We start from the raw sequence: 54,569 nt of genomic DNA, 5'->3' as shown, positions 1-54,569 counted from the left end.
GTCCGAAATCACATCTGTCCGTAGCACCTAAACAGCATCAGGCACAACACCGCTCACATTAAGCAGACACGCCCTAGTCCAGGTTGCGGTTCCACTCCAGCCAGCCGACACCACTGCGGCCGTCGGCGGTGCGCACCTTCGCCCACGCCCGGGGGAACTGGCTGACCCGGCCATCGGGTGCCGTCAACAGCACCGGGGCATGCGCCAGGATCTCGACGTTCGCCTCGATGTCGCCCGGCTGCAGCGACAGCGTCGTGGACACCGGCAGGTCATCGGCGCCGAGCGCGTATTCGGCTGTCACGCTCTGTAATTCGACAAGCGGTTCACCGGCGCGCTGGCTGTAGCCGATACCGATCGGCGGCATGCCGGGGATCCGGATGTCCACGCCGTGCAGGTGGGTGCCGTCGTCGAGGTGCAATGCACTCCACACCCAATTCATCGACCACCAGTCCCTCACACCCCAGGAGTGGTCACGCTGACCTGCAACCGCGTCGACGGTATGGGTCTGGTCGCCGATGATCACCGTTCCCGAGACCGTGCACGGCAACTCGTAACGCGGGGTGATCCGGTACTGGTAGGGCGTGCCCGCGGTGGTCCAGGTCAACTCCATCGTCACCGGGATCGGGCGCCCGGCCTCGCCACGAAGCAACGCCGACGGATCGTCGTAGGCCTGACCGGTGCCGGTGGCAGTGAGCCGGTAGACCTCAAGCGGCTCGTCGACGTGCAGCCGCAACTCTACGTCCTCGCCCTTGACCACGGCCGGTTCGGCCAGCGGTGCATGAAAGTCGTTGAGCGCAATGGTGGGCATGCCCGGGCCGCAGAACAGCACGTTGATCCACGCAGTGTCCTGATTGGGAATCAATCCCAGGCGGACCCAGCCGCCCAGACCCGCGTCGGCATCGACGAAATCGAAATACCAGCTTTCGTTCCATAGCTCTTCGGCGCCGGGCGGATGCGCGTACTCGTCCTCGACCGCGGGTGCCAGCGGCTCCGGAATCGCCGGGGGCGCAAGGATATCCAGTGCGTTGGTGTCCAGCACATGGCTGCAGTGCCGGTCGAGCAGCGTCATGAACATCTGGTCGCCGCGCTCGGTCCGCTCCACGAGCATCGAGGAGATGATCGCCATCATGACGCCGAAGAAACTCGCCCGGCGCACCCCTTCGCGTACCTGCCCCAGCGTCAGCGTCGTCTCCGGCCCCAGCGCCTGGTGATACGCGGCGAGCAGCTCGTCATAGTGAGCGCGGCGCTGCTCGACGTCGAGCGCACAGCCGATGAAGTAGGCGACGTCGGTGAACGCCGGCCCCTTGGTGACGGTCTGCCAGTCGACGACGGTCAGCGCCCGGTCGGCCCCCTCGGCACCGAACAACATGTTGTCCAACCGATAGTCGCCGTGCACCAGACCCTGCGGCCGCTGTGGTGCGCCCTCCTCGGCCAGGTAGGCGTCGAAGCTGTCGACGAGCCGTTCGCACACCTCACGCTGTTCGGGCGTGATCAACTCCGCATACCGCTCGACGAAGGCCGCATACAGACCCGAGATCAGGGCCTGGTTCACCGGCGCGTCACGGTTGAGCCACTCGGCCTCGTCCACGACGGCGAGATCCTGTACCGATGCGTGCACGCGGCCGAGTTCGGTCAGCGCCACCGTGGCCTGTTCGGCTGTCGCGCCGCGGATCTCGTCGCCGACGACGGCCGGCATCGCATCACCGAGCAACAGGTCGAACGCACCGGTCTGCGGGTCGAACGCAGCGTGGTAACACGGCGCCACCGGGCCACCGGCCAGGGCGGGCGCGATGTCGGCGTAGAACCGCACCTCGCGTTCGTAGAGACCCATGGCGAGCCCGGTCTGGCGGCTGTTGGGATCGGTCGCGGCGACCTTCAACACGACCGACGCGGGACCGGCTGCACCCTCGGTATATGACACAGTCACTCGGTAGCACTCACTCATCTGTCCGGTGCCGATGCGCTCGAAACTGAATCCACTCACTGGGCCAGAGCCCAGCGCGGCGGTGAGCCACTCACAGGTCAGATCGTCGGGGCGTTCCAGTACGGCTGTCTGAGTCGGATGCACACAGGCAACCTAGCAGTGTTCCGGATCACATATGACAGGTGTCAACTAATGGTGAGCCGCCTTGGCGTGCCCGTGGGCACAGGCGTCGGGCGGGGTGGCCGGCACGTCCAGTGCGGGGTTACGGTCGAAAAATCCGAAGGGCTTGAGCCAGAACGACACCACGTCGACGGGCATCACCGGCCAATCCTCCGGCCGGGTGATGTGGTGGATGCCGAAGACGTACCAGAGCACGACGTCGGTGTTGTCGATCGAGCGGTTGGCCTTGGTCCACTCCCCCAGCCCGGTATCGGTCACCGACTGGTTGACGAACTCCCCGGCCGGCCAGCGTTCGTCCGGCCGGTTCGGTGTCACCCACAGGGTGTGGCCGATGACGTTGGCGCGCTGCAGCACCGGGGAGGACGGATCGAACATCGCCGGGATCGCCCCGGTGGGCACCAGTTTGTACGACGGATGCGCGCCCAGACCGTTGACGACGTTGGTGTTGACCACCTTCCAGGCCCGCTGGCTGGCGAAGTTGACGTCCTGCATCCCCTCCTGTTCGGTGCGCAGCGCCTGGTTGCGCACCACCAGCGACAGTCCGTGTGGGTTGTCCGGGCCGATCGGCTCGGCGTGGGACTCGGTCATGTAGACCGTGTTGTCGGTGCCGTCGATGTCCAGGTCGAGCCGGGCGATCAGGAAATGCTGATGGAACGGCGCATAGGTGCGCTCGTCGACCAGCGTGCCGTTCTTGGGTGTCGGCCCGGCCGGAAACGGTGTGGTGACCATGATCCCGGTGGCCCGGACTTCGCACTCGATGCTGCCGTCCTGATAGAGCCGCCAGTACACCAGGTACTCGTAATTGGCGACGGTCACGTGGAACGACAGGGTGAGCCGGCGCATCCGGCGCACCTCGGCACCGGCGTCATGGTCGACGTGCTTCCACAGCACGGCGTTGTCTTCCTCATGGATGCAGATCGCGTTGGTGATGGTGTACGGCTCGCCCGTGCTGTCGTGCAGAACCGCGTCCAGATAACGGATCTCGCCAAGACAGTCGCAGCCGAGCTCAAGGGAGGTGGTCATGAAGCCCAGCCCCCACTCCCCGATGTCGAAGGCGGTGCGGCGGTAGTGATCGACCGAGGAATCCCGGTACGGCACCACCATCTCAGCAAAGGACATCCGATGTGCGACAGAGCGTTCCGTCTCACCGTCGCGGTAGCGCACGGTGTGCAGCGTCATGCCCTCACGATGGTTGAACCCCACCCGCAACGACCAGTTCTGCCACTGCAGCAGGTTGCCGTCCGACGTGAACGACGGCCCGTCGGGCTGGGTGATGTTCAGCGGCTTGAGCGGCTCACGCCGTGAGGCGGCCCGGATCCGCTCGGGGATGTGATGCGGTACGTATTCACCCATCACGTCGGGCATCTCGGCGCTGCCGTCGTCTTCGACCCGCAACACCTCCATGGTGTTGACATCGATGACGCAGTGCAGACCGCTGACCTGGTGGGCGTACGGATTGGCCCCGGCAGCCTTCTTGTACCAGGTGTCCGACCAGCCGAGCCGGCGCTCCCGGTACTCCGGTGGGGCGACCGCATCCCCGTAGGTCCAGGTGTCCATGAACACGTTGTCCAGATCGGTGATTCCGCGTCGCGCCAGCGCGGCGATCACGTCGGGATGCCGCCGCAGTACCTCGTCGCATTCGACGAACTCGTCGACGGTGAAGTTGGCCTGCACGCCTGGGACGTGATCGAAGTTCTCGACCCTGTCCTCGGTCAGTGACACCACGCCCTTGTAGGTGGCGTTGGCCGATCGGTCCAGACAGATCACCGCGGCCCGCCGGGCCGGCACCGTGCCGCCGGCGTCGAAAGCCACCAGTTCGGCCTTGGTCGGCTCGACGAGTTCCACCGAGGTCACCCGCCAGCCGCGGGCGACCCCCTGCTCACGCCGCAATATCGCTGCCACCGCGCGGAACTCGTCGGCGGACAGCGGATCCAGAGGATGCTCCACGTGACCACGCAACCACACCCGAGCGCGTCCCGGCGGCGAAATCACCGAGAGCCACCCGCGAACACGTCAGGACTCGGCGAGCGTGAACCCTTCCCAGGCCTGCCGCCGCTCGGCTCGGGGGTCGTATTCCACGCGCGGCCGTCGGTCGAACACCAATACCGACCGCTTGTCGCGGTCATAGGCCGGCCAGCCGGGCCCGGGTGCACCGGTCTGGCTGAATTCCCGCCACCGCCGCTGCACATCCCGGCTGACCCGTCGAGCGGTTCTGCGGTCGCCCACTGCGGTCAGCAGTGCACCGTAGGTCGTGTGGTACGTGTCGAACACGGCGAGCAGTTCCATGGCATGGGTGGCGCCCAGGCCGGCCCAGTGCAGGGTCCGCGGCGCGTAGTCGTAGCGGTACACATACGTGGGCGCATGCCTGCTGTGCGCCTCGGCGATCTGCCAGGTCGCCGAGGCGAATGCGAAGTCACCGCCGAGCCGCACGCAGGCGGCGCTGCTCGGGTAGTCCGGATAGGCCGCCATGATCCGCCGGCGATCCTCGGGATCGGTACCGGCGAACAGCTTTTCGATCATCGGCTCGTTGGTCGGCAACAACGGCATGAACCGGGTGAACAGCCGGCCCTCGTCGGCGTTGTTGCCGACGATCAGCGGCACCCGGTGTGCAGTGCCGTCGGCCATCGCCGTCACGGGATCGACCGGCAGGTATTCGGTGCCGAACGTCGGACCGACCGGAAACGCCCCCGGCATGTCGGTCTGGCCGCGCATGATCAACGTTTCCAGCGCGCGGCCCAATTCGGCCGGACGGGCCGTCATCAATGCCGCAGCCGCCGGGCCCCCCGCCGGACTGACCAGTTGGGCAAGCTGGTCGGCGAGCCGGGCAGCCACGGCCGCCGAGCTGATCATCCCGCTGGCCGGGCTCTGCGAGATCACCCGAGCGAACAGGCCTTTGGCCTCGGGCACCGCGAGCAGGGTGGCGACGGCATGCGCGCCCGCACTCTCGCCGAAGATCGTGACGTTCTGCGGATCGCCACCGAACACCGCGATGTTGTCGCGTACCCAACGCAGGGCCAAAACCAGATCCCGCAGGAACAGATTGTCGTCGATCGGGTGCTCCGGGGTCGACAACGACGACAGCTCGACACACCCGAGCATGCCGAGCCGGTAGTTGACCGAGACGAAGACACAGCCGCGACGGGCCAGCGCGGCGCCGTCGTAGATCGGAGTCGCCGAACTGCCCATGATGTAGCCGCCACCGTGGACGAAGAACATCACCGGCAACGGATCCTGGGACGGTTTCTCCGGGGCCACCACGTTGAGCGTCAGGCAGTCCTCACCCATCGGCTGGTACTTCCCCACGCCGACGAGGGTGTAGCGGCGTTGCTGGGGTGCGCAGTACCCGAACCCGTGGCAATAACGGACGCCGGGCCAGGGCTGCGCCGGCTCAGGCGCCCGGAACCGCAGGGGACCCACCGGCGGTTTGGCGTAAGGGATGGAGCGCCAACGATGTACGCCGTCGCGCGTGAAGCCTTCGACGATGCCGGCGTTGATCTTTGCCCGGACAGTACGTTCGTGCATGAACCGACCGTATCTAACGACGGCCGCGGCGGCAGGCAGGCACTGGGCGTGCCACGCGCCCGCTAGCCTTGCGGGTATGCGCATCGCTGTGACCGTCGGGGCTGCTGTGCTGTTGGTGGCCTGCTCGCCGGGAGGAGGGCACGAGTCCCAGCCGACCTCGCATCCCCGAATGTCGGCTCCTGCCAATGCCTCACCGACCAAGAGCGCCAAGCCGACCCCGACCACCACCTCCCCGCTGCCCACCACGGCACCCGCCCCGGGAACACCGATGAGCCGGGTGATCAAGTGGGTCGAAGCGGGCACCTCGGCCGATCCGGCCGGTTTCCACACCGCCACCCGCGACGGGCAGCCCACCGATCTCGGCGACGACATCGCGTTCGTCGCCCCGTCGGGCTCGGCCCGCTGCGCCACCGACAAGAACCTCGGCGGCCAACTGGCGTGCCTGATCCATGCCGACGGCCTGCCGTCAAAACCCTCCGACGTCGAGGGCCAGTGGATTCCGGGGTGGGTTGATTTCGCCGGTGAGACGGTCGATATCGGCTCGCTGCACGGGGATCCGGGCCGGTTCGGCTACGGCGACGGGGCGGAACTGACCGCAGGCGAGTCACTGGCCTTCGGTGACTACCGCTGCCGCGCGGACGCCACCACACTGGTGTGCGTCAACTACGCGCATCAGTCGGCGATCCTTGTGAACTCCTCGGGTGTCGAGCCGCTCGGTTGTCTCAAGCCGGTGCCGCCGCCGGTGGGCGTCGGGCGCCAGCTCAGCTGTCCACCCGATTAACGCCAGCCGTCAGCCGCCTTGGCCGCCTCCAGCAGCGCGTCACACAACTGGCGCAGTTCGTCAGTGTCCGCGCCCTCGTCGACCGCGATGGCGACGTCCTCGGCCGCGCACCTGACCTGGTACACCCGATCGGCCAACTGCGCCGCCTCGTCGGCGGACAGCACCACCGAATCCGGGGCCAACGAGGTGCCCTTGACCATGGCGCGCTGCTCGTAGGCGCGTTGCCGGCACGACTGCCGGCAGTACTGACGACGGCGCCCCATCTGTGCGTCGGCGACCTCTCGCCCGCACCACCGACACGGTTGCGGACGGTCGCGTCTGCGGTTCCCGGTCGTCATGGGTCAAGACTGTAGACGGACGTGCTCTGTGATCGGCGTATCATGGACGGTCGAGTCGGGAACTTGGCAACGCCGTGCAGCGTTGAGATATCCGGACCAAATCGCCTGATAAGGAGTGTTGACGATGGCTGATCGCGTCTTGAGAGGCAGTCGCCTCGGAGCTGTGAGCTACGAGACCGACCGCAACCATGACCTGGCTCCGCGTCAGGTCGCGCGCTACCGCACCGAGAACGGTGAAGAGTTCGACGTCCCGTTCGCCGACGACGCCGAGATCCCCGGCACCTGGCTGTGCCGCAACGGTCTCGAGGGCACCCTCATCGAAGGGGACGTGCCGGAGCCCAAGAAGGTCAAGCCGCCGCGTACCCACTGGGACATGCTGCTGGAACGGCGCTCCGTCGAGGAGCTCGAAGAGCTGCTCAAGGAGCGGCTCGACCTGATCAAGACCAAGCGTCGCGGTAGCTGAACCGTCAAAAAAACCGCGAGCGGGCACGCACGTGCCGGCTCGCGGTTTTTTGTGTCTCAGCGCACGACGCCCCGGGCGCGGTCCAGGCGGCCGCGAATACCCCACTCGGCAACCTTGAACATCGCCTCGCGGATGTTGGAACCACTCATCTTCGACACGCCGAGCTCACGTTCGGTGAACGTGATGGGCACCTCGACGACGTTGAACCCGTTGTTGATGGCGCGCCAGGTCAGGTCGATCTGGAAGCAGTAGCCCTTGGAATCGACCGCGGACAGGTCGATCTTCTCCAGCACCTCGCGTCGGTAGGCGCGGTACCCGGCGGTGATGTCGTGAATGCCGACGCCCAGAAGGAGGCGGGAGTAGGTGTTGGCGGTCTTCGACAGGACCAACCGCCGCACCGGCCAGTTGCGTACCGTGCCGCCGGGCACATACCGCGAGCCGATGGCCAGATCCGCGCCCGCGTCGACGGCGTCCAGCAGCCGGTTCAGCTCCTCAGGGGCATGGCTACCGTCGGCGTCCATCTCGACCAGCACCGCGTAGCCCCGGCCCAAACCCCAGGCGAAGCCGGCCAGATAGGCCGCACCCAGGCCCGCTTTGCTGGTCCGGTGCATGACGTGCACGCGGTCCGGATCGGCCAGCGCCAACTCGTCGGCCAGCTGGCCGGTGCCGTCGGGGCTGCCGTCGTCGACGACCAAGATGTGCACCTCGGGGTTGGCGTGATGCACCCGTCCGACGATCAACGGCAGGTTTTCCCGCTCGTTGTACGTGGGAATGATCACCAGGGCGCGCTGACTGGGGCGTTCACCATCCTGGCGAGGGCTGGATCCCCCGTGTGCACGCGCTCCGTCACCAGGGACTGTCATGTGACTCCTTCATCGTCGCGGGCCCTCGCCGGTGCGACGCCTCAACATTCTTTGCACGAACCCTCCATTGTGCAGCATGGAAATGACCAATGCCGCCCCGACTGCTCCCAGCCCGACCGTGACCAGTACCACTTGGAGGACCGGTCCCCACTCGGTGGCCGGCGTCAGCCCGGTTTTCAACCTGATCTGACTGTCCAGATAGGCGGGCTGGAAAAACTCTGTGCGGGCCAGCGCGCGCCCGTCCGGGGCGATCACCGCGCTGATTCCGGTGGTCCCGGCGACGACGACGTACCGATCGTGCTCGACGGCCCGCAGCTTGCCGAACGCCAATTGCTGAGCGCTCATGTTCTCGTCGAACGTGGCGTTGTTGGTCGGAACCGTCAGCACCTGGGCGCCGCTGCGGACCGCTTCTCGCGCGGCCCGATCGAAGATCACTTCCCAGCACGTGGTCACGCCGATCGGCACCCCGGCGGCATGCACGACGCCGTTGCCCTCCCCGGGAACGAAATACCCGGCCCGATCCGCATACGACGACAGATGCTTGAAGAAACCGCGCCACGGCAGGTATTCGCCGAACGGCTGCACGATCTTCTTGTCATGCCGCTCGCCGGGCCCGTGGTCGGGATCCCACACGATGACGGTGTTGGTGGCCACCGGGTTGTCCGGGGTGTAACCGTCGGCCTTGGTGACAGTGCCCACCAGGATCGGCGCACCGATGGCATCGGCTGCCGCGGTGATCTGGGCGGCGGCATCGGCATTGGCCATGGGATCGATGTCGGACGCGTTCTCGGGCCAGACCACGAACATGGGCTGGGCGGCTTTCCCGGCGCGCACATCCTCGGCCAGTCGCTGCGTCTCGGCCACATGGTTGTCCAGCACCGCACGGCGCTGGGCGTTGAAATCGAGACCCAGCCGCGGCACGTTGCCCTGGACAGCGGCCACGGTGACCGTCTGTTCGTCGCCCGCGCCGATGCCGGAATGGCGGACCTGTGGCCACAGCAGTGCGGTGCCCAACAGCACCACGGTGATGCTCAGGCCGGGCATCATCACCGCAGGAGCCGGGAAGCCCGGTTTGTGTCCGTGCCGCCACCACCGGACGATCTCCAGCACCAGCAGTGTCGCGCTGAACCCGATCAGCGCCACCGCGAAAGACAGCAGCGGTGCGCCGCCGAGACGGGCGATCGGCAGCAGTGGTCCGTTCGTCTGGCCGAAACCGACCACGCCCCAAGGAAATCCGCCGAACGGGACGCTCGACTTGAGCCATTCCTGCGCCACCCACAGCGCGGCGAACCACACCGGCCAACCGGGCAGCGCTCTGACCACCACCGCCGACAGTCCGAACAAGCCGCAGAACAGGGCTTGCACCACGGCCAGCGCCAGCCAGGGCACCGCGCCCACAAAGCTGGCGATCCACGGCAGCAGCGGGATATAGAACGCCAGGCCGAAGAGGAACCCGTAGCCGAATCCACCGGCGCGGGTCGTGGACCGCAGGGTCAGTACCCAGCCGAGCAGGGCCACGCCGACGACGGCCGCCCACCACCAGCCGGTGGGCGGGTAACTCAGGCACATCGCCAGCCCACCACCCACGGCGGCGGACAGCTGTGCCCATCGCGCGGCTGCGGCCCGACCGAATCGCGAGGCCCGCACCGTCAGTGCCGACCAGCGGTCCGGTGTGCCGTCCACGGTCAGGCGTACGCCGCGATCGTCGGGCTCGTCGTCGGGATCCATGTCGGCCACGGGGTCACCGGTGGCGCCTTCGTCCAACTCGTCGAAGGCCTCGTCATCAAGCTCATCGAGCTCGGCAAGCTCGTCGTCCTCGATCGCCGGAATGACGTCGGTGGTCTCGGTCGGGCGCGGCCGCCCGAAACCGTCGAGCCGCGAGCGGCCGGATCTGGCTCGGGGACGGTCACTGCCCATGGATCACCACACCCCGGTGGACCGTCTGACGGCAGCGCGGCAGTTCCGCGTCGGCGGACAGCCGTGGCAGGGCCGGCACCCGCGAGCGTGGATCGGTGGACCAACGTTGGACCGCGTTGGCCGGGGCGCTGACCTCCAGCTGTTCGGCATCCCATACCGCGTAGCTGGCCGGGGCGCCGGGAACCAGAGTGCCGCTGACCCCGTCGCGCACACCGCACGCGCGCCAGCCACCACGGGTGGCCGCGGCGAACGCCGCCCGCGCGGAGATCGCACTGCCCGCGCTGCGGTGCGAGATCGCCGCCCGCACGGTCTGCCAGGGATTCATGCTGGTGACCGGGCTGTCGGAGCCGAAAGCGAGAGGCACACCTTCGGAGGCTAACAGCGCAAACGGGTTGAGCCGATGCGCTCGATCAAGCCCGAGACGCTGGGCGTACATGCCCTCGTCACCGCCCCACAAGGCATCGAAATTGGGTTGCACGCTGGCCGCCACACCCCAGGCGCCCAACTGGGCGGCCTGCGTCGCCTCCACCATCTCCAGGTGCTCGAGGCGGTGGCCGCATCGCGCCACGGCCGGTGCGCCCAGCCGGGACACCACGGTCGCGAGCCCGTCGACGACGGCCGCGACAGCCGCATCGCCGATCACATGGAATCCAGCGGGGATCCCGGCCTCGGTGCAGGCCTGCAGATGTGTGGTGATGGCCTCGACGTCCAGGTACGTGTTGCCGCAGGTGTCCGGCGCGTCGTGATAGGGCGCGTGCAGCCAGGCCGTGCGGGAGCCGAGGGCACCGTCGACGAACAGGTCCCCGGCCAGGCCGCGGGCCCCGGTCTCGGCGATCAGATGACGCGCGTGCTCGGCATCGGTGGCCGGCTCACCCCAGTAGCCGATGACCTCCACGCCATGCTGCAGTGCGTTCAGTTCCTGCCAGTCCAGCAGGCCGCCGATCTGAGGTCCGGCGCACTCGTGGACCGCGGCGATACCCAACCCGGCCGCGTGGTCGAGGGCCGCGAGGCGCGCCCGGTTGCGCTGTTGCGGAGTCAGCTGTTCGCGCGCGGCCGCGCGCACCAGGTGATGCGCGTCGGCGGTGAGCGGACGTTGGGGATCGAACCCCGCGGCCTCGGCCAGGTCGGGCACCAGCCGGCGAAGCGCGGTGGTCGTGGCGGCCGAATGCACATCCACCCGGGCCAGATAACCGGGCCGATCCCCCAGCACCCCATCGAGATCCGCGGTACTCGGCCCCGTGCGCTCGGGCCAGCCGGACTCGTCCCAGCCGTGTCCCCATACCGGGCCCTCGGGGTGTTCACGTGCGTACTCACCGACCAGCTGCAGACAGTGCTGCAGGGAGGTGGCCCCACGCAGATCCAGACCGTTCAAGTTCAGGCCGGTGGCCGTCAGATGCACGTGACTGTCGACGAACGCCGGGGCGACGAAACCGCCGTCGAGGTCGATGATCTCGACGCCGGGGAACTCCGACCGGCCCACGTCATCGCTTCCCAGCCATGCCACTACTCCGTCGCGCACGGCCAATGCGGTCGCGTCGGGGTAGCTGGGGCTGTGGATACGCCCGTTGATCAGAAGTGTGGTCAAGCTCTTTCGGGTGGCGGTTAGGCCTTGGGAGGCAGGCGGTATGGGTCCGCTTCCATGGCGTCGGTTACGTCGATGACTTCGCCGTCAATGTAGTCGCCCGCGCCGCGTCGATAAGCGGCGGTACCGGTGGACCGGCCGAAACCCGCGGGCGCGGTGATGATGAGCGGCACCCGTCGGGCAACCAGCCCGGCCAGCATCGGCCGGGCGACGGTCCGGGTCGGTGGCAGGAGAAGCAACACGCCCGCGACCGAACTGGCCAGACCCGGGACGACCACCAAGATGGTGCCCAGCGCGACCAGCAGACTGTCGGACACGGCGCCGCGGGACTCGGTCACACCGCCGGACAGGCCGGCCTGCAGCCGACGGAGCTGCCGTTTGAGCTGCGACCCCGCCAGCGCCAGACCGACGGCGAACGTCGCTGCGAGCACCAGGACCGTCCACCCGAAACCGATCGTCGCGGTCAGCGCGACGACAACCGCCATCTCGATGACGGCGTAGATGAGGAACAGCCGCATAGCCATGTCCGGTCAACGATCAGGTGGCCAGTTCGGTTCCGGCTCAGTTCCCCGGTTTGAGCAGGATCGAGACATTGTTCTGCATGCCACCGCGCAGCTTGGAGAAGACGTTGAAGGTCTTGCCGAGCAGGCCGTAGCGCTTGCCGATCGCGTCATAGGTCGCGCCGTTGGCCGATTTGGGCAGGATCTCGGCGACGGCGTCGACCGCCTCACTCTTCGCATTGCCGCGTACATCACACACCGCGACGGTGACCCGAGAGGTGTTGCGGATCCGCTTGACCTTCCAGGACTTCTCCTGAGTGATCACGACCAGTCCGCCCGGAGACGGCGCGGCCCAGATCGCGGTCGGCTTGGGCCTGCCGTCTTTCGTGAAGGTGGTCAGCAGAACGTAATCGGCCTTGGCGACATCGGCGAAGGTGAGAGCCATGCAGCCCAATCTAAGCCAACAGGTCGCGGGCGCTGACGCTGCGAACAGGCCGCTAATGTGCGAGACCGGTGCGCCCTAGGCGCAGAGTCAGCGCGGTCAGCCCTCGAGCTCGCCTTCTGTCTCCAACAGCACCTGCCGCAACCCGTCCAGGGTGGCCTGCTCGGGCTGCTCCCACATGCCACGGCCCGCGGCCTCCAGCAGACGCTCGGCCATGCCGTGCAACGCCCATGGGTTGGATTCGGACATGAACTTGCGGTTTTCGTCGTCCAGCACGTACTCGGCGGAGAGTCGCTCGTACATCCAGTCGGCCATCACATGCGCGGTGGCGTCATAGCCGAACAGGTAGTCGACGGTGGCCGCCATCTCGAAGGCGCCCTTGTAGCCGTGCCGGCGCATCGCGGTGATCCAGCGCGGGTTGACCACCCGAGCCCGGAAGACGCGGTTGGTCTCCTCCGACAGCGTGCGGGTGCGCACGGCGTCGGGACGGGTGTTGTCACCGATGTAGGCCGCCGGCGCCTGGCCGGTCAGCGCCCGCACGGTGGCCACCATCCCGCCGTGGTACTGGAAGTAGTCGTCGGAGTCGGCGATGTCGTGTTCGCGGGTGTCGGTGTTCTTGGCGGCCACCGCGATTCGACGGTAGGCCCGGTTCATGTCATCGGCGGCAGGTGCACCGTCAAGTCCCCGGCCGTACGCGAACCCGCCCCAGGCGGTGTACACCTCGGCCAGATCGCCGTCGTCGCGCCAGTTGCGGCTGTCGATCAGCTGTAGCAAGCCTGCCCCGTAGGTTCCCGGCTTGGAGCCGAAAATCCTTGTGGTGGCCCGCCTTTGATCACCGTGCTCGGCCAGGTCGACCTGGGCGTGGGCGCGCACGTAGTTGTCCTCGGCCGACTCGTCGAGTCCGGCCACCAGTGCCACCGCATCGTCGAGCATGGTGACCACGTGCGGGAAGGCGTCGCGGAAGAAGCCGGAGATGCGCACCGTGACGTCGATGCGCGGACGACCGAGTTCGGCCAGTTCGATCGGCTCCAGGTTCACCACCCGACGCGAGGCGTCGTCCCAGACCGGCCGCACGCCCAGCAGGGCAAGCACTTCGGCGATGTCGTCACCGGCGGTACGCATGGCCGAGGTCCCCCACACCGAGAGGCCGACCGACTGCGGCCACCGGCCGTAGTCGGTCCAGTAGCGGTCGACGAGTGAATCCGCCATCGCCACACCGGTTTCCCAGGCCAGCCGCGACGGGACCGCCTTGGGGTCCACCGAGTAGAAGTTGCGGCCGGTGGGCAACACGTTGACCAGTCCGCGCAACGGCGAACCGGACGGCCCGGAGGCGATGAAGCCGCCGGCCAGGGCACGCAGCACCTGGTCGATCTCACCGTCGGTGCCCGCCAGCCGGGGCACCACCTCCGTGGCGGCGAACCGCAGGATGCGCGCGACCTCGGGGTTGTCGGTGAGCTCGTCGACAGTGTTTGCGTCCCAACCGGTTTCCTGCAACGCAGCGACCAGTTCGCGGGCGCCGGCCTCGGCGGTGTCGACGGCTGCGCGGTCGTCACTACCGTCCTCGGCCAGGCCCAGTGCCTGCCGCAGCCCGGGTACCGTCTGCTCGCCGCCGAACAGCTGGCGAGCCCGCAGGATGGCCAGCACCAGGTCGAGTTCGCCTTCTCCGGTGGGCTTCTGCCCCAGCACGTGCAGGCCATCGCGGATCTGGACGTCCTTGATCTCGCACAGCCAGCCGTCGACGTGCAACAGCATGTCGTCGAAGGATTCCTCGTCGGGACGGTCTTCCAACCCCAGGTCGTGATCCATCTTGGCGGCGCGCATCAGCGTCCAGATCTGCTGGCGGATGGCCGGCAGTTTGCCGGGATCCAGCGCCGACACCGTGGAGTGTTCGTCGAGCAACTGCTCGAGTTTGGCGATGTCGCCATAGGTTTCGGCACGCGCCATCGGTGGGATGAGGTGATCGATGAGGGTGGCGTGGGCCCGGCGCTTGGCCTGAGTGCCCTCCCCCGGATCGTTGACGAGGAACGGGTAGATGAGCGGCAGGTCGCCGAGGGCCGCATCGGTGCCGCAGGCCGCGCTCATGCCGAGCGTCTTGCCGGGCAGCCATTCCAGGTTGCCGTGTTTGCCCAGGTGCACCACGGCATCCGCGCCAAAGGATCCCGGGAACGACGAGTCCAGCCAGCGGTAGGCGGCCAGGTAGTGGTGGCTGGGCGGCAGATCGGGATCGTGGTAGATCGCCACCGGGTTCTCCCCGAAGCCGCGCGGCGGTTGCACGATCAGCACCACATTGCCGGCCTGGATGGCGGCGATGACGATCTCGCCGTCGGGGTCCCGGCTGCGGTCGACGAACAGCTCACCCGGCGGCGGGCCCCAGTGTTGCACGACGGCGTCGGCGAGTTCGGCAGGCAGGGTGGCGAACCAGGCGCGATAGTCCTTGGCCGGCACCCGAATCGGGTTGGCGGCCAGCGCCTCGTCGGTCAACCAGTCCGGGTCTTGTCCACCGCGTTCGATCAGCGAGTGGATCAAGGCGTCACCGTCACCTGAGTCGACGATCGTGGCGAGATCACCGGGTGTGGCCGCCTCGCCGATGTCGTAACCGGCCTCGCGCATGGCGCGCAGCAGCGCGACCGCGCTGGCCGGAGTGTCCAGGCCGACGGCGTTGCCGATGCGGGCATGCTTGGTGGGGTAGGCCGAAAACACCAGGGCGACACGTTTTTCCGCGGCCGGGATGGCCCGCAGCCGGGCGTGCCGCACGGCCAGGCCGGCCACCCGCGCGCAGCGTTCGGGATCGGCGACGTAGGAGATCAGGCCTTCGGCGTCGATCTCCTTGAACGAGAACGGGACCGTGATGATGCGTCCGTCGAACTCGGGAACGGCGACCTGGGTGGCGACGTCCAACGGGGACATGCCGTCGTCGTTATCCGACCATTGGTCGCGCGAACTGGTCAGGCAGAGGCCTTGCAGAATCGGAATGTCCAGTGCGGCAAGGTGAGCGACGTTCCAGGAATCGTCGCTACCTCCCGCGCCGACGGCCGCCGGGGTGGCACCTCCGGCCGCGAGCACCGTGGTGATCAGGGCGTCGGCCGTGCCGAGCAGCTCGAGGAGTTCGGGTTCGGCGGTACGCAGTGAGGCACAGAACACGGGCAGTGCCCGGCCGCCAGCCTGCTCGATCGCGTCGCACAGCGCCTCGACGTAGGCGGTGTTGCCGGCGAGCTGCTGGGCGCGGTAGTAGAGCACGGCGACCGTGGGCCCGCCTGCCGGGGCCGCGGCGGGCCGCTCCAGCACTCCCCAACTCGGGGTGGTCACCGGAGCGGCGAAGCCGAATCCGGTCATCAGTAGCGTGTCGGACAGGAAGGCGTGCAGGTTCGTCAGGTTTTCCAGGCCGCCCTGGGCCAGGTAGATGTGGGTCTGCAGAGCGGCGCCCTGCGGGGCGGTCGAATGCCCCATCAACTCGGCATCGGGTGACTGTTCACCACTGACCACCACGGTCGGCAGGCCGCTGGCCACCACGGTGTCGATGCCGTCCTGCCAGGCCCGGTAGCCACCGAGGATCCGGATCACCGCAATGTCGGCACCGTCGAGAAGTTCCTCAAGTTCGCCACTGACCAGTCGCGACGGGTTGGCCCAGCGGTAGCGAGCCCCGCTGGCCCGCGCGGTGATCAGATCGGTGTCCGAGGTCGACAAGAGCAGGACAGTAGGAGCTTGCACCCCCCATTCGTACCGCACCGGCCACCCGATCGGGGTGGCCGGTGCGGCACCGGGCCGTCAGGTTCAGGGCTGGGTTTCCCCGAAGCGGTCGTGCCAGGACTGCCGGTACGGCAGGCCGGCCCCCGCGACGAGCGCCAGGACGAAGACCGCGAATCCACCGAAGGCGAGCATGGTTGCTCCTTTCGTCAGAGCCTATGACCAAGATTTCGATTTCCCGGTACCGATGGTCCCGGGTATGCCCCTAAAAGGTACGTCCGGTGACCCGAAATCGGGCCGATCTGTAAGCGACCGAACAGCTTTCCGAACCAGTGACCGATGTCACAACACGGGGCGAAAGTAGGATGGACGGCGTTATGACGAGGACCCGCGACCAGGATGCCTGCCCGGGCGCACTCACGGTGCACCAGGCCGCCGACGGCGCCCTGATCCGGGTTCGGCTGCCCGGCGGGATGATCACGCCCGGCCAACTGGTCGCCGTGGCCGAGGTGGCCGAGCAATTCGGTTCTCCGGCAATGGAACTCACATCCAGAGGCAACGTCCAGATCCGAGCGGTCAGCGATACCGGCGCGGCGGCCTCCGCATTGGCCGAGGCCGGCCTGCTGCCGTCACCGACGCATGAGCGGGCCCGCAATATCGTGGCCTCGCCGTTGTCCGGCCGGCACGGGGGCCTCACCGACATCCGGCCTCTGATCTCCGCACTCGACCAGGCCATCCAGGCCGATCCCGCGCTGGCGGCATTGCCCGGCCGGTTCTGGTTCAGCCTGGACGACGGCCGCGGTGACGTGTCGGGGATCGATGCCGATGCCGGTGTGCACGCGCACGACGACGGCACCTTCGCGCTGCTGTTGGCCGGACGCGACACCGGGGTACGCCTGGACACCGGTGATGTCGTAGAGACCCTGATCGACATCGCCCGCAGGTTCGTCACCATTCGCGGCAAAGCTTGGCGGACAACCGAACTCGACGACCCCACGATACTGCTGGAGGGGCTCGCACCCACCGCCCCGGCCGGGGCCACCTGGCCGCCGACCCTGACCCCGCCGGTCGGCTGGATCGAGCAGCGGGATGGGCGGGTGGCACTGGGGGCCGCCGTGGCGCTGGGTGTGCTGCAGGCCCGCGTCGCCCATTTCCTGGCCGCGATCGAGACCCCGCTGATCATCACACCCTGGCGCTCGGTGCTGGTGTGTGACGTCTCCGAGGGCGTAGCGGACACCGCGTTGCGCGTGCTCGCGCCGCTGGGTCTGGTGTTCGACGAGGCTTCGCCCTGGCTTCGGATCAGCGCCTGCACCGGTAGCCCCGGATGCGCCAAGGCGGCGGCGGATGTCCGGGCCGACGCCGCCGAGGCGATCGACACTCCCTCCGACGCCCACCGGCACTTCGTCGGCTGCGACCGGGCCTGTGGCAGCCCGCCCGAGGCCGAGGTGCTGATCGCCGGCGAGGACGGATACCGGCTCCGCATCGCGCCCGCGAGGAGCAAGACCACTTGAGCTCCCATTAGGGTGTTCGGGTGCTCGACTACATCCGTGACGCAGCCGAGATCTATCGGCAGTCGTTCGCGACGATCCGTGCCGAAGCGAATCTGTCGCGATTCCCCGAAGATGTGTCGCGGGTGGTGGTTCGGCTGATCCACACCTGCGGTCAGGTGGATGTCGCCGATCACGTGGCCTACCGCGACGACGTCGTCAGCCGAACCCATGCCGCGCTGGCGGCCGGCGCGCCCGTGTTGTGCGATTCGTCGATGGTCGCGGCGGGCATCACGCGTTCCCGGCTGCCTGCCGACAACGAAGTAGTGTCGCTGGTGGCCGATCCCCGGGCTCCCGAGCTGGCCGCCAAACTCGGCAGCACCCGCTCCGCGGCGGCGGTCGACCTGTGGGCGGACCGCCTCGGTGGCGCCGTGGTTGCCATCGGTAACGCGCCGACGGCACTGTTCCGCCTGCTGGAATTGCTCGACGAAGGTGCCCCGATGCCGGCAGCGGTGCTGGGCGGGCCCGTCGGCTTCGTCGGATCCGCCCAGTCCAAGCAGGAGCTGATCGAGCGGCCACGCGGAATGTCCTACCTGGTGGTGACCGGCCGGCGCGGTGGCAGCGCCATGGCCGCGGCCGCCGTCAATGCGATTGCGAGTGAACGCGAGTGACTGTGCAGGACCAGCCACAAGAGAAACAAGGCACCCTCTACGGCGTCGGCCTGGGCCCGGGCGATCCAGAACTCGTCACGGTCAAGGCAGCCCGGCTCATCGGGGCCGCCGACGTGGTCGCCTACCACAGCGCCAAACACGGGCACAGTATTGCCAGGGGAATTGCCGAGCCGTATCTGCGGGCCGGCCAGCTCGAAGAACACCTGGTCTATCCCGTCACCACCGAGACCACCGAGCATCCCGGCGGGTACGTCGGCGCGATGGAGGACTTCTACACCGCCGCTGCCGAGCGCATCGCCGCCCACTTGGAGGCCGGCCGTGACGTGGCCCTGCTGGCCGAGGGCGATCCGCTGTTCTACAGCTCGTACATGCACATGCACACCCGGCTGACCGAACGGTTTGACGCCGTCATCGTGCCCGGGGTCACCTCGGTCAGTGCGGCCTCGGCCGCCACCGGCACCCCGCTGGTGCAGGGCGATGACGTGCTGACCATCCTGCCCGGCACCCTGCCCACCGCCGAGTTGGAGCGCCGACTGGCCGACACCGACGCCGCGGTGGTGATGAAGCTGGGCCGGTCCTACACCCGGGTGCGGGAGGCGCTGTCGTCCACCGGGCGGCTGGATGAGGCGTACTACGTCGAGCGGGCCAGCACCGATCGGCAGCGGGTGTCCCCCGCCGGCGAGGTCGGTGGTGAGGCCAAGGTGCCGTACTTCTCGCTGGCGATGGTCCCGGGCCGCTCCCGGTCAGTGACGGCGCAGGGCAGCGTGGTGGTGGTCGGGCTCGGGCCCGGTGACTCGGACTGGATGACCCCGCAAACCCGTCGCGAGCTGGCCGCCGCCACCGATCTGATCGGCTATGGCCCGTATCTCGACCGGGTCGGTGCCCGCGCCGGCCAGCATCACCACCCCAGCGACAACACCGACGAGCCGGCCCGCGCGCAGCTCGCCTGCAAGCTGGCCCAGCAGGGCCGCACCGTCGCCGTGGTCTCCTCAGGAGATCCAGGCGTGTTCGCCATGGCCACCGCGGTACTGGAGGAGGCCAAACTGTGGCCCGGGGTCGAGGTCCGGGTGATTCCGGCGATGACGGCAGCACAGGCGGTCGCCAGCCGGGTCGGGGCGCCCCTCGGCCACGACTACGCGGTGATCTCGCTGTCCGATCGGCTCAAGCCGTGGGAGGTGATCGCCGCCCGGCTCACCGCTGCGGCGAAGGCAGATCTGGCCCTGGCGATCTACAACCCGGCGTCGAAGACCCGGACCTGGCAGGTGGAGGCCATGCGCGAGCTGCTGCTCGAGTACCGCGATCCGAGCACGCCGGTGGTCGTCGGGCGCGCCGTGTCGGGTGCCGAGCCCGGACCCGGTGAACGGGTAAGCGTGGTGCGACTGGCCGATCTCGATCCGGCGCAGGTCGACATGCGGACCATGCTGATCATCGGCTCGTCGCAGACGCAGTGGTACACGGGGTCGGCGGCCGGCGACACAACCGAGGACCGGGTGTTCACCCCCCGCAACTACCCTGGCTGACACCGCTCTGACTCACGTCGATTTTTGTTGACTGCTGTCAGAAAGCCCGATAGTGTCCGGCGTCACACCCATTCGAGGGAGATCCGTGACATCACCGGGCGCACCCACGCGGTCACCGCTGGACCGTCGGCAACCGCAGCGCAGCGACCAACGTCGCGCTGCGATCCTCGCCGCCCTCGATGAACACTTGAAGCAGACCGGGTTCGACGCGCTCAACATCGCCGAGGTGGCCCGGCAGGCCGGGGTGGGACGCTCGGCCTTCTACTTCTATTTCGAGAACAAGGCCGCCGCGGTGGCCGCGTTGCTCGAACCCATGCACGACGCGCTGTTGGCGGCCAACACGATCCTGGCCGACACTGCCCAACCACCGCGGTCTCGCGTCCGCGACACACTGGAGGCGGTGCTGCAGACGGCCGAGGATCACCGCTATCTGTTCCAGGCGATGTGGGAGGCCCGCGCAGCCAACAGCGCCGTGCGTGACATGTGGGACGAGGCCCGAGAGTCGTTCGTCCCCACGGTCGCCGCGGTGATCGCCGCCGAACGCGCCGACGGCCGCGCTCCGGACGGACCCGACCCGCGGGTGCTGGCCAGCCTGCTGATGGAACTCAACGATCGACTGGTCGAACGAATCATCATCGGCGGGTCGCTGGCCCGTCACGAACTACTGGAAGGCGCAGAGGCGATGTGGATGGGCACGATCTACGGGACAGTGCAGTGACCGCCGCCGGATCGCTCCCGAGGTCCATTCCGAGCAAGCCTGACGAGGTGACCGCCGGATGGCTGTCGCAGATCCTGGGCGCCGAGGTGGACACGGTGCACACCGCGCCGATCGGCACCGGACAGACCGGCGCCACCTACCGGGTGTCGGTGACCTACCGCGGCGACAGCCACCTGCCGGCCACCTTCGCGATCAAACTGCCATCGCAAGATGAGACCGTGCGCGACCGGGTCTCCATCGGTTACCGCTCAGAGCACGCCTTCTACACCAACGTCGCCGATCACGTGCAGATCCCGGTACCACACTGTCATCACTGCGAAATCGCCGGAGAGGGATCCGATTTCGTCCTACTGCTGGCCGACCTGGCGCCGGCCGAACAGGGCGACCAGATCGCCGGGTGCACGCCCGCCGAGGCACACCTCGCGGTGCTGGCGCTCGCCGACCTGCATGGGCCGACCTGGGCCGACCCGCAATGGGCCAACTTTCCCGGTATCGCGATGCCCAAGCCGGAACCCGACTCCGCCAAGGGTTTCGGTGACGTCGCCAAGATGGCCGCCGACATCACCCTGGACAAGCTCGGGGCGCGCCTGAGCGCCGAGGACCAGGACACCCTGCGCACAGCGATGTCGGTCGTCACCCCCTGGCTGCTGGCCGAACCCGATCGATTCGCCATCCTGCACGGCGATTACCGACTGGACAACATGTTGTTCGACCCCGACCGCAGCCGGATCACCGTGGTGGACTGGCAGACGCTGGGGTCCGGCCTGCCGGCCCGCGATCTGTCCTACTTCACCGCGACCAGCCTGGATCCTGCGATCCGGGCCGCGGTGGAAGCCGACCTGGTCGGGGCGTACCACGACCGGTTACTGTCGCACGGCGTGACCGGCTACGACCGTGAAACATGTTGGCACGACTACCGTTTGGGCATGCTGCAAGCGCCGTTGATCACCGTGCTGGGCACGGCCTTCGCCACCTCCACCGAACGCGGTGACGACATGATGGTGGTGATGGCGCAGCGTGGCTGCCAGGCGATCCGCGAACTCGGCACGCTCGATCTGATCAATATCTAGCCTCACAGGCGCTGCCCGCTCCTCCACGACTTCCAGGCCACCATCATGTCTGTCGACCTGGGCACAGAAAGTCTTCGGCGTGTTGCACAGGCGGCGCGGGGTGACGACTTGCCCGCCTATGCGCGACTTTTCAGCGACAATCGCCACACGAGAACCAGAGGCACCGTTCGTCACGCACCCAATGTTTACTTATGTCACTGCAGTACCCAAAAGCCCCTTACGCCACGGATTTTGGGCTGTCCACCTGTCAGCGACAGAGTCGCTGACAGGTGGACATTGGGCAGATGATGCCTATGCGGCCCGTGGTGCTGGAGCGTTAAAAACCATGAGCGACAACGGGTTTAGTGAGGTGGATGGTGACCAGCGTGGCGATTGTCGCTCGGTTGTCGCTAACAGGCGGGCACATCGCAAACCCGTCTGGATTGATGGGACCGCGCCGCGTGAGGTCATAAACGATCGGCACACACATGGTGCACCCACTTGACGGCCCGCGTCACCGACGGATCACGAAACGTCGAGTCCATCCCGGACCCAGTTCACCGCCTCCTCGACCGTGGCCACCGTCTGAACACCCGGCGGTAGCGGCGGGCGGTCCACCATCACCACCGGAACCCCCGCCGCCTCGGCCGCCCGCAGCTTGGGCTCGGTCATCGCGCCCCCGCTGTTCTTGGTCACCAGCGCGTCGATCCGGTGCGCGCGCAACAGAGCCAGCTCACCGTCGTAGTCGTACGGACCGCGTGACAGCAGCAGCTGATGGTCGGTGGGCAGGGTGTCAATGTCCGGCGCGGTGACGGCCCGGATCAGAAACCACGCGTCGACGCCCTTGAACGCCCGGGTGCCGGATCTGCCGGTGGTCAGAAAGACCCGTGAATAGCCGTTGCCCGTCACGGTTTCGGCGGCTTCGGTGTCCGATCCCACGACGATCGCCGATCCTGGCGCCCAGGCCGGCCGGGCCAGGACCAGATGCGGCACCCCGAGTTCGGCGCACACCTGTGCCGCGTGCGCGGTGATGGTCGCGGCGAAGGGATGCGTGGCGTCCACGACGGCGTCGACGTGTTCGTCGACGAGCCAGCGGCGCAGGCCGTCGACACCACCGAAACCCCCGATGCGCACCGGCCCCACGGGCAGCGCCGGATCCGGAACCCGCCCGGCCAGCGAGCTGATCACCTCGACCTCTGGATGCAGGGCCGCGGCCAGCGCCCGCGCCTCACCGGTTCCGCCGAGCAGCAGAACTTTCATCAGTGGGTCGCCCCGCGACGCCGCCCCGAAGAGTACAGGTAGCTGTCCGAAAAGCCCTCGGCGGCAAGCACATCGCCCACCACGATCACCGCGGTCTTGGTCACCTTGGCGGCATGCATCTGCCCGGCGATGTCGGCGAGCGTGCCGCGCAGCACGATCTCCTGCGGCCAGCTGGCGAAGGCCACCACGGCACAGGGTGTTTCGGGACGGTATCCACCGTCGATGAGCTGCGGGACGATGTTGTCGATCTGGGCGGCGGCCAGATGCAGCACCAACGTGGCTCCCGGTGCCGACAGGGTACGCAGGTCCTCACCTTCGGGCATCGCCGTAGACAACGTCGCCACCCGGCTCAAGGTCACGGTCTGGGCCACCCCCGGAACGGTGAGCTCTCGGCCCAGCGCGGCAGCCACAGCTGCGAATGCCGGTACACCGGGCACGATCTCGTATCTGACGCCCAGGTCGTCAAGGCGGCGGCACTGCTCGGCCAACGCACTGTAGATCGACGGATCGCCGGAATGAAGCCGCGCCACGTCCAGGCCCGCCTTGTCCGCGGCCACCACCTCGTCCATGATCTGGTCCAGATTCAGCGGCCCGGTGTCGACGATCTTCGCGTCCGACGGGCACAGCGCCAAAAGGTCGTCGGGCATGATCGACCCGGCGTACAGGCACACCGGGCAGTTGCCCAGGATGCGGGCACCGCGCACGGTGATGAGGTCGGCGGCACCGGGGCCGGCACCGATGAAGTACACCGTCACGGCTTGACCACCGCCCACTGGGTCACCGGCAGCGCCGGGCGCCAGCCGGTGAACCCGCCGATCGCACCGCCCTGATAGTGCTGATAACGCCGCACCTCGCCACCTTCCTTCGAATACCACTGCGCAACAACCGCTTCCGATTCCAGAGTGACCGCGTTGACCACCAGCCGACCACCGGAGGGCAAGCGATCGAAACAGGCCTGCAGCACGCCGGGCTGGGTGACACCGCCGCCGATGAAGATCACGTCAGGATCGGGAGCACCGTCGAGCGACTCTGGCGCACCGCCGCGCACGTCCACCCTGACCCCGAAGGCCTTGACGTTGCTCAGAATCCGGTCACGGCGCTGTTCGTCACGTTCGAATGCCACCGCGGCGCAACCGGGTGCGCCGCGCGCCCATTCGATCGCGACGCTGCCCGATCCGGAGCCGACGTCCCACAGCAATTCCCCGGGCCGGGGTCCCAGTGCGGCCAGGGTGACGGCCCGGATGGACTGCTTGGTCAGCTGGCCGTCATGGGCGAACGCCTCGTCGGGTAACGCCTGGGCCCGTCGCCCTTCAGGAAGGTAGGCCACCGCGATCACGTTGAGGTCGTCGATTCCGGCCGGCGGTGTCGTCGCCCAGTCCCGCGCTGTGCCGTCGTGCCGCTGCTCCCCCAGGCCACCCAACTGCTGCAGCACGGCCAATTCCGAATCGCCCCGGCCGGATTCGCTCAACAGCCGGGCCAGCGTGGCGGGGGTGTCGGCGTCACGCGACAGCACGATCGCCCGCCCGCCGCGGCGGACCGCGGTGTGTGGCGCGGCCGTGACCAGGCTGATCACCTCGGTGTCCTGTACCGGCCAGCCCATCCGTGCGCACGCCAACGTCACACTCGACACATGCGGCAGCACCCGGACCCGCTGAGCGCCGAACAACCGGATCAGTGTCGCGCCGATACCGTGCAGCAGCGGATCTCCGCTCGCCACCACGTGCACGTCTCCATCCCCGTCGAACAGCGTCGGCAGGGCGGGCAGCATCGGCGACGGCCATTCGCGACGGTCCGGCGTGACGCTGTCGTCGAGCAACTCCAGTTGGCGCGGCGAGCCGTACACCACGGTGGCTTTCGCCAACTCGTCACGGGAGGTCTGCGACAAACCCGCCATCCCGTCGGCCCCGATGCCAACCACTGTGATCATCAAGGCCTTCCGTTCTTCGCGCAAGCGCTCATCATCGCGGCATCCTGCGCCAGATCGGCCGCGGCACAAACCTCGTCACGAAGATCATCGGCCGGATCACCCATGGCACCCACACGGCGCGTTTACCGCGGTTCAGCGCGGTGGCGGTGGCGTCGGCCACCTGAGCCGGCGTGCTGGAGAAGGGTGCGGGGTCCATGCCCGCGGTCATCCGGCCGATCACAAACCCGGGCCGCACGATCAGCAGCTGCACCGCGGTGCCGTGCAGGGCATCGGTCAGGCCACTGGCGAACGCGTCCAGCCCGGCCTTGGCCGAGCCGTAAACGTAGTTGGCGCGGCGGGCCCGCGCCCCGGCGATCGAGGAGAACACCACCAGTCGACCCCGGCCGGCGGCGCGCATGCGCTGGGCCAGCACCGTGAGCAGGCTGACCTGGGCCACGTAGTCGGTGTGCACGACCGCGACCGTGTGGGCGGAATCGCCCTCGGCCCGGTCCTGGTCGCCGAGCACCCCGAAGGCCAGCACCGCGGTCTCGATCGGCCCATGGTCGGCTTCGATCGCCTCGACCAGGCCCGCGTGGCCCGCGGTGTCGTCGGCGTCGAACTCGCGGGTGTGCACCTCGACCGCACCGCCTGCCCGCACCGCGGCGACCTGCTCGCCCAGCTGTTCGGCGCGCCGGGCCGCCAGCACGACGACCGCGCCGGGGGCGAGCCGGACGGCCAGTTCGACACCGATCTCGCTGCGGCCGCCGAAAATCACCACGACACGGGGAACCGTGCCGGCCGTGTCCGCCGTGTCCGCCGTGTCTGCCGTGTCCTCCATGGCAGCGATTATGTCCTGCGCTAGCGTGGACCCCGATGGCTACATCTCGTGGCAAGGCGACCACCAAGCTCACCAACGAGGCGCTGGCGTTCCTCACCGAACGTCATCTGGCAATGCTGACCACCCTGCGCTCGGACAATTCCCCGCACGTGGTGGCGGTCGGCTTCACGTTCGATCCCAAGACCCACATCGCCCGGGTGATCACCAACGGCGGATCGCAAAAAGCGGTGAACGCGCATGAGCGCGGCATCGCGGTACTCAGTCAGGTCGACGGCGCCCGCTGGTTGTCGCTGGAAGGCAAGTCCACCGTGAGCAGCGAGCCGGACGCGGTCCGCGACGCCGAGCTGCGGTACGCCCAGCGGTACCGCACCCCGCGGGTCAATCCCAACCGCGTGGTGATCGAGGTGCGCATCGAGCGCGTACTGGGTTCCTCGGAGCTGCTGGACCGCGGCGAGAACTAATCCGGCTGGCCCACCGGCACCACGACGAGATCGTGCGGCTGGTTGTTGACCGATTCCGCGCCGTCGGCGGTGACCACGACGATGTCTTCGATCCGCGCACCCCACTGGCCGGGGAAGTACACGCCGGGCTCCACGCTGAACGCCATCCCCGCTTCGAGCGGCAGAGCATTGCCGGCCACGATGTAGGGCTCTTCGTGAACCGACAATCCGATGCCGTGTCCGGTGCGGTGCACGAATGCCTCGGCCAGCCCCTCGTCAGCCAGGACGTCGCGGGCGGCCGCGTCGACCTGTTCGGCCGTCACTCCCGGCCGCACCGCCGCCACCGCGGCCTGCTGGGCCCGCTGCAGCACCGCGTAGCGTCGCGCGACCTCGGGATCCGGTTCGCCGAGGGAATAGGTGCGCGTGGAGTCGGAGTTGTAGCCAGGCTCGTAGGGTCCGCCGATGTCGACGACGACGATGTCGCCGGCGCGCAGCTCGCGATCTGAGCATTCGTGGTGCGGGTCGGCACCGTTGGGTCCGGAGCCGACGATGATGAACGCCACCTCCGAATGCCCTTCGGCCACAATCGCTTCAGCGATGTCCGCGGCCACGTCGGCCTCGGTGCGGCCGGGCACCAGGAACTCCGGAACCCTGGCGTGCACCCGGTCGATCGCCGCGCCGGCCTTGCGCAGGGCGTCGATCTCGGCCGGGTCCTTGATCATCCGCAGGCGCCGCAGCACGTCGGTGGCCAGCACCGGGACCACCCCGAGCAGTTCGGCGAGCGGCAGCAGGTGCAGCGCCGGCATCGCATCGGTGACCGCAACAGCGTGGCCCGGCCCGCCGAGTGCGTCGACCACCATCTGGTACGGGTTCTGGCCGTCCACCCAATCACGAACTGTCACACCGAGTTCGGTAACCGCCGACTCGCGCAGTGCGGCCAGCTCCAGGCGCGGCACCACGATCGTGGGATCACCGACGGCAGGCAACACCAGCGCCGTCAGCCGCTCGAAGGTCTGCGCCCGGGATCCGGTCAGGTACCGCAGGTCATAGCCCGGCGTGATGACCAGGCCGGCCAAACTGGCATCGGCTGCGGCTGACGCGGCGGCGGCGAGCCGGTGGGCGTAGACATCGGTGCTGAATCGGCTTTCGGTCATGGTTTCGAGGCTAACGTCTGCACCGCCGCGGTATCTGTCCGAGTGTCCGGCCAGGTCCACGGCGCCCACCGGCTACTGTCGCTGGAATGTTGCGTGATATCCGCGATCTCACCGACGATCCGCAGGCGTACGCCGCCGAGCTACAGAAGCGCTGGGGTGGCCTGCTGAGCTATCGGTACCTGGGCCGCACCTACTCCTCGATGGACCTGGGCCCGGCCGACGACACCGTGACGCTGCGCCACGACATGCGCAATCCGACCGGCGGGCTGCTGCTGGCTGTGCTTGGCATCTCCTCGCCCGACAGCGGCGGGGTCAGTGATCTGGAAGCGGTACCGAACCCGGTCGTGCATTCCTGTCAGCTGCTCGATCCGGCTCGCGACGTCAAGCGCATCCGCGTCGACACCGAGGTGCTCAAGCAGGGCAGGCAGATGGCCTACAGCCGCTCGGTCATCGTCGATGCCGACAACCCGGCGCGGGTGGTGGCACTCACCGAGGGTCAGGGGGTGTCCATCGGCGTTCCGCCCGAGGGCCTGCAGAAGATGCCTGTCGATCCGATCGACGTCGTCGACAGTCCCGATCTGCCGCCGCTGTGGCAGGTGTTCGGCGGCCACAAACGCGACGACGGAGATGGAGCCGGGCACTGGGCCCTGCCGCGGTTGGCGGTCGAGGTGGCCTCCCCCGACGCCGCGCTGCACATCGGCCCGCAGTTCGTGATCCTGGAGACCGCCGCCATGGAGAGTGCCGTAGATGCCGCGAAGACCGAGGCGCTCCAAGGCCTTTCGTCGCACGTGATGTTCCTGGCCCGGGGCAAGACCGGTCCGTTCCGGGTCGACACCCAGGTCCTTTCCGGCGCGGCGGGCACCGTCGCGGTTCGGGCCACCCTGCACGACGAAGGTGCGGGCGGCAAAGCGGTCACCGCCGCGTCCTATGTTTTCGGGAGGATGTCGTGAGCGACCCTGTTCTGCTGCTCGACGGGGCCAGCATGTGGTTCCGGTCGTACTTCGGTGTGCCGTCCTCGATCAAGGCACCCGACGGCCGACCCGTGAACGCGGTGCGCGGGTTCCTGGACTCGATCGCCACGCTAGTGACCCGGGAACGGCCAAGACGGTTGGTGGTGTGCCGCGACGACGACTGGCGGCCACAGTGGCGCGTCGACCTGGTGCCGTCGTACAAGGCACATCGGGTCGAGGAGCCCCGCCCGGACGGAACCCCTGATGTCGAGGAGGTTCCCGACGACCTCACGCCGCAGGTGGCCATGATCATGGAATTGCTCGACGCGTTCGGTATCGCGACGGCCGGGGCGGCTGGGTTCGAGGCGGACGACGTGCTGGGCACGCTGGCCACGGCCGAACAGCAGGACTCGGTGGTGGTGGTCAGCGGTGATCGCGATCTGCTGCAGTTGGTCCGCGATGACCCCGCCCCCACCGTGCGGGTCCTCTACATCGGCCGAGGGTTGGCCAAGGCGACGAAGTACGGGCCGGCCGAGGTCGCCGACATCTATGGGGTGCCCATCGACCGCGCCGGACCGGCCTACGCGGAGTTGGCGCTGCTGCGCGGCGACCCGTCCGACGGACTGCCCGGCGTCGCCGGTATCGGCGAGAAGACCGCCGCCACGCTGTTGGCCCGGCACGGCTCACTACAGGGCATCCAGGCAGCCGTCGAAGACCCGAAATCCTCACTGTCCAAAGCACATCGGACCAAACTGCGGGCCGCCGCCGAGTACATTGCCGCAGCCGAGCCGGTGGTGCGGGTGGCCACCGATGCTCCGGTGCAGCTGTCGACCACCACCGATGCACTGCCGCTGGCGGCCGCCGACCCGGCCCGGGTGGCCGCTCTGGCCGCCGCGTACGGGGTCACCTCGTCGATCGGCCGGTTGCAGACGGCGCTGGACCAACTGCCCGGGCACTGACAGTCCTCGTCACCGTTTTCCACCGCAGGGTCATTCGCAGCGCGGCGCAGCGACCCTCAGGTGGAAAACGGCGGGGGCGCACGCCTACTTGGGCCGGCCGACCTCGTAGGTGCCCTTGTCGTCTTTGAAGGTGACCGTGACCTTGCGCTTGGTGCCGTCGATCGTCACCTCGCAGTCGAACGTCGAATCCTTTTTGACCGTGGGGTTTTCGCCGTCGTTGCACTTGACGCCGGTGACCTTCGTGGCGCCGTAGCCATTGGTCTTGTCGGTCAGGATCTGCTCGACACCGCTCTGGGCCTTGTTGATGTCGAGCTTGGTGGTGACCGCCCATCCGGGCAGCCAGAACGCGGTCACCGCGATGATGGCCAGCAACAGGACCACCAGGCCGCCGCCGATACCGCCGATCATCGCCAGCGAACGCTTGGAGCCTTCCTCAGAACCCGGCACACCGTACTGCCCGAACTGGCCGGGGGCGCCGTATTGGCCGGGCTGACCGTACTGTCCCGGCTGCCCGTATTGCGGGGGCTGCCCCGGCTGCCCGAACTGGGGCGGTTGCCCATAACCGGGCATCTGGGGGTATTGCGGCGCCTGGCCGGGCGGCGGGTAGGCCTGCTGACCGTACTGCTCGGTCCCGGGGTACTGCGGCTGCTGGGGCTGTTGCGGTTGCGAATAATCCGGCTGCTGGACACCCGGTGCAGGCGGTTGGTACGACGGGTACTGCTGCGGCGTATATGCCGGCGGTTGCCAGGCCGGTGTGTGCGTCGTGGCGTCCTCGGAACCAGGGGTCGGCGGCTGCCAGGCCTCGGCACCCGAAGGCTGGTCCTTACCGGGCTCAGGCTGCTGACCGGGCCACTGCTGTCCCTGGTCAGATCCCTGCGGTCCGCTCATGATTCTCCTTGATCCTGTTCGGGTGTCGCCAAAACACCCTACCCCGCATCAACAGCAACAACGCCGCGCCGAACGTCGTTGACAGCGCGTTTCGCGGTATTGCGCAGGCTTGATGTCGGCGCGGAATTGCGCACCTGGTCGAGCAGGTCGAGCACCTGACGGCACCACCGCACGAAATCACCGGCCGACAGCGCGGTGCCCGAGCCGTTCACATCCGAGGCCTCCAGCGCGACGGCCAGATCACCGGTGTTGGCCCAACGGTAGACCGCGGTGACGAATCCCTCGTCGGGTTCGCGGCTCGGTGCCAGGCGGTGCCGTTGTTCGTCACCACGCAGGTCTGCCGACATGCGGCGGGTCTTGGCCAGCGCGCGCCGCAATCCTTCGGTCGGAACATCGATTCCGAGCACGCCGCCTGCGGCGTCCCCACGTGACTCGAAGAGCACCGCCGAGAGCACCCCCGCCAGCTCCGCCGGTTGCAGGCCTTCCCACAGCCGACCGCGCAGGCATTCGGCCACCAGCAGATCGCTCTCGCTGTAGATGCGGGCCAGCAGTCGCCCGGCGTCGGTCACCTTGAGATTCGGACCGGACTCGTCGCTGTCGGCGCTGATGAATCCACGTTCGCTCAGCAGCGCCACGATCCGGTCGAACGTGCGGGCCAACGAGTTCGTCGCCGCATTGACCTTCTGCTGAATCTGGGCGTTGTCGCGTTCGATGCGCAGGTAGCGTTCGGCGATCCGGGCCTTGGCCTCACGGTCGGGCAACTGGTGCGCCGGGTGATGGCGCAGTTGATCACGCAGATCGGCCAGTTCGGGATCCACGTCGCGTTCCGGTGCCCCGGCACCCCGGCTCGCGCGCTTCGAGGGCACCGACAGATCGGCCGCTGCCGAGCGCAGCGCCGACGCCAGGTCTCGCCGCACCCGCGGCTGACGGTGCTCCACTCGCTTGGGCAGGGCCATCGTGCCCAAGGGGGCCGAGGCTCCGGAATAGTCGGCCGACGAAATCCGCCCGGCCCAACGGTGTTCGGTCAGCACGAGTGGTCTCGGGTCGTCACTGTGGCGTTCGGCCGGCTCCAGCACCACGGCCAATCCGCCGCGTCGCCCGTGGGTGATCGTGATGATGTCACCGCGACGCAAGCCGGCCAGCGCGTCGGTGGCGGCCTGGCGCCGTTGCAGCCGTGAGGCCCGCGACTGCGCCCGCTCGCGTTCCCCGATCTTGGACCGCAGCCGGACGTAGTCCAGGATCGGTGCGTCTTTTCCGCCGAGTTCTGCGGCCAGCTCGCCCATCATCCGCTCACCGCGGGCGATACCGCGCACCAGGCCGACGACCGATCGGTCCGCCTGGTACTGGGCAAACGATCGCTCCAGCAGCTTGCGGGCTTGTTCGGGCCCCATCTGCTGCACCAGGTTGATGGTCATGTTGTAGCTGGGGGCGAACGAGCTGCGCAGCGGGAAGGTCCGGGTCGAGGCCAGGCCGGCCACTTCGGCGGGTTCGGCGTTGCTGTCGTCGGGCCGCCACAGCACCACGGCGTGGCCTTCGACGTCGATCCCGCGCCGTCCGGCCCGTCCGGTCAGCTGGGTGTACTCCCCCGGCGTCAACGGCACATGCTGCTCACCGTTGAACTTCACCAGCCGCTCGAGCACCACGGTGCGGGCCGGCATGTTGATGCCCAGCGCCAGGGTCTCGGTGGCGAACACCGCCTTGACCAGACCCGCGGTGAACAGCTCCTCGACGGTGTGCCGGAACACCGGCAGCATGCCGGCGTGGTGGGCGGCCAATCCGCGCAGCAGACCTTCCCGCCACTGGTGATAGTCCAGCACGATCAGATCGGATTCGGCCAGATCGGCGCAGCGCCGGTCCACGATCGCCGCGATCCGCGCGCGCTCCTCGTCGGTGGTCAGCCGCAACGGCGCGCGCAGACACTGCTGCACTGCGGCATCACAGCCGGCCCGGGAGAACACGAAGGTGATGGCGGGCAGCAGACCCTCCGCGTCGAGGGTGGCGATCACGTCAGGCCGGCTCGGCGGCCGGTACAGCTGCGGACGGCCACCACCGCGCCCCCGCCCGCGCGGCTGCCAGTCGGCCAGCCGGTCGGCTTCGCGCCGGTGGTGGATGTGGCGCAGCAGATCGGGATCGACGAGCGCACTGTTGGTGCCCTCGAACAGATCGAACAACCGCCGGCCGACGAGCATGTGCTGGGACAACGGGACGGGCCGGTGCTCATCGACGACGACGGTGGTGTCCCCGCGCACGGTCTGGATCCAGCCGCCGAACTCCTCGGCGTTGCTGACCGTGGCCGACAGGCTGACCAACAGGACTTCTTCTGGCAGGTGCAGGATCACCTCCTCCCACACCGCGCCGCGCATCCGGTCGGCCAGGAAGTGCACCTCGTCCATCACGACGTAGGAAAGCCCGTGCAACGCAGGAGAATTCGCGTACAGCATGTTGCGCAGCACTTCGGTGGTCATCACCACGATGTCGGCGTCGCCGTTGATGGACTGATCACCGGTGAGCAACCCGATCTTGTCGGCTCCGTAGCGGGCCACCAGATCGGTGTGCTTCTGGTTGCTCAGCGCCTTGATCGGGGTGGTGTAGAAACATTTGCCGCCGGCCGCCAGGGCCAGGTGCACCGCGAACTCGCCGACCACGGTCTTGCCCGCACCGGTGGGCGCGCAGACCAGCACGCCGTGCCCACCTTCGAGCGCACGGCAGGCCCGCAGCTGGAAATCGTCGAGTGCGAAGGGGTAGTCGGCGGTGAACCTGGTCAGTTCACCGCCGTTGGCATCACCCGACTCAGGTGGCATCGTCGTCGATGTCGATCCGGGATGCCCCCGAGTCCGGTGCGGTAACCGGGTCCGGTCTCGGAACGGGCTCCACCGTCGGGATGGGCGCGGCCTCGTCCTCGGGCACCTCCAGCGCCTCGCGCCGAGCCTTGCGCTTGTCGTTGAACCTCGCGATCTGGATGGCGAACTCCAGCAGCAGGCTCAGCGTGCAGGCCAACGCCAGCATGGTGAACGGGTCCGACCCCGGGGTGGCGAACGCCGCGAACACGAACAAGCCGAAGATCAATCCGCGACGCCAGGCCTTGAGCCGCTCATAGCTGAGCACTCCCACCAGGTTGAGCATGATGATCAGCAGCGGGAACTCGAAGCTGATGCCGAACACCAACAGCAGGTTGATCAGGAAGCCGAAGTATTGCTCGCCCGACAGCGCGGTGACCTGTACGTCGCTGCCGACCGTCAACAGGAAGCCCAGCGCCGTGGCCAGCACCACGTAGGCCAGCACCGCCCCGGCGATGAACAGCACGGCGCCGAAGCCGACGAACGCCATCGCGAAGCGTCGTTCCTTCTTGTACAGGCCCGGGGTGATGAACGCCCACAGCTGGTAGAGCCACACCGGGCAGGCCATCACCAGGCCCGCGGCCAGCGCCACCTTGAGGCGCAGCATGAACTGGTCGAACGGACCGGTCGCCAGCAGCCGGCACTCCCCGTCGGGGGCAATCGTCGCGCGGGCTGAATCAGGCAGCGAACAGTAGGGGCCGCGCAGCCATTCGCCGAGGCTGTGGAAACCGAAGATCCCGTGGGTGTACCAGAGGAACCCGACAATGGTGGTGACCAGGACTGCGGCCACCGAGATGAGCAGCCGGTTGCGCAGCTCGTGCAGGTGATCGACCAACGACATCGTGCCGTCGGGATTGACCCGCGAACGGCGGCGGCGCGGATCGAGTTTCTTGATGAATCCGGAGGTCACAGGAGTGTTTTAGAGGCCTGGTGGTTGGCGCGAAGCGGCATCGCGGGGCGATGACCGCGATCGGTTACCGGACCGGTCAGGCCGTGTGGCGGTCCGGGGACTGCTCAGGCGCCGGCGCCTCGACACGCTCGGAGGTAATCGGCTTGGCCGGTGGCGCCTCGGCCGACGAATCCGACTGCATCTCCTTGATCTCGGACTTGAAGATCCGCATCGACTTGCCGAGCGACCGCGCCGCGTCCGGCAGCTTCTTGGCACCGAAAAGCAGCACGAACACCGCGATGACAATGATCCAGTGCCAGGGTTGTAGACCACCCAATTTGGTTACCTCCAGACGTCCGTGCCGAGTCTACCCGCGGATGTCGGCAGTCTCGTAAGCGTGCAACGCCGCGGCGGCCGATTCCTGCACCCGCTGCGCCAGTGGTTCGGGCGCCAACACCCGCACCGCCGAGCCGAAGCCCAGCAGGAACCGGGCCATCCATTCCTGCGAGGCATACGTCATCACCGCTTCGCAGGCCCCGTCAGGCAGCTCGTTGACGATCCGCAGCGGGTAGTAGTCGAACATCCACGACGCCGAACGGTCGATCACCAGGGTCGCCGACGGCAGTGACGGATCGGCGCTGTCGGGATCGAACAGCGAGGTGTCGGTGCCGGCCTGGACGGCCGGTGAGGGCGGGTCGGAAGGATCGTCCAGCCGCTCGGCGGACATGATCCGGTCGAACCGGAACATTCGCACCGCCTCGGCGGTGCGGCACCACGCCTCCAGGTAGCTGTTCTCCCCGATCAGCACCACCCGGATCGGGTCGACGGTGCGGGTGGTCAGCGAGTCCCGCGAAGCCGAGTAGTACTCCAACGTCACGGCGCGTCCGTCACGTACGGCGGCGCGCACGTCCCCGGCCGCACCGGTCTCCTCCGGAACGGTTTCTTCGACGGGCGCGCGTTGACTGCCCGCGGCCGATTCGATCTTGGCGATGGCGCTGCGCGCCGCCTCCGGATCGACCATGCCGGGCACGTCGACCAGGGTGCGCAACGCCATGAGGACGCCGGTGGCCTCCGTGGAGGTCAGGCGTAGCGGGCGGTCCACGCCGGCGCTGAACGTGACTTCGACGGTGTCGCCCTCGAAGTCGAAGTCGATGAGGTCACCGGGGCTGTAACCGGGAAGCCCGCACATCCACAGTTGCTCCAGATCGGAGTCGAGCTGCTTGCGCGTGACGCCCAGGGCGGCGGCGGCCTCATCACGCGTGACCCTGGGGTTGGCCTGGAAATACGGGACCATGTTCAGCATCCGGACCAGCCGGGTCGAAACCTGACTCATGCGCGGCCCGCCTCCGGCTCCGCGCTGACCCTCATACGCGGCCCGCCCGCGCCCGCAACCGCCCCACCACGTCGTCGCGTAACGACTGGGGTTCCAACGCGACGGCGTCGGCGCCGTAACCCGCGATCTCCCGGGCCAGCCGGTCTGACATCCCGATGTCGACGGTGATCTCCTCCCCTGCGCGTCCGCCCAACGTGCGCGGCATGATCTCGGTGGCCTGACGACGCAGCGCGGTGGCCCGCCCACCGGCAATCCAGACGCGAGCTTGCTCCCCGGTGGGAAGTTCGGCCACCGCACGCGCGACGATCTCCCGCAGATTGACCCCCTCGGGCTTGGCCACCGCACCGGCCGACCCGACGGTGCTCACGTCGGCATCGATGCGCGACAGCCGGAAGGTACGGATGTCGTCGCGGTCGCGGTCATGCCCGACCAGATACCAGCGGCCGCGGTGAGTGACCACACCCCAGGGCTCGACGGTGCGGCGGGTGTGCTCGGCACTACGCGAGGCCCGGTGGCGAAAGCGCACCGCATGACCGGAGTCGATCGCCGACAACAGGATTCGCAACACCTCTTCGGAGCCTCGCAGCCCGGGCAATGTCGCGGTCGATGCGATCGCCACCCCCGCACCTTCGGCGTCGACATCGACCCCCGCGGCCCGCAGCTTCAGCAGCGCGCCCTGCGTCGCGGTGACCAATTCCGGGGACTGCCACAGTTGGGTGGCCACCGCCACCGCTGCGGCCTCGTCGGCACTCAACTGCACCGGGGGAAGCTCGTAGGAATCCCGGTTGATCCGATAGCCCTCGGTCGGATCGAATTTGGACACCCGGCCGGTCTCCAACGGGATACCGAGATCGCGCAACTCGTTCTTGTCGCGCTCGAACATCCGGGAGAACGCTTCGTCGCTGGGACTGTCGGCGTATCCGGCCACACTGGCGCGGATCTTCTCGGCAGGCAGGAACGACCGGGTGGACAGCAGGGCGATGACAAGATTCATCAACCGCTCGACTTTGGATACCGCCACGAGACGAGCTTAAAGCTCACATGCTGGCGATCAGGCGCTTGACTCGCTCATCGACGGACCGGAACGGATCCTTGCAGAGCACAGTGCGCTGGGCCTGATCGTTGAGCTTGAGATGCACCCAGTCAACGGTGAAATCCCGCCCGGCTTCCTGTGCGGCACTGATGAACTCGCCGCGCAATTTGGCCCTGGTGGTCTGCGGCGGGGTGTTGACCGCCGCGTCGATCTCCTCGTCGGTGGTGATCCGGGAGGCCAGGCCTTTGCGTTGCAGCAGATCGAACACCCCGCGACCGCGCTTGATGTCGTGGTAGGCGAGATCGAGCTGGCTGATCTTCGGATCGGACAACTCCATGTTGTAGCGATCCTGGTAGCGCTGGAACAGCTTGCGCTTGATCACCCAGTCGATCTCGGTGTCGACCTTCGCGAAATCCTGGCTCTCGACCGCGTCGAGTTGGCGGCCCCACAGATCGACCACCTGCTCGATCTGGCTGCTGGGTTCGCGGGTCTGCAGGTACTCCACGGCCCGGCTGTAGTACTCGCGCTGGATGTCCAGCGCGCTGGCCTGCCGACCGCCGGCCAGCCGAACCGGGCGGCGGCCGGTCAGATCATGGCTGACCTCGCGGATGGCCCGGATCGGGTTGTCCAGGGAAAAGTCGCGGAACGGCACACCGGCCTCGATCATCTCCAGCACCAGCGAGGCGGTGCCCACCTTGAGCATCGTGGTGGCCTCGCACATGTTGGAGTCACCGACGATGACGTGCAGCCGGCGGTACTTCTCGGCGTCGGCGTGCGGCTCGTCGCGGGTGTTGATGATCGGACGCGACCGGGTGGTGGCGCTCGAGACGCCCTCCCAGATGTGCTCGGCGCGCTGGCTCAGGCAGTAGGTGGCGGCCTTGGGCGTCTGCAGCACCTTGCCGGCGCCGCAAATCAACTGGCGGGTGACCAGGAACGGCAGCAGCACATCGGAGATCCGGGAGAACTCGCCGGCCCGCACGATCAGGTAGTTCTCGTGGCAGCCATAGGAGTTGCCGGCCGAGTCGGTGTTGTTCTTGAACAGGTAGATGTCGCCGCCGATGCCCTCGTCGGCGAGCCGCTGCTCGGCGTCGATCAGCAGGTCCTCCAGAACACGCTCGCCGGCGCGGTCGTGGGTGACCAGTTGGGTCAGGTTGTCGCATTCGGCGGTCGCATACTCGGGGTGGCTGCCCACGTCGAGGTACAACCGAGCCCCGTTGCGAAGGAACACGTTGGAACTGCGGCCCCACGACACCACCCGCCGGAACAAATAGCGGGCGACCTCGTCGGGACTGAGCCGGCGATGGCCATGGAACGTGCAGGTCACACCGAATTCTGTCTCGATGCCCATGATTCGTCGCTGCACGCTATCGAGCTTACGGGGTGGTCCACGGTAACGGTGGGCAAGCGCCGCCATCGTGTCCGCGGCGCTCTCGGTTGTGAACTTTTGTCCCTGGTCAGCACCCATGTCAGGCATAAGGTTGGACTCGAGTCCGCACAAAGGAGTGTCGATGACCCGATACGAACTACCCGACGTTGCCGACCTGATCCGTCTCGGCGAGCCACACGAGCACGCCATCACGGTGTATGCCGAAACCGCACCGGGACCCGACGAGCGGGACAAGAGCCTGTTGACCGCCAAGAGCGCGATAGATCGGGCGTTGCGCACGATCCGCGATTCCGGGGCAAAGCACGCCGTCGAAGAACAACTACGCGCACGCTGGACTCAGATTGCCGAATCCGATCTGTGGCTGAGCCTGTCGCGTTCGGTGGCGATCTTCATCGCCGACGATTTCCATGAGGTCTACGTTCTGCCCAATGCCCTGGAGAGCCAGCTGCAAGTGGGCCGTTACTTCGACATCGGCCAACTCGTCCAGGCGGTCACCACGCCGCAGGATGCCTACGCGCTCACGCTGTCCGCCGACGGCTGGAACCTGTGGCAGGCCACGGCCCGCACGCGAGCCGAGGAGCTCGAGCTCACCGGCGAACATGCGATCGACGTGGCCGATGCGACCAACCGCGCCACGATGCGCGACCGCGGCCACGTGCGCCGCCTGGTGGGCGACGAGGGCAAGAAGGTGTTGTTGGAGCAGTACGCCAAGCGGGTCGCCGACGCGGTGGACGGCGAGCTCGGGAGGCTGGATCCGTCCTCGACCCGCCCGCTGTACCTGTTCGCCACCGATCCGCTTTTGGACATGTACCGCAGGATCGACCACAAGCGGCAGATTGTGGCGGTGCCGGGCGCGGCAGACGAACTGCGGGCCGATCAGATCGACGCCGCGATCCGCGAGTCACTGCCGGCCCTGAACGCCGAGCGGGCCAGCGACCGCGTCGACGAATTCGGCAACGACCTCAGCAGGGGGTTGGTGGTCACCGACATCGGCGACATCACCCGGGCCGCGGTCGCCGGTGCGGTCGACACCCTGGTGTACAACTTCACCGTCGACGTCCTGGGCCGCATCGAAGCCGCCACCGGCGCACTGCACTACGACGACACCGGTTACGACGTGCTGTCCCGGGTGGCGGTGACGGTGCTGCAGCACGGTGGCGAGACGTTCGCCGTGCGCCCCGACGAGATCACCGCCGCCGTGTGGAATGAGACCGCCATTGCGAAGCTGCGGTTCCCGCTGGGCTGAAGGTCGATATCGATGCGGCGGCGGTGACGCGCCAAGCGCGTGGGCTCACAGCAGATCGTCTGGGCGATCCCACCGTACCCCGTCGAAACGTCCGAAGTCCGCATCGTAGGACACGATGGTGGCGCGGTGTTCCACCGCCAATGCCGCCAGATGGGCATCGTTGACCAGGTTGCCGCCGACTCCGGCGGCGTCAAGCATCTGACCGAGGATTTCCGCATGGCGCGGCGTCGGGTTGACCAGAACTGCGCTGGGCGCGGACAGCCAATCGGAGACGCGGCCCAGCGCCTCGTCCGCACGCAACGGGGAAGGAAACAGACCCGCCTTCGTCACCAATCTGACGAACGACAGCATCGGCACCCAGGCCAGGCCTACACCATCGGCACCCGACAGCGCCCCGTCGAGCCACTGGCGACTCGCCACATGATGCTCACTGGACGAATTGACGGAATACAGAAGCACATTCGCATCGACGATCCTCATGCGCCGCGATGCTGACGGCGGATCAACTCGTCGTCCTCCAAGTCAGCGACAACCTGCAGGGCGCGATCGAGATTCACCGTCGGCACACCGAGGTCGGCGGTCCTGGTGGAGAACGTGCGAGGCGCAGGCAAACCCGCGGCTCCGTCACGGATCGCATCGTTGAGGGCGACTTTGAACGAGACCTGCCGTTCGGCCATGCGACGACGTACCAACTGCTCTACATCGTCGTCCAACGTCACCGTGGTCCGCATTTTGACAGCATAGCATCATATTTTTTGATGCCATGCTGTCAGATTCACCGGCATCACCGGGTGATCGCGCGCGGGCCTGCACCGACAGCATCGGCGAGCAGTTGAAGGAACACCGCCAACCCGGGTGCACGCATCAGCCAACCGAGCAGCGCCCAGCCCAGTGAAATGTGCTCAAGGGCGGCCGCCAACGCTCGGGTGCCGGTGAGCACGACCGAATCCGATTCGTACCGCAGACGACGCAGGTTCTCGGGGTGAGCTTCGGCGGGCTCGATGCTCAGCGCGGTGGGATGTCGCCGCTGCAACCAGCTTCCGACATCGCTGCATGGATCGCAGGACACCGCCACGTACAGCCGAGCCATTGACCGGTGGGGGTAAGGCCGCCACCGCGGCATGAAGTCCTTCACCACACGCCGGTAGGCGATCCAATCCTCGCCAAACCGGCCCCGAAGTTGGTCCCGTTCGTACCACCCGGCAATACCTGCACTGAATATGACGCCGACCCCGGCCGCCAGCGCAAGCCCCGGTTGCCCCAGGATGACCGCCCCCAGCACGAGCAGGACGACCGCCGCGATCTGCATGGGGTTGGCGACGAACGCATACGGACCGGACGTCACCAGCCGCAGTGGCGGATCCCACGGAAACGGGCTGCCGCCGTGATGCGCGAAATCGGCAACCGCCCGCAAGGCGACCACCACAGCGAGCAGACCAATCTGGAGCAGGATCGAGTCGGTCAACCCGGCGAAGCCGCCGGTGATGTCTGACAAGCCGGTGTCGGTCAGCGCGAAAGTCAATGCCGGAACGACGAACAGCAGGATCGCCGCGAAAAGTGCCACCTGCAGGCTGACCCGTAGCCACAGGTGTCGGCGTCGTACAGTCGCCCAACCGAGCACCACGCCCGGCACGAGACACGTTGTCACGGAGAGCAACTCACCCCACCCCCAGTGGGCGTTCAGCTCCACCAGCGGCGTCAGGGAATCCATGACAAGCACATCGGCGACGACCAGAACCGCGGCTGACACAACGGGATTCACCCACCGCATCAACAACACCGGAACCGCGCCCCACAACACCGCCCATCCCAGGATCACGTCGACGGGAACACCGGCCCACATCAATCCCTGGGTACCGAACGCCCACCACCCGGCCACCACCGCCACCGCGTTGACCACCGCCAACCACACTGAGTTCCACAGGATCGCCAGCGCCGCGCCGATCCGTTCGTTTGGCGCGGCCAACCACAGTGCTGCCGCGAGCGCGAAGGGAACCAGCACCGCGCCGCTGCGCAGCGTGGTGACATCCAGGCCGGTGGTCACGGCTCTAGGTCGATGGCATCGAGCAGATATGCCGCCGCCCGCTGCGTCACCACAGCTTCGATGGGCCCGAAGTACCAAGCCGGCGCGAGCCGACGGGTGTAGCTCAACGACCAGGTGATCTCGGTGTGATCGGCGTCAACAGCGCGCCAACTCACATCGGCGGAGTGCCAGGTCAGCCAAGTCGCCAAAGGCGTGGAATCCGAAACCGCACGGAACCTCACCGAGTCAGGAGCCTTGGCGGCCACCTCGAACTCCAGCGTCGAGGGCGCCTCACCCCAGTGGTGAGCCGCAACGAACGCCGGCCGGTGATGGCCGCCCTCGAACATCACCGTTCGCCGGTCTCCCACCTGCAACGTGCTTCCGTGATCCATCATCGGTCGCGGAAAGCCGAGAGCGAGTACCCCGGACGGCGCAACATCGGTGAACTGCAGCGGCCGGGCCAGCGCCTCGGCGACCTGCTCCGGTGTCGCCGCCACGACGCGGGTCGCCGAAACCGTGCTGTCGCCGGGCATCGTGAGTGCCGGCACAACGCCTTCCATGGTCAACATGACGACGACTGCAGGCAGCACCCAGACCCGCGCTGGGCCACGACGGGCAGAGTTCCGCAGCGCTCGAACGATCAACACCACGACTATCGCCACCGCATAGAACAACGGCGCAGCGATGATCACACAGATGAAGCCTTCGCCGGCCACCGGCATCGCCAGCAGTAGCAGAATGGTGACCGCCTTGAGCGTCATCCCCATTGCCCGCCCGGACGGCGCGCTCAACGTCAGAATCAGCGCCAGCACCGACGGGATGCCGATGTAGAAGGCCGCTGTCTGCCCGAGCCCTACGCCCTTGAGCACCTTGAACAGCACGACACCGACCACGAAAGCCAGGATCAGACCGGCAAGGGACCATTGTGCACGCGTCGGCCGATATCTTCCGGGCTCCTGCCTGCGCTGCGCTTTGCCCTCCCCCATGGCGGCGCCTACTACTCGGCCGGGTCCGGCGCTTCCGAATTCGGCTCCGGCAGAAGCGCTTCCAAAGCCGCACCGGTGATCCGCCGGAAACAACGACGTGGCCTCGTGGCATCCAGCACCGCCACCTCGAGGGTGGACGGCCCGAGCACCCGCGGCTCGGAGCCGTTGCTGCTCGCGCTGAGTGCCTGAACCGCGATCTTGACCGCGGCCCCCAGATCGGCGTTCTCGGTGAAGGATTCGGTCAACGCGGCGGCGATCGGCTCGGTGGTACCGCCCATCACGACGAAGTGCGGCTCGTCGGCGATCGACCCGTCATAGGTGATCCGGTACAGCTCAGGGGCCTTGGTTTCGCCGTAATGCGCCACCTCGGCCACACACAGCTCCACCTCGTAGGGCTTGGCCTGCTCGGTGAAGATCGTGCCGAGTGTCTGCGCGTAGACGTTGGCCAACTGACGGCCCGTCACATCGCGACGATCGTAGGCGTAGCCGCGGGTGTCGGCGAACTGGATGCCGCCGCGACGCAGGTTGTCGAATTCGTTGAACCGGCCGACGGCGGCGAAGCCGACGCGGTCGTAGAGCTCGCTGATCTTCTGCAGTGACCGCGACGGATTCTCGGCGACGAACAACACGCCGTTGTCGTAGACCAACGCGATCACGCTGCGCCCGCGGGAAATGCCCTTGCGCGCCAACTCGGAGCGCTCACGCATCGCCTGTTCGGGCGAGATGAAGTACGGGAAGCTCATTTACCCCTCACCGCCCGTCCGGGTCCGGCGCGCGATGACCTCGCGAGCCAGCTCGGCGATGCGTTCCTCGGTGATCTCCACTGCGCCCTCGGACCCGATGGTCACCGCGGTCGGATAGATGCCGCGCACCAGATCGGGACCGCCGGTCGCGGAGTCGTCATCGGCGGCGTCGTAGAGCGCCTCGATGGCCACCTTCAGGGCCGAGTCCGCGTCCACCACTTGGGGATACAGCTTCTTGATCGACGACTTGGCGAAAATCGAGCCCGAGCCCACCGACTGGTAGCCCTCTTCCTCGATGTTCCAGCCGCCGGCGGCGTCGAACGACACGATCCGGCCGGCATTTTCGGCATCAGCGGCGTCCACGTCGTAACCGACCAGCAGCGGCAGCGCCACGAAACCCTGGAGGGCCGCGCCGAGGTTGCCGCGCACCATGATGGCCAGGCGGTTGACCTTGCCGCGGAACGTCAGCGGGACGCCTTCGACCTTTTCGTAGTGCTCCAACTCCACGGCGTAGAGCCGGGCGAACTCGACGGCGATCGCGGCGGTGCCGGCGATGCCGGTGGCCGTGTAATCGTCGGTGATGTACACCTTCTGCACGTCGCGGCCGGCGATCATGTTGCCCTGCGTGGAGCGGCGGTCACCGGCGATCAGCACCCCGCCGCGGTACTTGATCGCGACGATGGTCGTCCCGTGCGGAACCGCGTTGGTCGTGGTGATCCCGCCGTCGGCGATGCGGTTGACCGGCAACAGTTCAGGGGCCTGCCGGCGCAGCAGTTCGGAGAAGGACGACAGCTCGAGGGGTTGCGAGAAAGGCAAGGACAAGTTTTCGCGCCAGGTCACTGGCCGCCCTTTTGGACGTACGCGCGCACGAAGTCCTCTGCGTTCTCTTCCAGCACGTCATCGATCTCGTCAAGCAGATCGTCGGTCTCTTCGGCCAGCTTCTCGCGACGCTCCTGCCCAGCAGCGGATGCACCCGGCAGGTCGTCATCCTCGCCGCCGCCGCCACCACGCTTGGTCTGCTCTTGAGCCATCGCTGCCTCCTGCAATTGTCATCGGCCGGGCTAACCGCCCAACCGGTTCTTCCACAGTACCGGTCATCATCCGGATTGCCCGGGATAGCTCACCGGTCCAGATCGTCAGTTCGTGAGTTGCTCGACGAGTTCGACGGCGCTGTCCACGGAGTCCAGCAACGCACCGACATGTGCCTTGCTTCCGCGCAGCGGTTCCAGCGTCGGAATCCGGACGAGCGAATCCCCGCCGAGATCGAAGATCACCGAGTCCCAACTGGCGGCGGCGATGTCGGAACCGAACCGGCGCAGGCATTCACCGCGGAAGTAGGCGCGGGTATCGGTCGGTGGGTTGTCGACGGCGTCGAGCACCTGTTGCTCGGTGACCAGACGCTTCATCGAACCGCGGGCCACCAACCGGTTGTACAGGCCCTTGTCCAGCCGCACGTCGGAATACTGCAGGTCGACCAGGTGCAGCCGCGGCGCCTGCCAGCTGAGGTTCTCGCGCTGACGGAATCCCTCCAGCAGCCGCAGTTTGGCCGGCCAGTCCAGGAGGTCGGCACATTCCATGGGATCGCGTTCGAGCAGATCGAGCACGTGGGCCCAGGTCTCCACGACGTGGGAGGCCCGGGGATCCGGATCGCGGGCGTCGACCAGTTTGGCCACCCGGTCCAGGTACACCCGTTGCAGCGCCAACGCCGTCATCTCCCTGCCGTCGGCCAGCGCCACCGTGGCCCGCAACGACGGGTCGCGGCTGATCACGTGCACCGCGTGCACCGGGCGGGCCAATGCCAGATCCGACAGGTCCAGGCCGAACTGCGGCCCCTCCTCGATCAGGTCGAGCACCAGCGAACTGGTACCGAGCTTGAGGTAGGTCGACGTCTCGGCCAGGTTGGCATCACCGATGATGACGTGCAACCGGCGGTATTTGTCGGCGTCGGCGTGCGGCTCGTCGCGGGTGTTGATGATGCCGCGCTTGAGCGTGGTCTCCAGGCCGACCTCGACCTCGATGTAGTCGGCCCGCTGCGACAGCTGGAAACCCGGGTCGTCACCGGAGGGCCCGATACCGACGCGGCCCGAGCCCGTCACGACCTGGCGCGATACCAGGAACGGGGTGAACCCCGCGATCACCGCCGAGAACGGGGTCTGCCGGCTCATCAGATAGTTCTCGTGCGACCCGTAGGAGGCGCCTTTGCCGTCCACGTTGTTCTTGTAGAGCTGCAGCTTGGCCGCCCCAGGCACGCTGGCGACGTGGCGGGCGGCGGCCTCCATCACGCGTTCGCCGGCCTTGTCCCAGATCACCGCGTCCATCGGGTCGGTGCACTCGGGTGCCGAGTACTCCGGATGGGCATGATCCACATACAGCCGGGCACCGTTGGTGAGGATCATGTTGGCCGCACCGACCTCGTCGGCGTCGACGATCGGCGCCGGCCCCGAGGCGCGGGACAGGTCGAATCCACGGGCGTCGCGTAGCGGGGATTCGACCTCGTAATCCCACCGGGTGCGCTTGCCGCGCTGGATTCCGGCGGCCGCCGCGTACGCCAGCACCGCCTGAGTCGAGGTCAGGATCGGATTGGCGGTCGGATCAGACGGCGACGAGATGCCGTATTCGACCTCAGTTCCGATGATCCGTTGCATGAGGCCAGCCTAGGTGACGGCCTGCGCACCCCGAGCCGCCAGGTATTCGGGTCGCGGCCGCGGCGCGGCGAAGGGTTCGGTCAGCGCGTTGTCCACCGAGTTGAACACCAGGAACACGTTCGACCGCGGCAGCGGCGTGATGTTGGAGCCGGACCCGTGCAGCAGGTTCGCGTCGAACCACAGCGCGGTGCCGGGCGGACCGGTGAACTGGTGGATGTCGTGCTGGTCGACCGCCTTGGTCAGGGTCGTCTGATCCGGGACGCCGATGCTCTGGGCCACCAGGGAGGTGTCGTGGTTGTCCGCGGGTGTGGCACCGACGCAGGGATAGAACGTCTGGTGCGATCCGGGGATCACCATGAGCGACCCGTTGTACGGGTAGTTGTGCGTCAGCGCGATCGAGCACGACACCGCACGGATTGCCGGCATGCCGTCCTCGGCATGCCAGGTCTCGAAGTCCGAATGCCAGTAGAACCCCGTCCCGGTGAAGCCGGGCATCAGGTTGATCCGGGCCTGGTGGATGTAGACGTCGCCGCCGAGCAGCTGCCGGGCGACCGGCAGCACCGTGTCGAGCCGGACGACCTGGGCCACCAGGTCGCTGAGCAGATGCGGTTCGAAGATCGAGCGGATCGTCCCACCCGGCTCACGGATCACCCGCGGATCGTCGTCATCCAGATCGGCTGCGATGCGGTCCAATTCGTGCCGCAGCAACGGCAGCCAATCACCGGAGACCGTGTCCGGCGCCACCAGGTAGCCGTAGTCGGAGAAGCCGTCGAGGTGGCTCTGGCTCAACGGCCCGTCGGCCTCGGTACCCCACACGGACGGCTCCTGCCGGGGTATCGGCTCGATGGCGTGGTCGAGGCGGGTCGGGTAGGGATCTGGCCTGCTCATGCGACCGATTGCGGCGCCGGGTACACGCCGTTCTCGTCATGCACTTCCCGTCCGGTCACCGGCGGATTGAAGACGCACAGCATGCGCAGTTGCTGGTCGCAGGTGACCCGGTGGTGGTCATGGTCGTTGAGCAGGTACATGGTTCCGTCGGCCAGCGGGTACTCCTGACCGGTTTTCAGATCCGTCAGGGTGCCGGTGCCCTCGATCACCCACACCGCCTCGACATGGTGCTGGTAGTGGAATTCGTTGACCGAACCGGCCTCGATGGTGGTCTCGTGGAACGAGAAGCCCACACCGTCGCCGGCCAGGATGATGCGCTTGGACCGCCAGGTGCCGTCGGCGACGTCGCGGTCGGTCCCGGTGATCTCAGCAGTGGTGCGAACAATCATGTTTCAAGCCTCCTCAGGCCAGCGTGACGGCGACGGACTCGGCGAGGATGTCCAGTCCCTCGGACAGTTCGGCGGGCGAAGCAGTCAGCGGCGGAAGCAGTTTGACCACTTCGTCGGACGGGCCACTGGTCTCCATGAGCGCACCGCGGTCGAACGCGGCCCGGCACACCTGACCGGCCAGATCCGCGTCGTCGAACCGCAGGCCCTGGGCCATTCCCCGACCACGGGCATTCACCCCGTCGTGTGCGGCGCCGATCTCTTCCAGCCGCCCCCGGATGAGCTCGCCCTTGGCCACCGTGTCCAGACTGAATTTATCTGTCTGCCAATAGGTTTCCAACGCCGCGGTGGCGGTGATGAATGCGGGGTTGTGTCCGCGGAAAGTTCCGTTGTGCTCCCCCGGCGTCCACACGTCGAGGTCGCGGCGGAACAGCGTGAGCGCCATGGGCAGGCCGTAACCACTGACCGACTTCGACAGCGTGACGATATCGGGAACGATGCCTGCGGCCTCGAAGCTGAAGAACGGTCCGGTGCGGCCACACCCCATCTGCACGTCGTCGACGATCAGCAGGATGTCGCGCTTGCGGCACAGTTCGGCCAGTGCGCGCAACCATTCGATCCGGGCGACATTGAGACCGCCCTCGCCCTGGACGGTTTCGACGATCACCGCGGCCGGCCGGTTCAGTCCGCTGCCCGAATCGTCGAGCACGCGCTCGAACCACTGGAAGTCCTCGGTGACGCCGCCGAAGTAGTTGTCGTACGGCATCGGCGTGGCGTGCACCAGCGGAATCCCCGCTCCGGCACGCTTCATCGAGTTGCCCGTGACCGACAGCGCTCCCAGGGTCATGCCGTGAAATGCGTTGGTGAAGCTGATGACCGACTCACGGCCGGTGACCTTCCGGGCCAGCTTGAGCGCCGACTCCACGGTGTTGGCGCCGGTCGGGCCGGGGAACTGGACCTTGTAGTCCAGGGCGCGCGGCTGCAGGATGAGCCGTTCGAAGGTCTCCAGGAAGCGCTGCTTGGCCGCGGTTGCCATGTCCAGCGAGTGCACGATCCCGTCGGAGGCGAGGTACTGCAGCAACGGCTCCTTGAGCGCGGCGTTGTTGTGCCCGTAGTTCAATGCGCCTGCGCCGGCGAAGAAGTCGATGTAGGTGCGGCCCTCGGTGTCGGTCATCCAGGAGCCCGAGGCGCTGTTCATGACGGTGGGCCAACTGCGGCAATAACTACGGACCTCGGACTCGACGGAGCTGAACACGTCGGGGAGGTCAGACTCGGTCAACGGCTCTGTTGAAGCGAGCAGCAAGGGAAAATCCTTCCAATCAAAATGAAACTGGTTATCGGCGAACTGGTTTCAGCGAGACAGGGGCGTGGTGATCGGACCCATCCGCAGGATGGGCTCGTCCTCGTGCGCCCCGTGGGCATCGAGGAGCTCGCGCCCGAAATGCGGGTCCTCGACGACCGGGACCCCGTGACGGCGGGCGAAGGCGCCGAAGAACGCGCGGGATGCGGCGTTGTCGGGTGCGACCGTGGCTTCCACGGTGACCGGGCGCCCGTCGCGTTGGGCCCGCACCCGATGCACGAGTGCGTCGAGCATGGTGCTGGCCAGGCCGCCCCCCTGGGCGGACGACGCCACGGCGACCTGCCAGACGAACAAGACGTCCGGCCGTGGAGGCGGGTGGTAGCCCGTGATGAATCCGCGCAGGTCACCATCGCATTCGGCGACGATTGACGTGGCAGCAAAATCTGTCGCCAGCAGGAGATAGGCGTAGGTGGAATTCAGATCGAGCACTCCGGTGGATTCCGCGATATCGCGGATACCAAGCGCATCGGTGGCCCGTGGTGGGCGCAGGGATTCTTCCCGGGAATGGCGTCCCGGAACGCTTTCTAAAACATGCATATCGAGTTGAAAGTCACCACCGAACTTCTCAGCGAGCATCGTCAGTTTCAAGCCATCGGTGCCATCGACGTAAGCACACCCCATTGCCCGGATCAAGCGCCACGGCCTCGTGTGGCGCTCGGACGGCTTCGCGAACACCCACACTGACCTGCAGAAACCCGGCAATTATTAGATCTCAGATAAGATTTGCCACCGTTACCGGATCGTTACATTTGCCTGGGCGGTGCTGGTCGTCGACGCCGGACCGGCCCGACCTCACATCGGTGCGCCGGCGGGTGAAACGTGACGCATTCGAGAGATTTCCCACCTATTCCGGGTCGGGAGGAATTCCAATAAATTCCAATTATCGGCGCCCGGAATGCACCTGGAATGGACGGTGGAGTGGCTTGCCGATTCGCCGCCGGCCCGCGGCATCAGCGGTCGCCGAGGGCCAGATCGGGCAACGCCACGCGATCCGTCGTGTGCGAGCGTCAGCACCTGCCGCCCCCAACCGGTGCCGGCGATCACCAAGACGGCACCGGCGATTCCGGTGCCGGTGACCGGATCCCCACCCATCACGATGCCGAGCAGGACAGCCCACATCGGCTCGGTGCCCAACAGCAGGCTGACCCGGGCCGGACTGGTCACTCTCAGCGCCCGCAACTGGACCAGGAACGCGAAAACCGTGCATCCCAATGCCAGGTAGCCGACGAGGGACCATTGGGCCATATCGAGGCCTGTCGCCGTCGTCCACATGGACTGCCCCGTCGCCGCGCACAACATCGTCGACACGACGGCGACCGTCAGGAGCTGAATTAAAGTCGTTCGCGCGGCGTCGGTTCCGGCCCTCTCGGACAGCCGCGCCAGGGTGATGACGTGAATCGCACGCAGCAGGGCGGCGATCACGATGACGAGGTCTCCCAGTCGCGCCGCGGTGAAGCCGCCGGATTGGGTCAACAACGTGCAACCGATCACCGCAAGCGTCGCCGCGAGGTAGAAGCGGCGGCCGACGGGACTGCGCTGCAGCACCGGGGTGGCCACGATGGTCAGCGCCATGATCAACCCCGCGTTCGAGGCCGAAGTCATCGTGACCCCGTAGGTCTCGGCGGCGCAGACGGCGGTCAACAAGGTCCCGCCGACGACACCGGCGACCATCTCGGCACTCGTCAACCCTGACAGCCGGCGCGCCAGAACACCGGCCAGCACGGCGGTCGCGAACGCGAACCGCAGCACCAGAATCGGGAAAACCGATGCCGGCCCGACGACTTCCTTGGTGGCCAGATAACTCGACCCCCACAACGCCGCCACGGCCAGCAGGGAGACATCGAGAGAACGCCGGGTCATGTCGATCAGCGTCGCGACGGCATATAGTTCAGTCAAGCTAATCTTTTTGACGAATATATGTAGTATTTCTTCATGGATGCGGGCCGTCTGCGCATGCTGCGCGAACTCGCGGACCACGGCACGGTCTCCGCCGTGGCCCGGGCCCTGTCGATGACGCCCTCGGCGGTCTCACAGCAACTGAAGATCCTGCAACGCGAGGCCGGCGTGATCCTGATCGAACCCGACGGCAGGCGCGTGCGCCTGACCGACGCCGGCCAGATGTTGGTCGGCCACGCCGATGCCGTGCTGGCCGCGCTGGACCGCGCCCGCGCTGAGATGGACACCTACCGCAGCACGCCGCACGGCACGGTCAGCGTGTCCTTCTTCCCCTCGGGAGCGGCGATGTTGTTGGCGCCGTTGATCATCCGGGCAGCTGCACGTGGCGTGCAGGTACGCGGACGCGATGTCGACGTCCCGGCAGCGCGGGCACCGGCACAACTGGCCGAGTTCGACGTGGTGGTGGTGCACCGCGACGAGCGCGACCGGTCCGCGTGGGGTCCGCGGTTCGAGGCAACCGCGTTGCTACGGGAACCGCTGGATGTCCTCCTGCCGCCCCGGCACCACCTCGCCGGTCAGGGCCAGGTCCGGCTCGCCGAGTTGGCCGACGAGCACTGGATCGGTGTCGAGGGCGGACTGATGGTCGACGACGTGCTCAACTCGATCGCCATCCTGTCGGGCGTCCAACCCCGGATCAGTCAGCGGATCAACGATTTCCGCGTCGTCGAGGAGTTGGTGCACGCAGGCACCGGCATCGCCCTGATGCCCCGCTACGTGATGCTGGCCCGCGACCTCGTTCGGGTACCGATCACCGACATCACCGTGGCCCGTCAGGTGGAGGCGATCACCCGAGCGGGCGCGCGGACGCGGCCTGCCGTGGCTGCGGTGCTCGACGAACTCGTTGCCGCCGCCGCCGAGATCAGCGCGCCGTAGCCCGCATCGACACTGACCCCGACAGCGCTACAGGTACTGCCCCAGGTTCGACTCGGTGTCGATGGCGCGACTGGCCGAGGAGCTCTTGCCGGTGACCAGCGTGCGGATGTAGACGATCCGCTCGCCCTTCTTGCCCGAGATCCGGGCCCAGTCATCGGGATTGGTGGTGTTGGGCAGGTCCTCGTTCTCGGCGAACTCGTCGACGATCGAATCCAGCAGGTGCTGAATACGCAGACCGGGCTGACCGGTCTCCAGCACGCTCTTGATCGCGTTCTTCTTCGCCCGGTCGACAACGTTCTGGATCATTGCCCCGGAGTTGAAGTCCTTGAAGTACATGACTTCTTTGTCACCGTTGGCGTAGGTGACCTCCAGGAAGCGGTTGTCGTCGATCTCGGCGTACATCCGGTCCACGACCTTCTCGATCATGGTCTTGATCGTCAGGGCCCGGTCACCGCCGAATTCGTCGAGGTCGTCGGCATGCACCGGAAGGTCCTCGGTCAGGTACTTCGAGAAGATGTCCTGGGCCGATTCGGCGTCCGGCCGCTCGATCTTGATCTTGACGTCGAGGCGGCCGGGTCGCAGGATCGCCGGATCGATCATGTCCTCGCGGTTGGAGGCGCCGATCACGATGACGTTCTCCAGCCCCTCCACACCGTCGATCTCACTGAGAAGCTGTGGGACGACGGTGGTTTCGACGTCGGAGCTGACGCCCGTGCCGCGAGTGCGGAAGATCGAGTCCATCTCGTCGAAGAACACGATCACCGGGGTGCCCTCGGAGGCCTTCTCGCGGGCCCGCTGGAAGATCAGCCGGATGTGCCGTTCGGTCTCACCGACGAACTTGTTCAGCAGCTCGGGGCCTTTGATGTTGAGGAAGTAGCTCTTCGCCTCGCGGGCATCGTCGCCGCGCACCTCGGCCATCTTCTTGGCCAGCGAATTCGCCACGGCCTTGGCGATCAGCGTCTTGCCGCAACCGGGCGGGCCGTAGAGCAGCACCCCCTTGGGCGGCCGCAGCGAATACTCGCGGTAGAGCTCTTTGTGCAGGAACGGCAGTTCCACGGCGTCGCGGATCTGCTCGATCTGCCGGCCCAGGCCACCGATGTCGTTGTAGCTGACATCGGGCACCTCTTCGAGCACGAGGTCCTCCACCTCGGCCTTGGGGATGCGTTCGAAGGCATACCCGGCTTTGGTGTCGACCAGCAGCGAATCGCCGGGACGCAGTTTGCGGGGGCGGCTGTCGTCGAGCGCGCCCTCGTAGCCTTCGGGCAGGTCGGCGGCGGCGATCAGCGGCTCGGCCAGCCAGACGATGCGTTCCTCGTCGGCGTGCCCGACCACCAGGGCCCGGTGCCCGTCGGCCAGGATCTCGCGCAGGGTGCTGATCTCTCCGACGGCCTCGAAGGTGCCGGCCTCGACCACGGTGAGCGCCTCGTTGAGCCGGACCGTCTGCCCCTGCTTGAGCGTGGCGGTCTCGATGTTCGGCGAGCAGGTGAGTCGCATCTTGCGGCCTGAGGTGAACACGTCGACGGTGTCGTCTTCGTGCGTGCCGAGCAGCACGCCGTACCCGCTGGGTGGCTGGCCCAGCCGGTCGACTTCCTCACGCAGCGCGAGCAGCTGTTGGCGCGCATCTTTGAGGGTGTCCATCAGCTTGGCGTTGCGGGAGGCAAGCGAGTCGATGCGCGCCTCCAACTGGTGGACGTCGCGGGCGCTGCGCAGTCCGCTCTGGGGCCCTACCGCGTTCTCCAATTGCTCACGCAGAACAGCGGCCTCACGACGCAGCGCCTCCAACTCGGCGGCATCGTCGCCGGACATGTCCGAACGCTCTGACTCACTCATATTGCGCTCCCTCCCGCACCGTAAGTTGGTGCAGTAACAACTTCAACGCTACCGGCGATTCAGCCATTGTGTGCGCTCTAGGAATTAGACACACCAGCAGCACTGTTAGCCTCTTAGTTCAGTTGGTCCGATCGAAAGGACAGTCGTGACCCCGAAATCCCTCGTTACCGGCTTTATCACCGCAGCTGCAGCCGCCGCCGTGGTGGGCGGAGCAGCGGCGGGTGTGACATCAATTGCATCCAGCGGTATGTCGGCGACCCCGGCCATCCAGCCGGTGGTGTTCGACGCGCCCCTGCCGGCCGCGCCGGCACCGCAACTGGAGTCACCACTGGTCCAGACCCTTCAGGCGCTCGCCGGCCCTGGCTCGTTCAGCGGCAAGGCGCCTTACATCCAGGGCGGGATCGGCCGGATCGAGAGCATCGCCGCCGACCGCGCCTACAACAAGGCCGCCGCCGAAGGAAAGTTCCCGCTCACCTTCAACGTCGCCAACATCGAAGATCAGGGTGGCGTGGCGTTCGCGGACGTCACCGCGACCTCGGCACTCGGTGGCACCGCGACCCAGAACATCCAGTTCGTCGCAGGCCCGAGCCCGACCGGCTGGCAGATCTCCAAGGGGTCGGCCCTGAACCTGCTGTCCTCGGTCGGCTGAGTAGGTAGTTGAACCGCAGCCGTATCGCAGTCCTGAGTGCCGCCACGATTGTGGCGGCACTTGGGCTCTGCGGGTGCAGTAGCGACGATCATCCCGCGAAAAGGTCACACCCGGCACCGACCACGTCGATGCCCGCAGCGGCGCCGGCCGAGCCGCCCGCTGCGCCGCTGCCACCCGCCGATGCGCTGACCGGCGTGCTGTACCGGCTGGCCGATGTCAACGTTCCCGGGGGCGACAAAGTGGTTCTGGTGGAACAGGGCACCGCCGATGACGCCGCCGCACTCGACAAGTTCAGCCGCGCGCTGGCTGACAACGGTTTCTCCCCGCTGACCTTCGAGGCCACCGATCTGGCCTGGTCCCCGACGGAGCCGAACAACGTGGTGGCCACCGTAAAGGTGACCGCCGGCACCGACGACGAGCGTCAGTTCACGTTCCCGATGGAGTTCACCCCGCACGGCGACGGCTGGCAATTGACCAGACACACCGCCGACCTCCTACTGGTGATGGGCGCCGGCGGTCCCCCGCCCGCCACCACCCCACCCCGCTGAGCCGGTATGTGGATCGGCTGGCTGGAGTTCGACCTGCTGCTCGGTGACGTGCATTCGCTCAAACAAAAGCGCTCGGTCATCCGGCCGGTGATCGCCGAACTGAAGCGCAAGCTGGCAGTCTCGGCCGCCGAGAGCGGTTCACTGGACCTGCATCGTCGGGCCGGCATCGGCGTGGCGCTCGTGGCCGCCGATCGCGCCCATGTGGTGCAGGTGCTCGATGCCGCCGAACGCATGGTGGCCTCCCGGCCCGAACTCGAACTCCTGTCGACCCGTCGGGGTCTGCACCACAGCGACGACTGAGACGCCGGACGCTCGCCCCACGCGCGTGCACCTCTGCGCCAGGCGCGCCGTTTTCGACCTGAGGGCGGTGATTCCCGCCGAGGCGCGACCGTAGGGCAGAAAGCGGCGTAGACGACTGGGCCGTCAGGCGCCTGACTCGGCCTCCTCGGACTCCACTGCCTCGACGGCAAGCTGACGCTTCTTGCGCAGTGGGACCGGGGCCACCGCGCCGGGCGCCAACTTGCGCGCACTGACCAGAAAAGCGGTGTGCCCGCGCATGTTGTGTTCCGGGCGTACCGCCAGACCCACCACGTGCCAGCCGCGCTGCATGCTTTCCCAGGCCCGCGGCTCAGTCCAGCACTGCTGCTCGCGCAGCGCCTCCACGACCCGCGACAGCTGCGTCACGGTGGCGACGTAGACGATCAACACACCGCCGGGCACCAGGGCCTTGGCCACGGCCGGCAGCACCTCCCAAGGGGCGAGCATGTCGAGCACCACCCGGTCCATCTCGGGCCCGTCGTAGTCGGCGAGGTCGGCGACCACCAGGTCCCAATTCTCCGGGCGCTCACCGAAGAAGGTGATGACGTTGCGCTCGGCGGTCGGGGCGTGATCGTCACGGATCTCGTACTGTCTCTTAGAGCC

At 67.4% G+C, this 54,569-nt stretch carries 51 protein-coding genes and 1 pseudogene; 15 read left to right on the top strand and 37 right to left on the bottom strand.

Annotated features, from left to right (window positions below; all coding sequences use genetic code 11):
• Window positions 1-73 precede the first annotated feature (73 nt).
• From A5733_RS07930 to A5733_RS07920, 3 genes are all read right to left on the bottom strand, one after another.
• Window positions 74-2,068 carry a phosphotransferase gene (locus tag A5733_RS07930; protein WP_076239728.1) on the bottom strand — a complete coding sequence of 665 codons (1,995 nt, stop codon included), beginning with the start codon at window positions 2,066-2,068 and terminating at the stop codon, window positions 74-76.
• Between the two features lie 45 nt (window positions 2,069-2,113).
• Window positions 2,114-4,051, bottom strand: a complete 1,938-nt coding sequence (locus tag A5733_RS07925; RefSeq protein ID WP_233152648.1) for a primary-amine oxidase — start codon at window positions 4,049-4,051, stop codon at window positions 2,114-2,116.
• A gap of 66 nt (window positions 4,052-4,117) precedes the next feature.
• A complete protein-coding gene (locus tag A5733_RS07920; protein ID WP_067768380.1) occupies window positions 4,118-5,626 on the bottom strand; it encodes a carboxylesterase/lipase family protein in 1,509 nt (502 codons plus the stop codon).
• A 76-nt stretch (window positions 5,627-5,702) separates the two neighbouring features.
• Between A5733_RS07920 and A5733_RS07915 the strand changes: the two genes are divergently transcribed.
• Entirely contained in the window at window positions 5,703-6,407 is a 705-nt protein-coding gene (locus A5733_RS07915; RefSeq protein WP_076239726.1) for a hypothetical protein, read from the top strand.
• On the opposite strand, the gene A5733_RS07910 is transcribed toward A5733_RS07915, so the two are convergent.
• Window positions 6,404-6,745 carry a hypothetical protein gene (locus tag A5733_RS07910; protein WP_067768376.1) on the bottom strand — a complete coding sequence of 114 codons (342 nt, stop codon included), beginning with the start codon at window positions 6,743-6,745 and terminating at the stop codon, window positions 6,404-6,406. The genes A5733_RS07915 and A5733_RS07910 overlap by 4 nt on opposite strands.
• A 124-nt stretch (window positions 6,746-6,869) precedes the next feature.
• Here A5733_RS07910 and rbpA point away from each other — a divergent pair, with 124 nt between their 5' ends.
• Window positions 6,870-7,208 (top strand): RNA polymerase-binding protein RbpA, encoded by a 339-nt coding sequence (rbpA, locus tag A5733_RS07905; protein ID WP_003880369.1) that lies wholly within the window; start codon window positions 6,870-6,872, stop codon window positions 7,206-7,208.
• 56 nt (window positions 7,209-7,264) lie between these two features.
• Here rbpA and A5733_RS28190 read toward each other — a convergent pair whose 3' ends face one another.
• The 6 genes from A5733_RS28190 to cobN form a co-directional block, all read right to left on the bottom strand.
• Window positions 7,265-8,071, bottom strand: coding sequence for a polyprenol monophosphomannose synthase (locus A5733_RS28190; protein ID WP_067768374.1), 807 nt, complete (start codon window positions 8,069-8,071; stop codon window positions 7,265-7,267).
• A 9-nt stretch (window positions 8,072-8,080) separates the two neighbouring features.
• The gene (gene lnt, locus A5733_RS07895; RefSeq protein ID WP_142253858.1) at window positions 8,081-9,988 is read right to left on the bottom strand and encodes an apolipoprotein N-acyltransferase; all 1,908 of its coding nucleotides are present in this window, start codon (window positions 9,986-9,988) and stop codon (window positions 8,081-8,083) included.
• Complete coding sequence (locus A5733_RS07890) at window positions 9,978-11,573, bottom strand: amidohydrolase (protein WP_076239725.1); 1,596 nt, start codon at window positions 11,571-11,573, stop codon at window positions 9,978-9,980. Before A5733_RS07890 ends, lnt begins: the two co-directional genes overlap by 11 nt.
• A 17-nt stretch (window positions 11,574-11,590) precedes the next feature.
• Window positions 11,591-12,094: an FxsA family protein gene (locus A5733_RS07885; RefSeq protein ID WP_076239724.1), complete on the bottom strand. Its 504-nt coding sequence runs from the start codon at window positions 12,092-12,094 to the stop codon at window positions 11,591-11,593.
• Between the two features lie 37 nt (window positions 12,095-12,131).
• Window positions 12,132-12,515, bottom strand: a complete 384-nt coding sequence (locus A5733_RS07880) for a PPOX class F420-dependent oxidoreductase (protein ID WP_076239723.1) — start codon at window positions 12,513-12,515, stop codon at window positions 12,132-12,134.
• Between the two features lie 96 nt (window positions 12,516-12,611).
• A complete protein-coding gene (gene cobN / locus A5733_RS07875) occupies window positions 12,612-16,220 on the bottom strand; it encodes a cobaltochelatase subunit CobN (RefSeq protein ID WP_198938751.1) in 3,609 nt (1,202 codons plus the stop codon).
• Window positions 16,221-16,573: 353 nt separating this feature from the next.
• Between cobN and cobG the strand changes: the two genes are divergently transcribed.
• The 5 genes from cobG to A5733_RS07850 all read left to right on the top strand — a co-directional run bounded on the left by cobG (window position 16,574) and on the right by A5733_RS07850 (window position 21,662).
• Window positions 16,574-17,707 carry a precorrin-3B synthase gene (gene cobG, locus A5733_RS07870; protein WP_076239733.1) on the top strand — a complete coding sequence of 378 codons (1,134 nt, stop codon included), beginning with the start codon at window positions 16,574-16,576 and terminating at the stop codon, window positions 17,705-17,707.
• Window positions 17,708-17,727: 20 nt separating this feature from the next.
• Window positions 17,728-18,354 (top strand): precorrin-8X methylmutase, encoded by a 627-nt coding sequence (locus A5733_RS07865; protein WP_067768364.1) that lies wholly within the window; start codon window positions 17,728-17,730, stop codon window positions 18,352-18,354.
• A gap of 2 nt (window positions 18,355-18,356) precedes the next feature.
• Window positions 18,357-19,874 carry a precorrin-2 C(20)-methyltransferase gene (locus tag A5733_RS07860; RefSeq protein ID WP_076239721.1) on the top strand — a complete coding sequence of 506 codons (1,518 nt, stop codon included), beginning with the start codon at window positions 18,357-18,359 and terminating at the stop codon, window positions 19,872-19,874.
• A gap of 85 nt (window positions 19,875-19,959) precedes the next feature.
• A complete protein-coding gene (locus A5733_RS07855; RefSeq protein ID WP_076239720.1) occupies window positions 19,960-20,592 on the top strand; it encodes a TetR/AcrR family transcriptional regulator in 633 nt (210 codons plus the stop codon).
• Window positions 20,559-21,662, top strand: coding sequence for a phosphotransferase family protein (locus tag A5733_RS07850; RefSeq protein WP_369830915.1), 1,104 nt, complete (start codon window positions 20,559-20,561; stop codon window positions 21,660-21,662). Before A5733_RS07855 ends, A5733_RS07850 begins: the two co-directional genes overlap by 34 nt.
• Window positions 21,663-22,166: 504 nt before the next feature.
• On the opposite strand, the gene A5733_RS07845 is transcribed toward A5733_RS07850, so the two are convergent.
• Genes A5733_RS07845 through A5733_RS07830 form a run of 4 tightly spaced genes read right to left on the bottom strand, consistent with a single transcriptional unit; the run spans window position 22,167 to window position 25,645 of the window.
• Entirely contained in the window at window positions 22,167-22,901 is a 735-nt protein-coding gene (locus A5733_RS07845) for a cobalt-precorrin-6A reductase (protein ID WP_076239718.1), read from the bottom strand.
• Window positions 22,901-23,656 carry a precorrin-4 C(11)-methyltransferase gene (gene cobM / locus A5733_RS07840; protein ID WP_076239731.1) on the bottom strand — a complete coding sequence of 252 codons (756 nt, stop codon included), beginning with the start codon at window positions 23,654-23,656 and terminating at the stop codon, window positions 22,901-22,903. Before cobM ends, A5733_RS07845 begins: the two co-directional genes overlap by 1 nt.
• On the bottom strand, window positions 23,653-24,828 hold the full coding sequence (cbiE, locus tag A5733_RS07835) for a precorrin-6y C5,15-methyltransferase (decarboxylating) subunit CbiE (RefSeq protein ID WP_076239732.1): 1,176 nt from the start codon (window positions 24,826-24,828) through the stop codon (window positions 23,653-23,655). Before cbiE ends, cobM begins: the two co-directional genes overlap by 4 nt.
• Window positions 24,829-24,859: 31 nt before the next feature.
• On the bottom strand, window positions 24,860-25,645 hold the full coding sequence (locus A5733_RS07830; RefSeq protein WP_076239717.1) for an SDR family NAD(P)-dependent oxidoreductase: 786 nt from the start codon (window positions 25,643-25,645) through the stop codon (window positions 24,860-24,862).
• Between the two features lie 35 nt (window positions 25,646-25,680).
• On the opposite strand from A5733_RS07830, the gene A5733_RS07825 reads away from it, so the two are divergent.
• Entirely contained in the window at window positions 25,681-26,106 is a 426-nt protein-coding gene (locus A5733_RS07825; RefSeq protein WP_067770866.1) for a F420-dependent biliverdin reductase, read from the top strand.
• Here the strand turns inward: A5733_RS07825 and A5733_RS07820 are convergent.
• Complete coding sequence (locus tag A5733_RS07820) at window positions 26,103-27,239, bottom strand: Xaa-Pro peptidase family protein (RefSeq protein ID WP_076239716.1); 1,137 nt, start codon at window positions 27,237-27,239, stop codon at window positions 26,103-26,105. The two genes, A5733_RS07825 and A5733_RS07820, sit on opposite strands and share 4 nt — an antisense overlap.
• Window positions 27,240-27,325: 86 nt before the next feature.
• On the opposite strand from A5733_RS07820, the gene A5733_RS07815 reads away from it, so the two are divergent.
• Together A5733_RS07815 and A5733_RS07810 are read left to right on the top strand one after the other, a co-directional pair.
• The gene (locus A5733_RS07815; RefSeq protein ID WP_067770864.1) at window positions 27,326-28,189 is read left to right on the top strand and encodes a hypothetical protein; all 864 of its coding nucleotides are present in this window, start codon (window positions 27,326-27,328) and stop codon (window positions 28,187-28,189) included.
• Entirely contained in the window at window positions 28,186-29,148 is a 963-nt protein-coding gene (locus tag A5733_RS07810) for a 5'-3' exonuclease (protein ID WP_076239715.1), read from the top strand. The genes A5733_RS07815 and A5733_RS07810 overlap by 4 nt, the downstream gene beginning before the upstream one ends.
• An 84-nt stretch (window positions 29,149-29,232) precedes the next feature.
• Here the strand turns inward: A5733_RS07810 and A5733_RS07805 are convergent, their stop codons facing one another.
• The 7 genes from A5733_RS07805 to pafA all read right to left on the bottom strand — a co-directional run bounded on the left by A5733_RS07805 (window position 29,233) and on the right by pafA (window position 37,491).
• Window positions 29,233-30,036: a DUF4333 domain-containing protein gene (locus A5733_RS07805; protein ID WP_067770860.1), complete on the bottom strand. Its 804-nt coding sequence runs from the start codon at window positions 30,034-30,036 to the stop codon at window positions 29,233-29,235.
• Window positions 30,037-30,074: 38 nt separating this feature from the next.
• Complete coding sequence (locus tag A5733_RS07800) at window positions 30,075-32,837, bottom strand: RNA helicase (protein WP_076239714.1); 2,763 nt, start codon at window positions 32,835-32,837, stop codon at window positions 30,075-30,077.
• Window positions 32,827-33,783 (bottom strand): twin-arginine translocase subunit TatC, encoded by a 957-nt coding sequence (gene tatC / locus A5733_RS07795; RefSeq protein ID WP_076239713.1) that lies wholly within the window; start codon window positions 33,781-33,783, stop codon window positions 32,827-32,829. Before tatC ends, A5733_RS07800 begins: the two co-directional genes overlap by 11 nt.
• Window positions 33,784-33,859: 76 nt before the next feature.
• The gene (gene tatA / locus A5733_RS07790) at window positions 33,860-34,099 is read right to left on the bottom strand and encodes a Sec-independent protein translocase subunit TatA (RefSeq protein ID WP_067770857.1); all 240 of its coding nucleotides are present in this window, start codon (window positions 34,097-34,099) and stop codon (window positions 33,860-33,862) included.
• A 30-nt stretch (window positions 34,100-34,129) separates the two neighbouring features.
• The gene (locus A5733_RS07785; RefSeq protein ID WP_067770856.1) at window positions 34,130-35,095 is read right to left on the bottom strand and encodes a YafY family protein; all 966 of its coding nucleotides are present in this window, start codon (window positions 35,093-35,095) and stop codon (window positions 34,130-34,132) included.
• 31 nt (window positions 35,096-35,126) lie between these two features.
• Window positions 35,127-36,116 (bottom strand): YafY family protein, encoded by a 990-nt coding sequence (locus tag A5733_RS07780; RefSeq protein WP_076239712.1) that lies wholly within the window; start codon window positions 36,114-36,116, stop codon window positions 35,127-35,129.
• 16 nt (window positions 36,117-36,132) lie between these two features.
• Entirely contained in the window at window positions 36,133-37,491 is a 1,359-nt protein-coding gene (gene pafA, locus A5733_RS07775) for a Pup--protein ligase (protein ID WP_142253857.1), read from the bottom strand.
• Window positions 37,492-37,636: 145 nt separating this feature from the next.
• On the opposite strand from pafA, the gene A5733_RS07770 reads away from it, so the two are divergent.
• Window positions 37,637-38,761 (top strand): hypothetical protein, encoded by a 1,125-nt coding sequence (locus A5733_RS07770; protein ID WP_076239711.1) that lies wholly within the window; start codon window positions 37,637-37,639, stop codon window positions 38,759-38,761.
• A 45-nt stretch (window positions 38,762-38,806) separates the two neighbouring features.
• On the opposite strand, the gene A5733_RS07765 is transcribed toward A5733_RS07770, so the two are convergent.
• The 13 genes from A5733_RS07765 to A5733_RS07705 form a co-directional block, all read right to left on the bottom strand.
• Window positions 38,807-39,241 carry a type II toxin-antitoxin system VapC family toxin gene (locus A5733_RS07765; protein WP_076239710.1) on the bottom strand — a complete coding sequence of 145 codons (435 nt, stop codon included), beginning with the start codon at window positions 39,239-39,241 and terminating at the stop codon, window positions 38,807-38,809.
• Window positions 39,238-39,492 (bottom strand): antitoxin, encoded by a 255-nt coding sequence (locus A5733_RS07760; protein WP_076239709.1) that lies wholly within the window; start codon window positions 39,490-39,492, stop codon window positions 39,238-39,240. The genes A5733_RS07765 and A5733_RS07760 overlap by 4 nt, the downstream gene beginning before the upstream one ends.
• A 53-nt stretch (window positions 39,493-39,545) precedes the next feature.
• The gene (locus tag A5733_RS07755; RefSeq protein ID WP_076239708.1) at window positions 39,546-40,805 is read right to left on the bottom strand and encodes an isoprenylcysteine carboxylmethyltransferase family protein; all 1,260 of its coding nucleotides are present in this window, start codon (window positions 40,803-40,805) and stop codon (window positions 39,546-39,548) included.
• On the bottom strand, window positions 40,802-41,770 hold the full coding sequence (locus A5733_RS07750) for an SRPBCC family protein (protein ID WP_233152647.1): 969 nt from the start codon (window positions 41,768-41,770) through the stop codon (window positions 40,802-40,804). Before A5733_RS07750 ends, A5733_RS07755 begins: the two co-directional genes overlap by 4 nt.
• Before the next feature lie 11 nt (window positions 41,771-41,781).
• On the bottom strand, window positions 41,782-42,513 hold the full coding sequence (gene prcA / locus A5733_RS07745) for a proteasome subunit alpha (protein ID WP_067770632.1): 732 nt from the start codon (window positions 42,511-42,513) through the stop codon (window positions 41,782-41,784).
• Window positions 42,514-43,353 carry a proteasome subunit beta gene (gene prcB / locus A5733_RS07740; RefSeq protein ID WP_067770630.1) on the bottom strand — a complete coding sequence of 280 codons (840 nt, stop codon included), beginning with the start codon at window positions 43,351-43,353 and terminating at the stop codon, window positions 42,514-42,516.
• Window positions 43,350-43,544 carry a ubiquitin-like protein Pup gene (locus A5733_RS07735; RefSeq protein WP_003880265.1) on the bottom strand — a complete coding sequence of 65 codons (195 nt, stop codon included), beginning with the start codon at window positions 43,542-43,544 and terminating at the stop codon, window positions 43,350-43,352. The genes prcB and A5733_RS07735 overlap by 4 nt, the downstream gene beginning before the upstream one ends.
• A gap of 105 nt (window positions 43,545-43,649) precedes the next feature.
• Window positions 43,650-45,158 (bottom strand): depupylase/deamidase Dop, encoded by a 1,509-nt coding sequence (gene dop, locus A5733_RS07730; protein WP_067770628.1) that lies wholly within the window; start codon window positions 45,156-45,158, stop codon window positions 43,650-43,652.
• 9 nt (window positions 45,159-45,167) lie between these two features.
• A complete protein-coding gene (gene thpD / locus A5733_RS07725) occupies window positions 45,168-46,046 on the bottom strand; it encodes an ectoine hydroxylase (RefSeq protein WP_067770626.1) in 879 nt (292 codons plus the stop codon).
• Entirely contained in the window at window positions 46,043-46,435 is a 393-nt protein-coding gene (locus tag A5733_RS07720; protein WP_067770624.1) for an ectoine synthase, read from the bottom strand. The genes thpD and A5733_RS07720 overlap by 4 nt, the downstream gene beginning before the upstream one ends.
• Before the next feature lie 13 nt (window positions 46,436-46,448).
• Entirely contained in the window at window positions 46,449-47,735 is a 1,287-nt protein-coding gene (ectB, locus tag A5733_RS07715; RefSeq protein WP_076239707.1) for a diaminobutyrate--2-oxoglutarate transaminase, read from the bottom strand.
• A 48-nt stretch (window positions 47,736-47,783) separates the two neighbouring features.
• Window positions 47,784-48,329 (bottom strand): diaminobutyrate acetyltransferase, encoded by a 546-nt coding sequence (gene ectA, locus A5733_RS07710; RefSeq protein ID WP_076239729.1) that lies wholly within the window; start codon window positions 48,327-48,329, stop codon window positions 47,784-47,786.
• 255 nt (window positions 48,330-48,584) lie between these two features.
• The gene (locus A5733_RS07705; RefSeq protein ID WP_233152646.1) at window positions 48,585-49,688 is read right to left on the bottom strand and encodes a DMT family transporter; all 1,104 of its coding nucleotides are present in this window, start codon (window positions 49,686-49,688) and stop codon (window positions 48,585-48,587) included.
• A gap of 36 nt (window positions 49,689-49,724) precedes the next feature.
• On the opposite strand from A5733_RS07705, the gene A5733_RS07700 reads away from it, so the two are divergent.
• A complete protein-coding gene (locus tag A5733_RS07700; protein ID WP_076239705.1) occupies window positions 49,725-50,621 on the top strand; it encodes a LysR family transcriptional regulator in 897 nt (298 codons plus the stop codon).
• Window positions 50,622-50,648: 27 nt separating this feature from the next.
• Here A5733_RS07700 and arc read toward each other — a convergent pair whose 3' ends face one another.
• Window positions 50,649-52,451 (bottom strand): proteasome ATPase, encoded by a 1,803-nt coding sequence (arc, locus tag A5733_RS07695; RefSeq protein WP_076239704.1) that lies wholly within the window; start codon window positions 52,449-52,451, stop codon window positions 50,649-50,651.
• Between the two features lie 145 nt (window positions 52,452-52,596).
• Between arc and A5733_RS07690 the strand changes: the two genes are divergently transcribed.
• Genes A5733_RS07690 through A5733_RS07680 form a run of 3 tightly spaced genes read left to right on the top strand, consistent with a single transcriptional unit; the run spans window position 52,597 to window position 53,948 of the window.
• On the top strand, window positions 52,597-53,100 hold the full coding sequence (locus A5733_RS07690) for a hypothetical protein (protein WP_067770614.1): 504 nt from the start codon (window positions 52,597-52,599) through the stop codon (window positions 53,098-53,100).
• Window positions 53,101-53,108: 8 nt separating this feature from the next.
• A complete protein-coding gene (locus A5733_RS07685) occupies window positions 53,109-53,648 on the top strand; it encodes a hypothetical protein (protein WP_067770612.1) in 540 nt (179 codons plus the stop codon).
• A 6-nt stretch (window positions 53,649-53,654) separates the two neighbouring features.
• Window positions 53,655-53,948 carry a DUF503 domain-containing protein gene (locus A5733_RS07680; RefSeq protein WP_076239703.1) on the top strand — a complete coding sequence of 98 codons (294 nt, stop codon included), beginning with the start codon at window positions 53,655-53,657 and terminating at the stop codon, window positions 53,946-53,948.
• A gap of 123 nt (window positions 53,949-54,071) precedes the next feature.
• Here A5733_RS07680 and A5733_RS07675 read toward each other — a convergent pair.
• Window positions 54,072-54,569, bottom strand: a pseudogene (locus A5733_RS07675) (SAM-dependent methyltransferase); the annotation flags it as partial.

Source organism: Mycobacterium sp. NS-7484, from assembly GCF_001953975.1.
In the GTDB taxonomy this organism is placed as follows: domain Bacteria; phylum Actinomycetota; class Actinomycetes; order Mycobacteriales; family Mycobacteriaceae; genus Mycobacterium.
This window is presented reverse-complemented; position numbering and strand designations above follow the sequence as displayed.

Coding starts and splice junctions, on each gene's coding strand:
- A5733_RS07830 (WP_076239717.1), bottom strand. CDS start 25,645: ATGGAGGACACGGCAGACACGGCGGACACGGCGGACACGGCCGGCACG.
- A5733_RS07750 (WP_233152647.1), bottom strand. CDS start 41,770: ATGGGGGAGGGCAAAGCGCAGCGCAGGCAGGAGCCCGGAAGATATCGG.
- A5733_RS07885 (WP_076239724.1), bottom strand. CDS start 12,094: ATGGCTATGCGGCTGTTCCTCATCTACGCCGTCATCGAGATGGCGGTT.
- rbpA (WP_003880369.1), top strand. CDS start 6,870: ATGGCTGATCGCGTCTTGAGAGGCAGTCGCCTCGGAGCTGTGAGCTAC.
- A5733_RS07910 (WP_067768376.1), bottom strand. CDS start 6,745: ATGACGACCGGGAACCGCAGACGCGACCGTCCGCAACCGTGTCGGTGG.
- lnt (WP_142253858.1), bottom strand. CDS start 9,988: ATGGGCAGTGACCGTCCCCGAGCCAGATCCGGCCGCTCGCGGCTCGAC.
- thpD (WP_067770626.1), bottom strand. CDS start 46,046: ATGAGCAGGCCAGATCCCTACCCGACCCGCCTCGACCACGCCATCGAG.
- A5733_RS07815 (WP_067770864.1), top strand. CDS start 27,326: ATGTTGCGTGATATCCGCGATCTCACCGACGATCCGCAGGCGTACGCC.
- A5733_RS07770 (WP_076239711.1), top strand. CDS start 37,637: ATGACCCGATACGAACTACCCGACGTTGCCGACCTGATCCGTCTCGGC.
- A5733_RS07915 (WP_076239726.1), top strand. CDS start 5,703: ATGCGCATCGCTGTGACCGTCGGGGCTGCTGTGCTGTTGGTGGCCTGC.
- A5733_RS07805 (WP_067770860.1), bottom strand. CDS start 30,036: ATGAGCGGACCGCAGGGATCTGACCAGGGACAGCAGTGGCCCGGTCAG.
- A5733_RS07735 (WP_003880265.1), bottom strand. CDS start 43,544: ATGGCTCAAGAGCAGACCAAGCGTGGTGGCGGCGGCGGCGAGGATGAC.
- A5733_RS07765 (WP_076239710.1), bottom strand. CDS start 39,241: ATGAGGATCGTCGATGCGAATGTGCTTCTGTATTCCGTCAATTCGTCC.
- A5733_RS07820 (WP_076239716.1), bottom strand. CDS start 27,239: ATGACCGAAAGCCGATTCAGCACCGATGTCTACGCCCACCGGCTCGCC.
- cbiE (WP_076239732.1), bottom strand. CDS start 24,828: ATGATCACAGTGGTTGGCATCGGGGCCGACGGGATGGCGGGTTTGTCG.
- A5733_RS07700 (WP_076239705.1), top strand. CDS start 49,725: ATGGATGCGGGCCGTCTGCGCATGCTGCGCGAACTCGCGGACCACGGC.
- A5733_RS07785 (WP_067770856.1), bottom strand. CDS start 35,095: ATGAGTCAGGTTTCGACCCGGCTGGTCCGGATGCTGAACATGGTCCCG.
- A5733_RS07800 (WP_076239714.1), bottom strand. CDS start 32,837: ATGCCACCTGAGTCGGGTGATGCCAACGGCGGTGAACTGACCAGGTTC.
- dop (WP_067770628.1), bottom strand. CDS start 45,158: ATGCAACGGATCATCGGAACTGAGGTCGAATACGGCATCTCGTCGCCG.
- cobG (WP_076239733.1), top strand. CDS start 16,574: ATGACGAGGACCCGCGACCAGGATGCCTGCCCGGGCGCACTCACGGTG.
- A5733_RS28190 (WP_067768374.1), bottom strand. CDS start 8,071: ATGACAGTCCCTGGTGACGGAGCGCGTGCACACGGGGGATCCAGCCCT.
- arc (WP_076239704.1), bottom strand. CDS start 52,451: ATGAGTGAGTCAGAGCGTTCGGACATGTCCGGCGACGATGCCGCCGAG.
- A5733_RS07825 (WP_067770866.1), top strand. CDS start 25,681: ATGGCTACATCTCGTGGCAAGGCGACCACCAAGCTCACCAACGAGGCG.
- A5733_RS07760 (WP_076239709.1), bottom strand. CDS start 39,492: ATGCGGACCACGGTGACGTTGGACGACGATGTAGAGCAGTTGGTACGT.
- A5733_RS07845 (WP_076239718.1), bottom strand. CDS start 22,901: ATGAAAGTTCTGCTGCTCGGCGGAACCGGTGAGGCGCGGGCGCTGGCC.
- prcA (WP_067770632.1), bottom strand. CDS start 42,513: ATGAGCTTCCCGTACTTCATCTCGCCCGAACAGGCGATGCGTGAGCGC.
- A5733_RS07720 (WP_067770624.1), bottom strand. CDS start 46,435: ATGATTGTTCGCACCACTGCTGAGATCACCGGGACCGACCGCGACGTC.
- A5733_RS07680 (WP_076239703.1), top strand. CDS start 53,655: ATGTGGATCGGCTGGCTGGAGTTCGACCTGCTGCTCGGTGACGTGCAT.
- ectA (WP_076239729.1), bottom strand. CDS start 48,329: ATGCATGTTTTAGAAAGCGTTCCGGGACGCCATTCCCGGGAAGAATCC.
- A5733_RS07920 (WP_067768380.1), bottom strand. CDS start 5,626: ATGCACGAACGTACTGTCCGGGCAAAGATCAACGCCGGCATCGTCGAA.
- A5733_RS07880 (WP_076239723.1), bottom strand. CDS start 12,515: ATGGCTCTCACCTTCGCCGATGTCGCCAAGGCCGATTACGTTCTGCTG.